This window comes from Actinomycetospora sp. NBRC 106378, from assembly GCF_030269685.1.
Lineage (GTDB): Bacteria > Actinomycetota > Actinomycetes > Mycobacteriales > Pseudonocardiaceae > Actinomycetospora.
This window is the reverse complement of sequence record NZ_BSTT01000008.1, coordinates 170,291-225,127: the sequence shown is the minus strand read 5'-3', so window position 1 is coordinate 225,127 and position 54,837 is coordinate 170,291. Positions and strand designations below refer to the sequence as shown.

Here is a 54,837-nt window from a genome sequence, read left to right as displayed (position 1 = left end):
CCGCTCGCCGACGAGCTGCTCGAGCGCATGGGCCTGACCGACAAGGCCCACACCAACCCCGACGAGCTCTCCGGCGGCCAGGCCCAGCGGCTGATCATCGCCCGCGGCCTGATGCACGGCCCGCGCGTGCTCTTCCTCGACGAACCCTCCACCGGGCTGGACCCGCAGGCGCGCCTGTTCGTCCACGACCGGGTCGCCGAGCTCGCCGCGAACGGCGTGACGATCGTGCTCACCACCCACGACATGGACGAGGCGGCCAAGCTCTCCGACCGCGTCGGCATCGTCGACCACGGCGAGCTGCTCAAGCTCGACACGCCCGCGAACCTCGTCGCCGGACTCTCCGGCTCCGCCACCGTCGACCTCGACGTCACCGGCCTCGACCCCGAGCACCTGCGCGGCCGGCTCTCCGCGGTCCGCGGGACGGCCGGGGCCGAGGTGCTCGCCATTCCCGACGACGGGCCCGCCCGGCTCCGGATCCGCGTCGACGGCGAGGCCGGCGCGGCCCTGCCAGGGCTGCTGGAGGAGGTCACGACGGCGGGTGGCCACGTCTCCGACGTCGGGCTCGGCGAGCCCACGCTGGAGGACGTCTTCATCGACCTGACCGGGAGGGGGCTGCGGTGACCGCCGTGACCACGACCGAACCGTTCCGCCGCGTGTCCCCGGGCCGGGCGTTCCTCGGAGTGCTGGGCCGCGACGTCGCGGTCACCGGCAAGGAGCTCGGCAGCTTCATCTCGCAGGTGCTCGTCCAGCCGTTCTTCCTGCTCTTCGTGTTCGGGAAGGTCCTCTCCGAGCTCGGCTACATCGCGCCCGGCTACGCCCAGCTGCTGCTGCCGGGCCTGCTCGCGCTCAACGCTTTCCTCGTCGCCGTGCAGGCCGTCGCGCTGCCGCTGGTGATCGACTTCAGCTACACCAAGGAGATCGAGGACCGGCTGCTCGCGCCGCTGTCCACGCGGATGGTCGCGGTCGAGAAGATCGTGTTCGGCGCGATCCGCGGCCTGATCGGCTCGCTGGTGATGATCCCGGTGGGCTACCTCGTGCTCGACGAGGTCTCGTGGAATCTCGCCGGCCTGCCGCTGTCGGCGCTGCTGCTGGTGCTCGGGGCGCTCGCGGGCGGCGCGTCCGGACTGGTCATCGGCACGCTGGTCAGCCCACGGCGGATCAACATCGTGTTCGCCGTGGTGATCACGCCGCTGCTGTTCACCGGGTCCACGCAGTTCCCGTTCCTGCAGATCGGGTCGCTGCGCTGGTTCCAGGTGATCTGCGCGCTGAACCCGATCACGTACGTGGCGGAGGGTCTGCGCGGCGCGCTGACCCCGCAGATCCCGCACCTGCCGGCGTGGCTGTGTCTCGCGGCGCTGGTGTTCGCGTGCGTGCTGTTCGGGGCCATCGGGATCCGGGGGTTCGTGCGGCGCGCGCTGGACTGAGCCCCACCCGCCGTCAGGAAAGCGTCGTTGCTGCCACTGGCTGACAGCAACGACGCTTTCCTGCCATCAGGGATCAGGACCCCGAGAGCTTCGCCGCCACCTGGGCCAGCCGCGTCCCCTGCACGCGGGCGGCGCCGAGTGCCTCGTCGTCGGGAGCCGCGGAGGACCGCGACACCCAGGACGCGCCGTAGGGGTTCCCGGACGACATCAGCGACGGGTCGGCCGCGTAGCCGAGGGGCATGATCAGCGTGCCCCAGTGGTAGAAGGTCATGTTCATCGCGACGGTGGTGGTCTCCAGCCCGCCGTGCCCGGTCGAGGCCGAGGTGAACGAGGTCCCGACCTTGTCCGCGAGCTTGCCCTGCGCCCACAGCCCGCCGGTGGTGTCGAGGAACGACTTGAGCTGCTCGGCGGCGCCGCCGAACCGCGTCGGGCTGCCGAGGGCGATCCCGTCGGCCCAGTCGAGGTCGTCGAGGGAGGCCACGGTGTCGTAGGGGTTGTCGTCCACCCACGCCTTCCACCGGCGGTTGGCCTCGATCGCCTCGCGTGGCGCGCGCTCGGCGACCGGGCGCACGCGGACCTCCGCGCCCGCCCCCCGCGCGCCCTCGGCGAGCGCCTCGGCGAGAGCGGCGACGTTGCCGGTGGCGGAGTAGAAGACGACGGCGATGTTGGCCACGGGGCCCCCTTCTCGACGGAGTGTGGTGATCACTCTCTCGCGCACGCCCGCTCGCGGCACACTGGACCGGTGGCGGTGGCGGACCAGGTCCCGACGGGTACACGGCGCGCGGTGACCGATCCGCCCGCCGAGACGCTGCGCGGGCTGGTGCTGCTCCACCGCCGGATCTCGGGGCTCGCGGCGGCCGACGACGGGCCGGTGGCCGTGACGCGGTTGCTGGCGGCCCAGCTCGGGGCGGTCGCCGCGGTGGTCAGCGCGGACGAGTCGCGGACCGTGCTCGCGGCGTCCGCACCCGGGGTGGACGAGACGCGCGCCGCGGCGGTGCTGCGCGCCGAGCTCGCGGAGCCGCGGTGGTGCCGGGTGCTCGACGCGGTGCACCGCGGCGGGCGGGCGGTGCGCGTCCCGGGCCGCGGCACGTGGGTGCGGGTCGTCGTGCCGGTCGAGGTCGCGGGGGAGAACGCCGCGGTCCTCGTGGCCGAGGAGGACCCCGCGCACCGGTCGCGGCCCGCGGCGCTCGACGGCAGCGCGGCCGACGACGTCCTGCTGCTCGCCGCAGAGCACGCGGCCACGATCGTCGGCGTGCTCCTCGGCCGCGAGCGGGTGCTCGCGGCGGCCGCCGGTCAGGTCCGCGACGACCTGCTCTCCGGGTTGCTGCTCGGCCGCGCCCGCTCCACGAGCGAGGCGGCGCAGTGGGCGGAGCACCTCGGGCTCGACGTCCCGGGCGCGCGCGTGCTGGTGCTCGTTCCCGACGGTGCGTCGGGTGCCGGTCTGCTCGCCACCGCCCGCGACCGGCTCGCCCGCCTCGTCCCGGACGTGCCGGCGGTCCTGCGCGACAGCGAGCTGGTGGCGGTCGTGCCCGAGGGCGTCGACCCGGGCGAGCTGGCGGAGCGGGTCGCGTCGGGGCTCGTGCGCGGGGGCGGTCCGTGGCCGCTGACGGTCGGGCTGGGGCGGGCGGTCGACGACCTCGCGGGCCTCGCGCGCTCCTACGACCAGGCCCGCCGCACGGTGGAGGCGGCCCGCCGCCTCGGCCGCGAGGGCCGCCTCGTGCGCTTCGAGGACCTCGGGGTGCACCGGCTCCTGCTGCAGGTCCCCGACCCCGAGGACGCCCGCGTCTTCGCCCGCGAGGTCCTCGGGCGGCTGGTGGACGGGTCCTCGGAGCGGGCCGGTGAGCTCGTCCGGACCCTGGCCCGCTACTTCCGCGAGGACGGCAGCCCGCAGCGCACCGCCCGGGCGCTCCGGGTGCACCCCAACACCGTGGGCTACCGGTTGCGGCGCGCGGAGGAGCTGTCCGGGCTCGTCCTCGACCACTACTCCGACCGGCTCGCCGCCCAGGTCGCGCTGGAGATCCTCGGCTACATGGACGACGCCACCGACGGCGCCGACACCCCGTGAACGTCGCGGAGGCCCTCGCCGCGGGCACCCTGCTCGGCGACGGCGCGATGGGCACGTTGGCGCAGGCGACCGGGGCCCGCGCCGAGGGCGCGGTGAGCGAGCTCGTGCTGCTCGCGCCCGAGCTGGTCGGAGCCCTGCACCGGCGCTACCTCGACGCCGGGGCCGAGCTGATCCAGACCCACACCTACGGCGCGAGCCGCCTGCGTCTGGCCCGCCACGGCCTGGCGCGCCGCGTCCACGAGATCAACGTCGACGCCGCGCGGCTGGCCCGGGAGGCGCGCGACGACACCGCCCGTCCGGCCTTCGTCGCGGGCTCGATCTCGCCCGCCACGTCGCCGCGACTCGCGGGGCCGGTCGAACCGTCCGCCGTCCGTGCCGCGATCCGCGAGCAGGCCGCCGCGCTCGCCGAGGGCGGGGTGGACCTGCTGGTGTGCGAGACGTTCGCCCACGCCGAGGAGCTCGCCGAGGCGGTCCTGGCCGTCCGCGAGGCGACCGACCTGCCGGTGATCGCGCAGGCGACGTTCGTCGAGGAGGACGGCGGGCCGGTGACGACGCTCGGGGAGACCCCCGAGGAGGTCGCGCGCGTCGTCGGGGCGCTCGGTCCGGTCGCCCTCGGCACGAACTGCACGCTCGGGCCGCAGGGCCTGCTGACGGTCGTCCGCCGGCTCGTGGCAGCCGTGCCGGACGGGATCGCGGTGACCGCCCTGCCCAACGCCGGGCTCCCCCACGTCGTGTCCGACCGGAGCGTCCGCTTCGCCTCCGACGCCGCGCACTTCGGGCGCTACGCGGCGCGGTACGTGGCGGCGGGCGCCCGGCTCGTCGGGGGTTGTTGCGGCACCACGCCCGCGCACGTGGCGGCCGCCGCGGCGGAGCTGTCGCGGGGCCCCGTCGTGGACGAGCCCGTGGCAGCGCCCCTCCCCCTCCCCGCCGGCAGGAAAGCGTCGTTGCTGTCACGGGATGACAGCAACGACGCTTTCCTGCCACCGACGGCACGAGCAGAGGGCCCCGGCCGCGGCGCCGTCGCCCGCTGGCTGGACGCACCACGGCGCACCCCGCTGCTCGTCGCGGAGGTGACCGCCCCGGGCGCGGACGACCTCGACGTGCACGTCGCCCGCGGGCGCGCCGCGCTCGCCGCGGGAGCGGCGGCACTGTGGGCCGGCCGGGAGCGCACACGCCGCCGCCGGACCACGACGGCCGGGGTGGCGGCGGGGCTGCACGAGGTCCTCGACGCAGACGTCGCGTGCACCGTGACCAGCTGGAACAGCAGCCGGATGGCCCTGCAGGCCGACCTGCTCGGGCTCGACGCCCTCGGGCTGCACACGATCGTCACCGAGACCGGGAACCCGCCGGTGCACGCCGATCGCGCGGTGCGCGACGGGGTGTGGGAGGTCGACGCGGTGGGCCTGGTCGGGCTGGCCGCGTCGCTGGCGGCCGGGGTGGACACGGACGGCCTGCGGCTCGCGCCCGCGCCCTTCCGCGTGGGGGTGCGGGTGACCCCGGGCACCGACGACCTCGAGCGCGAGATGCACCGGGTCCGGCTCAAGGTGGAGGCGGGCGCCGAGTTCCTCGTGACCCGCCCGGTCTACGAGCTCGACCGGCTCCGCCGGGTGCTCGGCGGGATCGGGACGAAGGTCCCCGTCCTGCTCTCGCTCGCCCCGCTCTCGGGGTACGCGGAGGCCGAGCACCTGGCCCACGAGGTGCCCGACGTCGTGCTGCCCGACCACGTCCTGGCCCGCGTCCGCGCGGCCGGTGAGGACCCGGCCCCGGGCCTGGACCTCGCCGCGGACCTCGCGGCCGAGGCCCTGGCCGAGGGCCTGGTCGAGGGCATCGTCGTGCGGCGCCCCGGTCCGCCCGCCCTGCTCGGCGAGGCGGTCACCCGTCTCGGCCGGGTGCTCACGGCGGCGGGTGTCGGCGGTCGGTCGTGACGTACGGGGGCGGCGGGTCGGTCCGGCGCGCACGGCGGTCGGAGAGCTGCTGAGGTGGGTCCATGGGTGATCGGTTGCAGGGGACGACCGCGGTGGTGACGGGGGCGTCGAGCGGGATCGGCGAGGCCGTCACGCGCGCGCTGGTGGCGCATGGCGCAACCGTGGCCGCGCTCGCCCGCCGTCGGGACCGGCTGGAGACACTCGCCGCCGAACTGGGCGACGCCGTGGTCGCGATCGAGGCCGACGTCACCGACGACGATGCGGTCCGCGGCGCGATCGACCGGGTCGCCGCGGACCACGGCGGCATCGGGGTCCTCGTGAACAACGCCGGCTACGGCGCCTGGTCGCCCGCCCTGGACGCGGACCTCGCCGAGTGGCGGCGCATGGTCGAGGTCAACCTCACCGCCGTGCTCGCCACCAGCCACGCGGCGCTGCCGCATCTGGTCGAGGCGGCCACCGGGCCGCGCGGGGTGGCCGATCTCGTGTCGATCAGCTCCATCGCGGGCCGCAAGGTCCCGGGGCCGGCGAGCAACGTCTACGCGGCCACCAAACACGGCGTCGGTGCCTTCTCCGAGGCGCTGCGGGTGGAGCTGGCGGAGCGGCACGTCCGCGTCGGACTCGTCGAACCCGGCATCGTCACCTCGGAGATGACCACGAGCGGGGCGGAGTTCGCCCCGGACGCCCGGGGCGCCTCCGAGTACCGGGCGCTCGATCCCGCGGCCATCGCCGACGCCGTCGTCTACATGGTGTCCCGCCCCCGCGGGGTGGCCGTCCACGAGATGCTCGTGCGCCCCACCGAGCAGGAACGGTAGGGCTCAGACGGCAACCGGGCGCGGCGTGGTGCTGTGCACCGCCGCGCGCAGCCGGGCAACGGTCTCGCGCAGGTAGGTGACCTCGCGGGTCAACGACTCGACGGTCTCGCCGGCGAAGTCGTAGGCCATCTCGTCCGGCATGACCACGACCCCGCAGCAGGGACAGGTCGCGGGGGTCGTCATGAGGTCCACTCCTGGGGGTGCGTCGAGCCGGTTCACGGTCCAGTTTCCTGACCGTCGGCGGCGCGGGCACTGTCGTGCGCCCCAGCGTTGTCGGGGCGGACTTTGTGGCCGACCACAGCGTGCCGGGCGGCTACTCCACCAGCAGTGCACGCCACTGCTCCACCCGGTCGTCGGACAGACCCGCGGCGCGGGCGACCTCCCGCGCGCCGTCGCCGTCGAGCCGGTCGAGCACCCCGAGGAGGTGCTCGCGGGTCACTCCGATGTCCCCGGCCGGCACGACGCCGGGCCGCAGCAGCGGCCGCCGTTCCAGGCGCCGCTGCAGCCCGATCCGGCGGGCGTTGGTGCGGGTGAAGTCGGCGTCGACGGCGGCCCGGGTGACCCCGGCGAGTCGGAGCAGGACCGCGACCGACACCCCGGTCCGGTCCTTGCCCGCCGCGCAGTGCACGAGGACCGGGTGGGGGCCGTCGAGGACGGCGTCGAACAGCGTCGGCAGCCAGGACGGCGCGGCGTCGAGGAGCGCGAGGTAGAGCTGGTCGGTGGGCAGCCGGTCGTTCTCGTCCCGGGCGAGGACCGTCGGGTCGAGCGCGTCGATCATCGACAGGTGCACCCAGCGGGTGTCCGCGAGCGGGTAGGGGTGGTCGAGCTCGCGCTCGCTGCGCAGGTCCACCGCGACCCCGGGCGGCCAGGCGAGCCCCTCCGGCCAGCCCGGGGAGCCGGGCCCGTCGTCGGCGAACGGCGCGTCCCCGCGCAGCAGGATCCCGGGCCGGGTGCGGCGGCCGTCGACGGTCGGCAGCCCGCCCACGTCGCGGATGTTGTGGGTCGGTGGCCCGGGCGGCACGTGCGCGAGGACGTCGCGCCGGTTGGCGGCTTCCCGACGGAGGCGGCGGATGCGGTTGAGGGGGTTCCTCACGCCCGCATCCTCACAGGCCCGGCGATCTTGCGGTGACCCCCGGCCGGACGAACGGCGGACCGGGTGCCGTGGGTCCCGTCGTCGGGAATCAGACCGAGAAGCCGAACGGGAGCTCCAGACGGTGCGCGGCGAGGAAGGCCGGGTCGGCGAGCAGGTCGCGGGTCGGGCCGTCGGCGACCACGACGCCCTCGTCGATCACCACCGAGCGCGGGCAGAGCTGCAGGGCGTAGGGCAGGTCGTGGGTGACCATGAGCATCGTGCGGTCGAGGCCGAGCAGCACCTCGGCGAGCTCGCGGCGGGCGACCGGGTCGAGGTTCGACGACGGTTCGTCGAGCACGAGGATCTCGGGGTCGCAGGCGAGGACGGTCGCGAGGGCGACCCGGCGTCGTTGACCGCCGGAGAGGTGCATGGGGGAGCGGTCGGCGTGCTCGCCCATCCCGACGGCGCCGAGGGCCTGCTTCACCCGCAGGGACAGCTCCGGCTCGGTCACCCCGAAGTTCGCGGGGCCGAAGGCGACGTCGTCGCCGACGGTGGGCATGAACAGCTGGTCGTCCGGGTCCTGGAAGACCACGCCGACCCGACGGCGGATCTCCTGCAGGTGCGGCTTCGCCACCTCGAGACCGCCCACGCGGACCGTCCCCGCCCCGGCGCGGTGCACGCCGTTGAGGTGCAGGACGAGGGTGGTCTTCCCCGCGCCGTTCGGGCCGAGCAGCGCGACGCGCTCGCCCTGCTCGATCCGCAGGTCGACGCCGAACAGCGCCTGGTGGCCGTCGGGGTAGGCGAACGCCAGCCCCTCGACCTCCAACGACGGGGTCACGCGTACCCCGCCGTCGCGAACAGGACCGCCGCGGCGGCGGGAGCGAGCGCGACCGCCCAGGTCCGCCGACCCGTCGTCGGGACCCCGAGCAGGGGCATCGAGCCGGTGTACCCGCGGGCGAGCATCGCGAGGTGCACGCGCTCGCCGCGCTCGTAGGAGCGCAGGAAGAGGGTGCCGACGCCGCGCACGGTCGGGCCGATCTGCCACAGGAAGCGGGGATCGTGGCCCCGGGCGACTCGGGCGAGGCGCATCCGCCGGGCCTCGGCGGCGATGACCTCGAGGTAGCGGACCATGAGCGTCGCGATCGTGGTCACCATGCCGGGCACGCGCAGCCGGGCGAGGCCCGCGAGCAGGTCGCGCACCGGCGTCGTCATGCCCAGCGTGACCGAGATCAGCACGCCGAGCGTGCCCTTGACGAGGATGTTCCAACCGGCGAGCAGGCCGTCGACCGAGAGCGAGAGGCCGAGGAACTCGGTGCGGGGGCCGGTCGCGAAGAACGGCAGCAGCACCGCGAGCGCCACGAACGGGGCCTCGATCAGCGATCGCGCCGCGATCGCGGCGACCGGGATCCGGGCGGTCACCCAGATCCCCACGAGCAGCGCGAGGTGCGCCCCGAACACCCAGAACGCCTCGCGTGGCGTCGCGACGACCGCGATCACCATGAGGAAGGCCGCGACGATCTTGACGTGGGCCGGGAGCCGGTGGACGGGGCTGTCGCCGACGTGGTGGAGGGTGTGCGCGTGGCCGGCGCCCATCAGGTGTCCGAGCGGCGGCGCAGCACCCAGAACAGACCGCCGGCGACGGCGAGCGTGGCGATCACCCCGACCACCCCGGCCACCCCGGTCAGCGCCTCGTTCCCGCCCACCGCGTAGTCGGCGAAGGGGCTGCCCGCCGTCGCGTGCTCGCCAGCGTTCTGCGCGATGCACTGCCCCTGGAGGGTGTCCTCGGACTCGCTGCAGCCGGTCTGGGTCACCGCGTCCAGCCCGTCGGGGGAGCCCGACGCGAGATAGGAGGCGCCGCCCGCGAGCAGCAGCGCGACCAGGAGGAAGGCGCCGAGGAACCCGGCGAGGCGACGGTTCTTCACCGGGGCGTTCATCGGACCGTGGCCTCCGTGATCGTCAGCTCGGAGCGCTGCCCGCGGAGCAGGTACACGAGGTCGGGCCGCACCGCCGCCACCGCACCCACCGTGAGCGCGGTGATGATCCCCTCGCCGATGCCGATGAGCGCGTGGAAGCCCGCCATCAGCCCGAACACGGTGCCGAGCGCGAGCCCCTGCCCGCCGAGGGCGTACTCGAGGACGAAGCCCATCGACGCGACGACCGTGTTGACCCACGCCGCGACGAAGGCGGTCACCAGCAGCCCGGCCCGCGACCGGCGGGCCAGCGGTCGCAGCGCGACGGCGACGGCGAAGCCGACGAAGGTCCCGATGAGGGCCATGTTGGTGATGTTCGTGCCGAGCGCGGAGAGCCCGCCGTCGGCGAAGAGCAGCGCCTGGAGCACGAGCACGATCGCGACGCACAGCGCCCCGACGTACGGCCCGACCAGGATCGCGGTGAGGGCGCCGCCCAGCAGGTGGCCGCTGACGCCCGGGAGTACCGGGAAGTTCAGCATCTGCACCGCGAACACGAAGGCGGCGACCAGGCCCGCGAGGGGCGCGGTGCGGTCGTCGAGGTCGCGTCGCGCCCGGGCGACGCAGATCGCGAGGCCCACGATCGCGACGACGCCGAAGGCCAGCGACGTCGGCGCGTTCACGATGCCGTCGCTCATGTGCATCGCGACCACTTCGGTCGTCATGCGCGCTCCTCACCCGTTCGTGGTGTTCGGGTGAAGAGTCTCGCAACGATGTGCTTGTCGCACTAGTCCTGCGACAACCTCCTCCTGGCCGATCGGAGGGTGGTGTCGGGCACCCGGTCCCGGGTCCACCATGGAGCGAGCTCGTTCGCGAAGGAGGCGGTCATGGAGCGCACGACCTGCGCCGTGGTGGGTGGCGGCCCGGCCGGGATGGTGCTCGGTCTGATCCTGGCCCGCGCCGGCGTGGAGGTGACCGTCCTCGAGAAGCACGGCGACTTCCTGCGCGACTTCCGCGGCGACACGGTCCACACCTCCACCCTCACGCTGATCGACGAGCTCGGTCTGTGGCCCCGCTTCGAGCGGCTGCCCTACCGGGCGCTGACCCGTGCCCGGGTCCGGATGGACGCGGGCGAGGCGACGATCGGCGACCTGTCGCGGCTCGACGCGCCACATCCGATGGTCGCCATGACCCCGCAGTGGCACCTGCTCGACCTGCTCGCCGGCGCCGCGCGCGAGGAGCCGACCTTCACCCTGCGCATGCACACCGAGGTCACCGGCCTCGTGCGCCGTGACGAGCGGGTGACCGGGGTGCGTCTCGACGACGGCTCCGAGCTCGCGGCCGACCTCGTCGTCGCCTGTGACGGCCGCGACTCGCGGGTCCGGGCGGACTCGGGGCTCCCGCTGCACCGCTACGACGTACCGATCGACGTCGAGTGGTTCCGCGTCCCGCGGCAGGCCGACGATCCCGACGGCGGGTTGGGGCGGGTCGGGCGCGGCCGGTTCCTCGTGATGCTGGACCGGGGCGACTACTTCCAGTGCGCGCTGATCGTCGGGAAGGGCACCGACGCGGAGCTGCGCGCGGGGCCGGTCCAGGGCCTGCGCGACGTCCTGCTCGGGCTGAACCCGTGGTGGGAGGGCCGGCTCGGGGCGCTCACGTGGGACGACGTGAAGCTGCTGGAGGTCACCCTCGACCGGCTGCGGCGGTGGTCCGCGCCCGGTCTGCTCTGCATCGGCGACGCGGCCCACGCGATGTCGCCGGTCGGCGGGGTCGGGATCAACCTCGCCGTGCAGGACGCCGTGGCGGCCGCGACCCGGCTGGCCGCGCCTCTGCTCGCGGGCGACGCGGAGGCGGTCGACCGCGCCGGCCGTGCCGTGCAGCGGCGGCGGACGGTGCCGACCGTCGTCACGCAGACCGCCCAGGACCTCGCCCACCGCCGGGTGGTGGCGCCGATGCTCGCGCAGGGCACGGAGGAGACGGACGAGACGCTGCCCTGGCCGGTCCGCGTCGCGCAGCGGTTCCCGGCGCTGCAGTGGGTCCCGGCACGGGCGATCGGGATCGGGGTGCTGCCCGAGCACGCGCCCGACTTCGCGCGGCGTCCGCCGTTGCCGGTGGTCGCCTCCTGACCCCCGTGTGGCAGGAAAGCGTCGTTGCTGTCGTCCGGTGGCAGCAACGACGCTTTCCTGTCACGGAGGGCGCGGTCAGCCCGCGAGCATGAAGAACTCGAGGGCGTTGCCGTCGGGGTCCTTCACCGACAGGGCGAGCCCGTAGTCGGCCTCGACGATGCCGGAGTGCTCGATGCCGACCGAGTCGAGGTGGTCCCGCCAGGCGGAGACCGCGTCGGCGTCCGCGCAGCCGAAGCCGACGTGGTCGAGCCCGACCCGGGCCGGGTCGAAGCGGTCGTCGGCCGAGACCGTGTCGTGCTGGGTGAGCCCGAAGAGCTGGCCGTCGGCGAGGGCGAACACCCGGCGGTTGAAGGGGCCGTCCGACAGCGTCATCGCGGGCTCGGTGCCGAACAGCTTCGTGTAGAAGGGCTCGCTGACCGACAGGTCGCGGACGGACATGGCGACGTGGTGCACGGCGGGGATGGCAGGCATGCCCCCGAGCTGCCCGGTTGCGTGCAATCCCATGCGTCGGAGACGATGCCGGGCCGATCCGGACGCCGGGTCAGGCCGCGACCGGGAACCGGCGGGGCCCGCGCAGCACCGTCGCCGTCTTGGGCACCGCCCGCCCGGCGGCCCGCAGACCCGGGAGCCGCTCCGCGAGCATCCGCAGCGCCACCTCGCCCTCGAGGCGGGCCAGCGCCGCGCCGAGGCAGTAGTGCGCCCCGCCGGAGAAGGCCAGGTGCGGGGTGGTCTGTTCGCGGGCGATGTCGAAGCGGTCCGGGTCGGGGTGGGCCTCCGGATCGCGGCCGGCCGCCGCGAGCAGCACGAGGAGGCCGGAGTCGCGGCGCAGCGGCACCCCGTCGAGCTCGAGGTCCTCGTGCGCGATCCGGGCGGTCAGCTGCACGGGCGGGTCGAAGCGCAGCGTCTCCTCGACGGCGCCCGGCGCGAGACCGGGGTCCGCGACCAGCGCCTCCCACTGCCCCGGCGTCGACTGCATTGCCCGGACGGCGTTCCCGACGAGGTTGGTCGTCGTCTCGAACCCGGCCACGAGGAGCAGCTGGGCCAGCGAGACCAGCTCGTCGATCGTCATCCGGCCGTCGTCGAGGGCACCGACGAGCTGGGAGACGACGTCCTCGCCGGGGTCGACCCGCCGTCGGGACACCAGCGACTCGAAGAGCGCGCGGGCCTCCGCCGTCGTCCGGGCGAGCTCGTGGGCGTGCGCGACGGAGCGGACGCCGTCGAGGGCCCCGCCGAGCGCGCGGCCCCAGGCCGCGAAGCGACCCGCGTCGACGTCGGGAATCGCGAGCAGCCGGGCGATCACCGTGATGGGCAGCGGGGCGGCGAGGTCACGGACCAGGTCGAAGCGGCCGCGCGCAGCGGCGCGGTCGAGCAGGTCGGCGGTGACCGTCTCCGCGATCTCGCGGTACTGCTCGAGGCGGCGCGGGGCGAAGGTGGGCTGGGCGAGGCGACGGAGCCGGGTGTGGTCGGGGGCGTCGAGGCCGAGCAGCGAGAGGTCGATCGGCTCGAGCAGCGACGGGCCCTCCTCGGGGGCGAACGGGGCGCGGCCGTCGGCGAGGCGGACGCCGAAGCGCCGGTCGCGCAGGACCTGTTCACACAGCGCGTGGGTGGCGACGGCGCTGATCCCGGTGCGGCTGCGGATCACCCGACGCGGGGTCCGTACGGTCGCGTACGTGGGGTACGGGTCGTGCCGCCACGGCCGGTGCATCAGCCGAGCGACCGGATCGCCCCGCAGAGCCAGGGCCAGACCACCCGCGCGCATCGCCGCGATGCGGCTGCCGAGGGCAAGATCGTCACGGAGGGTCACTGCTCTCCTCGCGATGCGTCGCGTGTCACGTGGCCGGGCCGGACGGTCCGGGTGAGAGTGGGAGGAACGGATATCCACTCTGCCAGCGGAACGGCACGAGTGCGGCGATGATCGACCGACCCGAGCGGGAGGAGCCACCACGTGACGAGCGAGGCCACGGCGGGCCTGCTGCCGGTGCCCGGGACTGCATCCACGGGGTCCGGGGACTCGGCGGACCTCCTCGCCCGCTGGCGACCCGGCGAGGGCACGTGGTTCTCCGGTCCGCGGGGCGGGCTGCTCGCGCAGGGCGTGGCGCGGCGCCTCGATGATCCCGACGAGGCCCGGCGCGTGCTGCGCCGGTCCGGTGCGGCCGACGTCGTGATCGGCGCCCTGCCCTTCGACCCCGCGGCCCCGGCGGCGCTCGTCGTGCCCGAGATCGTGACGTGGGCGCCGCCGCTGCCGCGCTCGGTCGGGCGACGTGGCGAGGGCGCCGACCCGACGCACTGGCACTTCCGGCCCGTCCCCGAGCCCGCGGGCTACGAGGCGATGGTGGCCGAGGCGCTGCGGCGGATGCGGGCGGGGCAGCTGGACAAGGTCGTGCTCTCGCGGGTGCTCGACCTCGTGCGCGACGCCCCGATCGACCAGCCCGCCATGCTCGGTGAGCTCGCGGCCCGCAACCTCGCGGGATACGTCTTCGCCGTGGACCTGCCGTCGACGTCGGGCGCCCGGTCGTTGATCGGCGCGAGCCCGGAGCTGCTGGTGTCGCGGCGTGACGGCGAGATCGTCGCGAACCCGCTGGCGGGCTCCGCGCCCCGCCGTTCGGATCCCGCCGACGACGAGGCCACCGGCGCCGCCCTGCTCGCCTCCGCGAAGGATCGGCACGAGCACGCGCTCGTGGTCGACGCGGTGTCCGCGTCGCTCGCGGGCTGCTGCGACTCGCTGGACGTCCCCGCCGAGCCCACGCTCATCCGCACCGACGCGCTCTGGCACCTCTCGACGACGATCCGCGGGCGCTCGCGGGTGGCGTCGCTGGACATCGCGCGGGCCCTGCACCCGACGCCCGCCGTCGGCGGTGTGCCCCGCGAGGCGGCGTGCCGCGCGATCGACGAGCTGGAGCCGTTCTCCCGCGGCTTCTACACCGGCATGGTCGGGTGGATGGACGCCGACGGCGACGGCGAGTGGGTCGTCGCGCTGCGCTGCGGCGAGGTCAGTGGCCCCGCCGCGCGGCTCTATGCCGGGGCCGGGATCGTCCCCGCGTCCGTGCCGGCCTCGGAGCTCGCCGAGACCACCACGAAGCTGGAGACGATGCTCGCGTCGCTGTGAGCGTCCGCCGGGGTGTTGTCGTGGCCTCCGTCCGGGGCTCGGGCGCCTTGTCGTTGTGATTCACAGCGACAGGACGCCGCGGCCGAGGACGGAACCCGCGACAGGCCCGGTCGGTCAGGGTGAGCGGACGATGACCAGCTTCACCACGAAGCGGTGCCGGGTCGGGAGCACCTCCGCGTAGGCGCCGCCGGTCGCGACCGCGATCCGGTCCGCCTGACCCTCCAGCAGTTCCCCGGTGAGCCCGGCCGGGAGGAGCAGGTGGACCCGGTCGGCCCGCGTTCGCGGCGAGGTCCACAGGATGGCCGGGAGCCGCCCGGTGTTGGAGTGGACCCGTGCCGCCCGGAAGGCGGTACGCAACCGGTGCTGGAGGATCACCCCGCGGACCCGCAGCCAGACCAGGTGGCGGACCTGCGGGACTCCGAGCGGGAGCACCGCGAGGGCCGTCACCCCGACGACCAGCGTCGGGGTGAGGGCGGCGATGGCCGGTGCTGCGGCGACCGCTCCGACGAGGAGCGCGAGCTCGTAGCGCCAGCGGAAGATCGCGACGAGGAGGTTCGGCGGCCGCGTCGGGCGGATCGCGTGGTCGAGGGCACCGAGGAGGTCCTCGGCGTCCTCCCTCACGGCTGGTCCAGACGCTCGGCCACGACCTTCAGGGGCTTCCGCTCGATCTGGGGGTTCCCGACGGCGGGTGCGGCGGCGGTGTCGAGGACCCCGCGGCCTGCGCACGCCGGGCACGCGTCGATGCCGCGGTAGCCGATCCCGTCGCAGTGGTGGCAGGCGCTGAGCCGGTCCCAGCGGGGATCGCGGTAGCGCCGGCCCGTGCCGTGGGGGATGGGTTCGACGGTCCACCCGCGCGCGTGGGCGCGGAGGTCGTCGTGGGCGAAGAGATCGTCCGCCAGTCGTCTGAAGATGCGTTGACAGGCGCGGTACAAATGCTGCATCGGTTCTGCTCCTGACCGGGAGGGGAAGTCGATCCGGGTCGAGTTCGACCCGGGCGCGCATGGCCGGACTCGTGATCCGGCGATGTGATCGCAGAGAGGGCGCTGTGCCAGGACGTGTTGCCGCACGTCGGTGCAGCGCCTTTTCTCTGTCCCGTGGGTGCGCGGGAGATCGCCCCGCGTCGTCGTTTCCTCGTCCCAGTCGATCACCTCTCCCCAGCAGGGAACTGATCGGCTGTGGGGAGGTCCGCGTCCGGGGTCTCCTCTGGAGACTCCCGGCGCGTCATCGACGTCCCCCCGCCGTGTTTCTCTACTGTGACAAGTGCATACTCGAACTGGCAAGTGACAACTCTGCACCGGTTTCGGATGCACACGATCGGCGGTGTTGTCGGGAGGGGCTCGTCCGGTGACCGATGACCCGACCCCGACGACCCTGCGGCGGCAGCTGGGCGCCCGGCTGCGCCAGTTGCGTCAGGAGGCCGGCAAGACCGCGCAGCAGGTAGCCGACGACCTTGATTTCTCGATCAGCAAAGTCTCCCGTATGGAGTCCGGCGCACGTGCAGTGAGCGAACCGGACCTTGTCTCGTTGATCCGCTACTTCGGCGTCCAGACCGGGGAGGCAGCGGAGCTCGAGGAGACTGCGCGCGGGGCGCGCAGACGTCGAGAGGCATGGGTGGACGTCGTTCCACCGAGTACCGAGTTTCAGAGGTTCGTGTCGTCCGGATTCATCGACCTGGAGCGAGATGCCGCGTACGTCCGCGAGTTCAACTCGGGTGTGGTTCCCGGTCTGCTTCAGACGTCCGAGTACATGAGGGCCATGATGCTGCAGGATGCGCCCGAGGATCGGGATGTGCTCGAGACGGCAATCTCCCTGCGGCTCGGGAGGCAGGCGCGACTGTCGGCGCGCGGTCGCTATTCCGTGATCATCGACGAGGCGGTTCTTGCTCGTGTGGTCGGAAGTTCGGCAGTCATGCACGAGCAGCTGCAGTCGATCATCGGTCGATGCAGGGTCGGAGCTGCTGAGGTCCGTGTCATTCCGTTCTCGGCGGGTTTCCACCCAGGTCTGAACAGCGTGTTCGTGGCTCTCGACATGGGGAGGTCCGGCCCCAATGTCGTGTTCATCGAGGGGTTGGTCGGCTTTCAGCGCGTCGACAACATCGAGACGATCACTCGCTTCGAGAACGTTTGGCAGGACCTCGAACGCTGCTCGGCGTCCCGTGCCGAGTCGCACGCGCTCCTCGCGACGTACTCTGATTCTTACCGGAGATCCCGTACCTGATCTCGGGGCCCTTCGCCGACGACTCCGAGGTTGAGCGGTCGTTGAGAAGCGGCGAAAGGTTGCGAGTCCCGACGCTACATGGGACAGCAAGGGCTCTGCGCTCCGGAGAACGATGCTTTGGAGCCGCCGGGCGCGCGTGCCCCGTTCGTGGGATGACCCATCCCGGGCGCAGGAGGACGCTCGCCGATCACTGCGTGGGTAGTCATCGTGACCTCCCCGTGACCGAGGGGGGAATCGAACTGTGATGCTCGACGGGCACCTACTCCAATCACTTGCGTGGCAGAAAGCAAGCGCGAGTGTTCCAGGTGGGATGTGTGTCGAGGTCGCCCCGTACGAAGAAAACATCGCCCTGCGTGACTCGAAGTGTCCTGAGCAGGGAGCTTTCCTCTACACGCGGGCTGAGTTTGCAGCCTTCCTCGACGGATGTCGGCGCGGCGAGTTCGATCACTTGGAGCAGTGACCGCTGGTCGTCGGTCGTAGGCGCTGCGCGCCCGGAGACCTAGCCAAAGTTACCGGCGAGTGTCATTGTCGTATGCCTCTCGATCTCCCTCGGTGGGGAGACGGTGAGGGGAGGTCGACCGATGTTGGATCTTGACGGCCAGCAACCGCTGGAGTGGCTGAAGGCGCGCGCCAGTGCAGCTGCCGGTATGTGTGTCGAGGTCGCTCCGTACGGGGACGGGGTCGCCCTTCGTCATTCGTTGACTCCCGAGGACGGCGCGATCCTCTACAGCCACGACGAGTTCGCGGCTTTCCTCGACGGCGCGAAGCGCGGGGAGTTTGACCACCTCGTCGACATGCCCAGGCAGCGGGGTGCGTCGAGGGAGTCCTGAGGCCTCCCCCGCGGGTCTTCGGCAGGGGCGACCCGCCGTCACAATGACGGCGTGACGACCTGGGCCGACATGCGCGCGGCGCGCACCCTCTACGAGGACGACGGCGCGCTCGTGCTCGACAAGCCCGTCGGCTGGTCGGTGATGGGCGAGCGGCACGACACCGACATCGTCCGGATCGCGGCCGACGACGGCGAGAAGCTCTGGCCGGCGCACCGGATCGACAAGGTCACCAGCGGCGTCGTGCTGTTCGCCAAGCAGCTCGAGGCCCACGGCGACCTGACGCGGCAGTTCACCAAGCGCACCGTCGAGAAGTCCTACCTCGCGGTGACCGGGACGGTCGGGCTCCCGGCCGAGGGGCGGATCGAGCTCCCGCTGTCGGTCGGCCGCAAGAACCGCGTGCGGATCGCAGCGCCGCGTGAGGCGATCACCTCGGTCGACGGGCTCTGGAGCGTGCCCGAGGACGCGGTCGACACGTCCAAGGACGTCTACCCGAGCACGACCACCTTCACGAAGGTCGAGGAATGCGACGGCCGGACGTTGCTCGAGGTCCACCCGGTGACGGGGCGGCGACACCAGATCCGGGTCCACCTGGCGTGGATCGGGCACGCACTCGTCGGCGACCCGCTCTTCGAGAAGAACCCCACGAGCCGCACCGGGCTGCACGCCCACCGCCTGGTCTTCGATGCCCCGGACGGACAGCGCCGGACCGTCACCGCCGAGCCGGACGACGAGTTCCGCGCTCTGCTCCGCGATGCCGCGAGTGGCACATAGGGCAGGTTCGGAGGCCCGCGATCCTGCCTGGTGCACACCTCGCGGCCGGAAGCGGCGGCGCTCGCGTTCGCGAGTGGCACTCAGCGCAGGTCGGACGGCCCCGGAGGATGCCTGGTGTGCACCTCGCTGTGGCGGGCCCGAGCGTGGCGCGCTGCTGACGTCCGGTGTCAACCGTGTGCCACCGCTGACATCGGGCCCCAGCGCTCGGGAGGCCGGAGGCCACCTCACCTCCTACGCCAGCGCCTCCGCCAGGAGACCGAGCGACGCGTCCAACGTGTCGGCGTCGACGACCGGGAAGTACACCGCCAGCTGCGGATCGGTGACGGCCGACCAGTCGTAGGTGAGGGTCACGCGCGTGCCGTCCCCCTCGGGCTCGAAGGTGTAGATCCACGTGTAGCCGGCCGGGCGCTGCCCCGGGCCGGCCGGAGCCCAGCCGAGCGCGGAATCGGACTCGTAGACGACCACGTGGTTCTCCACGGTGTAGTCGCCCATCTGCTCGTTGTGCATGTCCATCGTGAACACGTCGCCGAGCTCGGTGAGGGCGAGGTGCGTCTGCGACGCGCGCACCATGCCCGAGGCGTCGATGTCGGGGTGGCGGTCCGGATCGGCGACGAGGGCGAAGGCGCGCTCCGGCGGCGCGTCGACCAGGCGGGACACCTCGATGCTGTGGTCGGACGTCATACGCATGATCGTGGCACGGCCCCGGGTACTGCCGTGCCGTGGGAGCGCGCATCACCCTCGTGCAGGGGGACATCACGACTCAGGAGGTCGACGCCGTCGTCAACGCCGCCAACTCGGGGCTGCTCGGCGGTGGTGGGGTCGACGGCGCGATCCACCGTCGCGGCGGACCGGAGATCCTCGCGGAGTGCAAGGAGCTGCGGTCGACCAGCCTCCCCGACGGACTGCCCACCGGTCAGGCCGTCGCCACGACCGCGGGGAAGCTGCCCGCGCAGCACGTGATCCACACGGTCGGGCCGGTCTACGCGAAGTCGAAGGACCGCTCCGGGTTGCTCGCCAGCGCCTACCGCGAGTCCCTGCGCGTGGCCGACGAACTCGGCGCCCGCACCGTCGCGTTCCCCGCGATCTCCGCGGGTGTCTACGGCTGGCCGATGGACGATGCGGCCCGCATCGCCGTGCAGACCGTCGCAACCACCCGGACGGCCGTCGAGGAGGTCCGCTTCGTGCTCTTCGGCGACGACGCGTACGAGGCGTTCACCCGGGCGGCGCAGGCGCAGGGCTGACCGCTCGCCCCTTCGCCAGGACCTTTCCCGACGACGGGTGGCGGCCGCCCGGGTTGCCCCGGTGCGACCCATCTCGTGTCGTCAATCCGGTTCGTGACTGCCCCGTTCCCGCGTCGTTGTCCCTTTCGTGCGCGCTCGGGGGGAGCCGTGCGTGCATGCCGGCACGGCGCGTGGCCGGCGCGTGGACGAGCGAGCGAGGTTCATTGAGCAAGGGCAGGCATCGCAAGCAGGAGCGCCCGGGCACGGGGCGCGTCCTCCTCTCGGCCGCAGCGGTCGGGATGGGACTGGTCCAGGCCTCGGGTATCGCGGCGGCGGCCGCCCCGGCGGGGACGGCGCCGGGTGTCGGCGGGACGCCGTGCACCACGCCGACCATCAAGGCATGTGTGGACCTCTCCGAGAACAAGACCTGGCTGCTGGACGGCAAGGGCAACGTCGTCTACGGGCCGGTCGCCAACTCGCACGGTGGCAAGGGGCACGAGACCCCGACCGGCGACTTCATCATCCAGCGCAAGGACCAGTACCACGTCAGCCAGGAGTACGAGGGCGCGAAGATGCCGTACGCGGTGTTCTTCGACAACAACGGCCGGGCGTTCCACCAGGGGACTCTCGACCGGCAGTCGGCGGGCTGCGTGCGCCTGAACGAGGCCGACGCGAAGCGCTTCTTCGAGCACCTGAACCCGAACGACCGGGTGCAGATCGTCCAGTAGGCGTTCCGCCCCACCCGAGCGAAGGGCCCCTCCCGTCGGACAAGCCGACCGGAGGGGCCCTTCGCTCGTTCCGGGCCGCCCGCCCCGCCGGCGCGAGAGTCACGTGAGGCAGCCGCGAGTGCCCTCCGGCGTGCCTGGCGTGCACCTCGCGGAGACGGCGGGCCGATGACTCCCAGCCGCCGCCGGCGCGAGAGTCACGTGAGGCAGCCGCGAGCGCGCTCCGACGTGCCTGGCGTGCACCTCACACAGGGGGCGCGGGACCCGACGCGAAGGGCCCCGTCGCTCGAACGGATTCGACCGACGGGGCCCGTCGCTCAGCACGGGGCCGCGATTTACGCCCGGCGCCGCAGCACCAGGACGACCGCCCCGAGGACGACGACGATCGCCAGCACCACGAACGGCCACGCGGGGACACCGCCCTCGTCCGCGGCGGGTGACGCGGCGGCCGCGTTGCTCGGGGTCACCGGCGGTGCGGTGGTCGCCGGGGCGCCGGCGGACGACGTCGTGGCCGCCGCCGCGGCCGGCCCCGGCGTCGTCAGCGTGAAGGACAGGGCGCCGGAGACGGGGTGCCCGTCGTCGGAGACGACCCGGTAGCCGATCTCGTAGCGCCCGGCGGCCCCGAGCGGTGCGACAGCGACCGAGATCTTCGCGCCGTCCGAGGTAGGGGCGCCGGACTCGTAGTGGGTGGTGCCGTCGGGGCCGACGACGGTGATCGTGGCGGTGTTCGGGGTGGGGGCCTCGTCGAAGGTCAGCGTGATCCTGGACGGGGCGGTGGCGACCGACGAGCCGTCGGCGGGGTCGCTGCCCTCGAGCACGTCGTGGGCGGCGGCGGGCCCGGCGCCGAGGAACGCCAGGAGGCCGACGAGCACGGCCACGAGGGCAGGGCGGAGGAACGCGCCGCGGGGCGCGGAGGTGGAGGTCATGGTCCCTTCAGGTGGGGTCGGAGGTGGTCACGCGACGGCGGGACGCACCGGAGGACCGCGCAGGGGACGGACACGCAGCAAGGCGGAGGTGATCGGGGCTGCGACGACCGGCGGACGCCCGTGCCGGACGGGAGGCGCCGCCGGGACCAGCGGACCCGGGCCGAGCAGGGACAGCAGCGCCCCGACCCGCGCGGCGAGCATCGTCGCCACGGCCCGGTCGGCGCCCGCGGCCCCGAGGACGACGAGCAGCGTCGCCACGGCGTGCGCGGCGACCATCCCGGGTGACGGCGCGGCGGGGGTCATCCCGTGAGCCATCGCGTGGCCCACGTGGGCGTCGCCCATCGTCAGGTGCCAGCCCACCTGCCCGGCGGCGAGCACGAGGGTGAGCCGCACGACCCCGATGCGGCGGCGCACCACCAGGGCGGCCAGACCCGCCGTCAGGAATCCGACGACCAGGACCGGCGGCGTCAGCTCGGGGAGCCCGCCGCCTGCCTCGACGTGGGCGGCCGCGCCGAGCGCGGGCGCGAGCGCGCCCACGCCGAGCCTGCGCGCGCCGGTCGAGGTCACGGCACCACGGTAGGCGAGCCCCCCGACGGCCTCAGGCAGGTGCTGACCCAGGACGCGACCTCCCACGCCGCCTGGTGCGCCGTCGTCGGGAGCAGGCGGGGCATCGAGACGTAGCCGTGACACGCGCCCTGGTAGTCGGTGTAGCGGACGGTCACGCCCGCGGCGCGCAGCGCGTCGGCGTAGCGGATCCCGTGGTCGCGCAGGGGGTCGTGCTCGGCGGTCTGCACCAACGCGGGCGGCAGGTCGGCGAGGTCGGCGCGCAGCGGGGAGGCGTACGGATCGGTGCCGTCGGCGCCCGCGAGGTAGAGGCGGTGGAAGCCGCGGATGTCGCTCGCGTGCAGGATCGGGGCGGTCGGCAGGGCGCGTTCGGACGGCAGCACGTCGACCATCTCGGTGCCCGGGTAGATCAGGCACTGGGCGCCGATGGTCGGGGCCGGGTCGCCGCGGCGGCGGGCGTCGCGGGCCATGAGGCAGACGACGGTGGAGAGGTTGCCGCCGGCGCTGTCGCCCATGACGGCGACCCGGTGCGGGTCGACGCCGAAGCGCCCCGGCTCGGCGACCAGGGCCTCGACGGCGGCGTAGCAGTCCTGCGCGGGGACCGGGAACGGGTGCTCGGGTGCGAGGCGGTAGTCCAACGAGACGACCACCGCGCCCGCCGTGAGCGCGACCTGCCCGCAGAACCAGTCGGACTGGTCGAGGTCGCCCTGCACGAACCCGCCGCCGTGGATGTTCACGACGACGGGTGCGGGCACCTGCGCGACGTGCGGCGGCCGGTAGACGCGCACGGGGAGGACCGCGCCGGGCACGTCGAGCGTGGCGTCCTCGGTGACGACCCGACGGTCGTGCCGGCCGACGATCGCCCGGCCGGCCGGGCCGGCCTGGATGCGCCCCGACCGCTCCCGGGCGGCGGGCACCTCCGCGGGTGACAGGTCGGCGACCGAGCCGCCGAGGGTGGTGCGGAGGGCACCGAGGACGCGGGTCCGGAGGGGGAGACGCACGGCGGTGAGCTTCGCAGGTGAGCAGTCATCCGTGCCCGAGCACGGATCACTCCTCACCTGACGCAGTCACACGGTGGCGCTCACGTCCACGCGGATGTTCCCGCGGGTGGCCTTCGAGTAGGGGCACAGCTCGTGGGCGCGGGCGACCAGCCGGTCGGCGGTCTCCTGCTCGGCACCCGGCAGGTGCGCGACGATCGCGACCTCGAGGCCGAAGCTCTCGGCGTCCGGGCCGAGGCCGACCTCGGCTTCCACGCTCGACGAGTTCACGTCGACGTCCTCGTTGCCGGCCGCGAGCTTGAGAGCCTGGTGGAAGCAGGCCGCGAAGCCCGCCGCGAAGAGCTGCTCGGGGTTGGTGGCCCCGCCGGGGCCGCCCAACTCCTTCGGCATGGCCATGTCCTGGTCGATGATCCCGTCGTCGGACTTCACGTGTCCGTTGCGGGCGTCCCCCGACGAGGTGGCCGAGGCGACGTACTTGATGTCCATGGCGCCCGGATACCCGGACGCCCGCGATTCACCAGGACGGTCGACGCTTCTCGACGAACGACGCGACGCCCTCCCGGCCCTCCGCCGACAGGCCGCGGTCGCCGATCGACTTCGCCTCGGCCTCGAAGTGGGTGTCGGTCAGCACGCCCCCGGCCGCGCGCACGAGCTTCTTGGTCGCCGCGAGGGCCTGCGGGGGACCGGCGGCGATCCCCGCGCTGATCGAGCCCACCTCGGCGTGCAGCGCCTCGTCGGGCACCACCCGCGAGGCCAGGCCCGCCGTCAGGGCCTCCGCGGCACCCATCGGACGGTTGGTGAGGAACATGTCGAGCGCCCGGGCTCGTCCGACCGCGGCAGGCAGCGTCGCGGTCATCCCGCCGTCGGGGGTCAGACCGATCGCGGTGTAGGCCGGTCGCAGGCGCGCGCCCTCGGCGAGGACGATCACGTCCCCGGTGAGCACCAGCGAGAGCCCGATACCGGCGGCCCAGCCCTGCACCCCGATCACCACGGGGACGGCGAGGTCCAGGAGGAGCCGCTGGCAGGCGTGGAAGTCGTCGGCGAGGGCCGACAGCGAGGAGTCCGGGTTCGCCGCGAAGCCGCGGACGTCGCCGCCGACGCAGAAGTTCGGTCCCTCCGCGACGATCTCCACCACCCGGGCGCCCTGCGCGGGGCCCTCGAGGGCCGCCCGGAACTGGGCGCCGAACTCGAAGTCGACGGCGTTGTGCCCGGCACCGTTCGCCAGCACCAGGCGGACGATCCCGTCCGCCGCCTCGACCCGTACCCGCACGTCCGCCACGTTCTCCTCCTCGATCACGCGATGTCGGCCGGAGCCTGCCACGCTGGGCGCGTCCGTGACGCGAGAGGAGACCGAGACCGTGCCCGACCTGCACATTCCCGCCGCCGAGGGTTCCCACCAGGAGGCCTACCTGGCCACCCCTGCGGGCCCCGGCCCGCACCCCGGCGTGGTGGTCCTGCAGGACGCCTTCGGCGTGGGCCAAAACGTGCGGGAGCACGCCGACCGGCTCGCCGCGGCCGGGTACGTGGCCGTGGCGCCGCGGCTCTACACCCCGCGCGGTGGCGGGATTCGCTGCGTCGCCGCGGTGTTCCGGTCGATGACCAGCGGCCAGGGTCCGGTGTTCGACGACATCGAGGCCGCCCGCGTCTGGCTCGCCGGCCGCGACGACTGCACCGGACGCATCGGCGTGATCGGCTTCTGCCAGGGCGGCGGGTTCGCGCTGCTCGCGGCCGCGCGCTACGACTTCGCCGCCTCCGCCCCGAACTACGGCCACGTCCCCACCGACGCCGAGCGCGAGCTCGAGGGCATCTGCCCCGTCGTCGCGAGCTTCGGGGCGAAGGACGCCTCCCTGAAGGGGCACCCGGAACGGCTCGAGGCCGCGCTGACCACGCTCGGCGTCGAGAAGGACGTGACGACCTACCCGACGGCGGGGCACTCCTTCCACGAGCGGTTCTACGCCGAGAGCCTGATCCGCCCGCTCGGGATGGGTTACGACGCCGCGGCCTCCGAGGACTCGTGGCGGCGCATCCTGACCTTCTTCGGGGAGCACCTGGCATGACCGAACCGGAGCTCGACAGCTACCTCATCGACATGGACGGTGTGCTCGTCCACGAGGAGAACGCCCTCCCCGGCGCGGACGAGTTCATCCGCCGGCTGGGACAGGCGGGCAAACAGTTCCTCGTCCTCACCAACAACTCGATCTACACGCCCCGCGACCTGCGGGCCCGCCTGCACGCCAGCGGCATCGACATCCCCGTCGAGAACCTCTGGACGTCGGCGCTCGCCACCGCCCAGTTCCTCGACGACCAGCGTCCGAACGGCTCCGCGTTCGTCGTCGGGGAGGCGGGCCTGACGACGGCGCTGCACGAGATCGGCTACGTCCTCACCGAGCGCGACCCGGACTACGTCGTCATCGGTGAGACCCGCACCTACTCGTTCGAGGCGATCACGCGGGCGATCCGGCTCATCGAGAGGGGCGCGCGCTACATCTGCACCAACCCCGACGCCACCGGGCCGAGCGCCGAGGGCACGCTGCCCGCCACCGGGTCGGTCGCCGCCCTCATCACGCACGCGACGCGGAAGAAGCCCTACTTCGTCGGCAAGCCCAACCCCCTGATGATCCGGGCCGGGCTGAACACGATCGGGGCGCACTCCGAGACCACGGCGATGATCGGCGACCGGATGGACACCGACATGGTCGCGGGCATGGAGGCGGGGCTCCACACGATCCTCGTGCTCACCGGGGTCACCACGGAGGCCGAGCTGGACCGCTATCCGTACCGGCCCAACCAGATCGTGCAGAGCGTCGCCTCGTTGGAGGTCGGCTCCCGGGGCTGATCCGGGTACTCCGCCCGCATGCCGGATGACTTCGAGGACCTCCCGTCCACGCTGCAGCGCTCGGACAAGAAGGCCCGTGACACGTACGCGCAGGCCAAGGAGTCCGCGGAGGAGAGCTACGGGAAGGGTGAGCGCGCGGGCCGCACGGCCTACGCCGCGCTCAAGCACACCCACGAGAAGGTCGGCGACCACTGGGAGCCCAAGGAGGAGTACGGCCCCTCCGACTCCCGCGCGGAGAGCGGCGGCGCCGACCCGGACGGGAAGCCGGCAGGTGGCGTCGACGCCAACGCCAGCAAGGAGCACCTGTACGAGCGGGCGAAGGAGCTCGACGTCGAGGGCCGCTCGACGATGGACAAGGACGAGCTCGTCGACGCGCTGCAGAAGGCGAACGACCGGGAGACCCGGAAGGCCCGCGAGTGAGCGACCCGGCCCGCGAGGACGCCGTCCCGACGTCGGGTCCTGCCGGACCCGCGTCGCCGCCTCCCGACCCGGCCGCACCCGCCGTCGGGACCGGACCCGCGGGGCTGGGCGACGCGCCCCTCCCGCCGCCGCCGACCGACGGGATCGGCATCGGGCGCGGCGGGCGCCCGCTCGGGCTGCCCGAGCTGCTGGTCGCCGCCGTGGTCTACGTCGCGATCCAGGCCCTGGCCGGGCTGGCGCTCATCACCGCGACCGGGGCGTTGCCGTCGGCGCCGGTGCTGCTCGCGATCTCCGCAGGCTCGGCGTACGGGGCGGTCGCGGTCGCCCTGGCGATGCGGGTGCGCTCCCTCGCGGCGATCGGTCTGCGCCGGGTGCAGTGGCGGACCGTGGGGCTCGCGGTGCTGCTCGGGCTCGCCGTCTGGGTCGCGTCGCGGGTGCTCATCTACGCGTACGTCACGGTCACCGGGGACACGACCGACCCGCAGGCGGCGCTCACCCAGTTCTCCGGCGGCGGCGCCGCGGTCTGGGTCGTGCTCCTCGGCGGCCTCGCGGTGCCGCTGGGGGAGGAGCTGCTCTTCCGGGGGATCGGGTACGGCGCACTGCGCCGGTTCGGCGTGGCCGTCGCGACGATCGTGTCGTCGCTGCTGTTCGCGCTCGCGCACGGGCTCAACGTCGTGTTCCTCGCGGTGCTCGTGCTGGCCGTGCTGAACGCCGTGCTCTACGAGCGAACCCGGTCGATCTGGCCGTGCTTCGTCACGCACGCCACCTTCAACCTGACGTCGTTCGCCATCCTGCTCATCGCGCTCTGACCCCCGCGACGAGGTGCACCCGCAGGCCGTCGGGGTGCGCCGGGTCGAACATCCAGGGGGTCTCCCGCCCGACCGTGGCGGCGTGCGTGCCGACGTCGTCGATCGCGGCGACGTCCCAGCCGTGAGCGGCGAGCCAGGCCGCCGGGGGCAGGGGAGGTCCGCTGCGGAACAGCGCGCCGACGGCCGCGCCCGTCCGGTTGTCCCGCTCGTCGGGCCAGCTGACGAGCGACGGCTCGCCGGCCGGGTTGCGCTCGAACCACTCGGTGACGAACCGGCTCCCCGGGGCGGCGAGGCCGGTCACGGCGTCGAGCAGCCGGTCGCTCTGCTGCTCGTCGAGGTACATGAGCAGGCCCTCGGCGAGGAACACCGTCGGGCGGCGCGGGTCCAGGCCAGCGGCGGTGAGCGCCGGGGTCCAGTCCTCCCGCAGGTCGACCCGGACGGTCACGCGGCGGGCCGTGGGGGCGGGCGCGTCGGCGACCGCCGCGTCCTTGAACGCCAGGACCTCCGCGGTGTCGACCTCGTACACGGTGACCGCCTCCGGCAGCCCGAGGCGCTGGGCGCGTCCGTCGAAGCCCGCCGCGAGCAGGACGACCTGGTCGACGCCGTCGTCGACCGCGGCGCGCACCTGCCGGTCGTAGAAGAGCGACCGCGTCACGAAGTAGGTCCCCAGCGCGGCCCACATCCCCGACTCCCGCCCGTCGGGCAGCCGCGCCGCGTCGCCCGCCCGGTCGACCGCGGCCCGGGCCCAGGGGTCGTCGAACAACGCGTGTTCCTGCGCCCGGGCGTAGGCGGTCATCAGGGCGGTCCAACCGACTCCGGCGGGCAGCTGCATGCTGGGTTGTCTAGCACGACTCAGCGGGTCTGCTCGATCGGGCGGACGAGGATCTCGTTCACGGCCACCCGCCGCGGCCGCGTGACCATGTAGACCACGGCGTCGGCGATGTCGGCCGCCTCCATCACGCCGAGCTCCCCGACCTCGCCGAGGGCGTCGTTGCCCTCGGTCAGCTCGCTGCGCACCAGACCCGGCTCCACGAGCCCCACCCGCACGTGCGCGGCCGCGAACTCCTGGCGCAGCGCCTCGGAGAAGGCACCGACCGCGTGCTTCGTCGCCGCGTAGACGTTCACCGCCGGGCCCGAGACCTTGCGCCCGGCCACCGAGGAGATCGTCACGACGTCGGCGACCCCGCGCTCCCCGGACGCGGCGCTCGTCAGGTGCCCGAGCGCCGCGTGGGTGGTGGCGAGGACGCCGTTCACGTTGACGTCGACCATCGTCCGCCACTCGGCGAGGTCGGCCTCGGCCGCCGGCGTCATCGTCCCGTAGCCCGCGTTGTTCACGAGCACGTCGAGATGCCCGTGCCGGGCGACGACGTCCTCCACCGCGGAGGCGACCGCCTCCGCGTCCGACACGTCCACCTCGTGGACCGTGGTCGCGGTCCCGAGCTCGCGCGCGAGTTCCTCGAGGCGTTCCCGACGACGGGCCAGCAGGGCCACCGTCGCCCCCTCGGCCGCGAGCGCCCGCGCGGTGGCCTCGCCGATCCCGCTCGACGCGCCGGTGACCGCCGCGACCACGCCGTCCAGTGCTCCACTCATGATCACCGGCTACCCGGAGGCCGGAACGGGCACCCCCGCCCGACCGCCCCGACACCGACGAGGAGCCCCATGACGACGGCAGCGGCCGACATCGAGATCCGCGACCCGGCGACCGACGAGGTGGTGGGCCGGGTCCGCCCGGCCGGCCCCGAGCAGGTCGACGACGCCGTCGGGCGCGCGATCGCGGCGGGCCGCGACTGGGCGCGGACCGCCCCGGGGGACCGGGCGGGGCGCGTGAAGGCGGCGGCGGCCGCGGTCCGCGAGGTCGCCGAGGAGCTCGCGCGCCTCAACGAGACCGAGACCGGCCGACCCTTCGACGACGGGCTGGGCGGCGTGCTCGCGGCCGCGGGCACGCTCGAGCAGTACGCCGAGCTCGGCCCGCTGCACCGCGGTCGGTCGCTGCAGGGCAACTGGTCGGCCACCGACCTCATGATCCCCGGCCCCCGCGGCGTGGTCGCGGTGATCACGCCGTGGAACGACCCCGTGGCGGTGGCCGCCGGCCTCATCGGGGCCGCGCTGGTCACCGGCAACACCGTCGTCCACAAGCCCTCCGAGCGCTGCCCCCACCTCGGGCGGCGGTTCGCCGACCTCGTCGCCGGGTTCCTGCCCGACGGGGTCCTCACCGTGGTCGACGGCGCCGGCCCCACGGGGGCGCTGCTCTCGGCGCACGCCGGGATCGACGTCGTCGCGCACGTCGGGTCCATCGCGGCCGGCCGCGCGATCGCCGAGGCGGCGGCGGGCACCGGCGCGAAGGTGCTGCTGGAGAACGGCGGCAACGACCCGCTGATCGTCGACGACGGGGTCGACCCGGTGTGGGCGGCCGGCCAGGTGGCGCTCGGCTCCTACGCCAACGGCGGACAGGTCTGCGTGTCGGTCGAGCGCGTGTACTGCCACGCGGCGGTGGCCGAGGAGTTCCTCGCCGCGCTGACCGAGGAGGCCACGCGCTGGGTCTACCGGCCGTCCGCCGAGGGCGAGAAGGCGCTCGGGCCGCTGGTGGACCGCCGCCAGCGCGAGCACGTCCACTCCCACGTCGCCGAGGCGCTGCGCGGTGGTGCCGTCGCGCACGTCGGCGGCGCGGTCCCCGACGGGCCGGGCGCGTTCTACCCGGCGACGGTCCTCTCCGGCTGCACCCCCGACATGCGCGTCCTGCGCGAGGAGACGTTCGGCCCGGTCGCCGCGGTGTGCGTGGTGGAGTCGTTCGAGCAGGCCCTGGCCGAGGCGATCGACGACCCGCACGGCCTCGCCGCGACCGTGCTCACCCCGGACATGGCCCACGCCCAGGAGGCGTGGCGGGCCCTGCCCGTCGGCACCGTCAAGGTCAACGCCGCGTTCGGCGGTGCGCCCGGGGGCGCGGCCCAGCCCCGCGGCCTGTCCGGCAGCGGCTTCGGGTACGGGCCGGAGCTGCTGGACGAGATGACGGCGACGAAGGTGGTGCACGTCGAGCCCTGCCCGACGCGAAACGGTCGGTAGTCGACGGTGACCATCCGTGGTCGTCGGCACCGGATGCGTCACCCCCGAACGGGTGATGTCGTTACGCCGACGTGATACCCGAGCCGCCCGCCGGTCCCGCCCCGGCCCCCGAGTCGGAGACCGCGCTCATCGAGCCGACCCCGAAGCGGCGGGTGCCGCGCGGGCCGGGCGTGCAGCCGGCGCACTCCCTGCTGGCGTTCGTCGTCTCCGCGGTGGCCGCGCTCGGCGTGGTCGTGGCCACCGGGGTGACGCCGGTGACCAGCCTCGCGGCGATGGCCGGGGTGGCGACGCTCCCGGCGGGCTCGTCGGCCGTCGCGGTCCCCGACGCGCCGGTGCTGCCGGTGCTGGGACCGGCCCCGGCGACCGGCGACACGGCGGCCGAGGCGCCCGACCCGGCGACCACGAGCCTGCGGACGTCGGCGGCGCCGGTCACCACGGTGCCGGCGCGGCCGGTCCTGCCCGTGCGCCCACCCGTCGCCGTCCCGGTGCCGCAGGTCCCGGTGGCGCAGCCGCCGGCGCCGGACCCGACCCGGGACCCGGAGCCGACGAAGGATCCGGCGCCGACGACGAAGCCGACGAAGCCCACGAAGCCCACGAAGCCGTCCGACCCGCCGTCGGAACCCGCGCCCTCGCAGCCCACCGGGCCGGCGGCGCCCGACGGCCGGTGAGCGGCGGACTCAGCGCATGAGCTCCACGAGGTCGCCCGGGAGCTGCTCGAGGGTGCGGTCCACGTCGGACTCGGGTAGCCACTCGCGCAGCAGCCGCAGGACCTGCTCCACCTGACGCTCCACCTCCTCGGCGTCCACCGAGTGCACCGCGCCGCTGACGGCGTCGACGAACTCGGCCCGCCCGATCGAGCGCGCCTGGTCGTCCGACGGGCGCTGCGCCCGCAGCTCGGCCGAGAGCTCCGGGGGCAGGCTGACGGTGAGGTCCTGGGCGAGCCCGGCGCTGACGGCCTTGCCGAACTCGTTCAGCGTCGCCCGGGTGAGCACCTCCGCCTCGCTCTCGGTCTCCAGTCCCAGCCGCCGCTGCACCTGACCCGCGAAGGCGTGCAGGGTAGCGCTCGAGCGGCTCGGGTTCGGGTCGTTCGGGTTCGGGTCGTCCTGGACGGGCGGGGTGGTCACGACGTGCTCCTCTGCTCGGTGCGGTCGGATCAGAATCCCTCGTCGGCGGCCTGCGAAACCCCCGATGACCAGCGCGCCCGGCGCTCCTCGGCCGACTGTTCCCACCACGCGGTCCCGCGTTCGCCGAGGGCGGTCTTCGCCGCGTGGACGCGGTCGCGGGCGCCGCGCTCCGCGCTCGGGTCGTCGGCCCTGCGTGCGGCGCCGACGTCGCGCCGGGCGGCCATGAGCCAGCGCCGTAACCGCGCGGCGTCGGCCTCGGGGATGTCCGGGTCGGTGGCCCGCCAGCGACGGCCGTCGATCACGACGTGGTGGCCGTCGGCCGTCCTCTCCGGGGGCGGCTTCTCCCCGCTCATGCGGACGGGACGGCGGCCACCCGGACCACCGCGTCGACGACCCGCTGCGGGGCGATGTCGAGGCACTCCTGGTCGAACGGGCACACGAGCTGGCGGCAGGGCGAGCAGCTCACCGACCGGGTGAGCACCTCGGCGGGCACGGTGCGCGGCGCGTACTGCCCCACCTCCTCGGTGCCCGCGAACAGCTCCACCACGGGCGTACCGACCGCGTCGGCGAGGTGCGCACCCCCGGAGTTGTTGACGACGACGGCGTCGGCACCCGCCACGAGGGCCGCGAGCCCGCCGAGGTCCAGCTCGCCGATCATCGTGACGGCGTCGGGCACCCCGGCGGCCGCACGCTCGACGAGGTCGGCCTCCTTCGCGGTCCCGGTGACCACCACGGTCCAGCCGCGCTCGGCGAGCCCGCGACCCGTCGTCGCGAACCGCTCGGGTGACCAGCGCCGGGAGGAGCAGCTCGCGCCGGGGGCGACGACGACGTAGCGCCCGGCCGGCGGGCCGGAGGTCGGCGCGGGGACGGTGACGGCGAGATCGGTGCCCCGGGATGGGACGCCGACCGCCGCGAGGACCTCGAGGGCCCGGTCGACCTGGTGGCCGGCGTCGGGCGGGGCCGGGACCCAGTGGGTGAGCGCGTCGCCCCCGAACTCCTTGCTGGTGCCGACCCGGACGCCGATGCCCGCCCGGCGGCAGAGCGCCGCGGCGGGCCAGGGCGACTGCGAGAACGAGGTGAGGACGACGGCGGCGTCGTAGTCGCGGGCGGCGAGGGTGGCGACGAGCTCGGCGTCGGGGTCGGGGTCCTCGGCCACGCCGACCCCGGGCAGGCGCTGCCAGGACACCGAGGCGACCACCACGTCGTCGAGCTCGGGGATCAGCGGGGCGGCGGCCGCGCCGGCCGGGGAGGCGAGCAGGTCGAGGCGGGCCCGGGGTGCCGCCGCCCGCAGGGCCCGCAGCGCGGGCACCGTCATGATCACGTCGCCCACGTTGTCCGGCCGCACCACGAGGACGCGCGCCATCGCCGTCCAGTCGGGGTCGTCGGTCCCGGGACGGTGGGCCGCGGGGTGGACGGGCAGCGGGGACGACGGAGACGTCACGGGGTGCAGGTACCCGCCGCGGCCCCGCTCACGCGAGAACCCCGTCGGCGGCACGTTTCCGGACATCGCCCGATCGGGACGCTCCGTGGCGTAGCGCACTGCTCCGTCCGGACGACACATCTCATGTCACTGCGTCACCGGCTCGTCACGAAACGTATCGACGAGCCGGACTCGGGGGGCGTGTCGTGCGCGCTGACATGCCCGGTCCCTCGTCTGCCACGAACACCCTGGAGTCCGCCATGTCCTCGACCACGACCCGTCTCGCCGCCGCCACGGCCACCGCTGCGACGGCCCTGTTCTTCCTGCCCGGCGGAGCCTCCGCGGCGCCCTCGCAGACCCTGCCGAGCCAGTGCGCGCAGTCGGGCAGCACCGTGACCTGCACCTACCTCGCCGCGGGCGGCCAGCAGACGCTGACGATCCCGACCACCGCCACCAACGTGCGGATCACCGCCCGGGGCGCGGCCGGCGGGGCGGGCGGCAACGGGGGCGGCGGGGCCGCCGGGGCGTCGGGCGGCAGCGGCGCGGTCGTCACCGCGGCGCCGACCACCGTGGCCGGGAAGACCCTCACGATCGCGCCCGGCGGGCAGGGCGGCGCCGGGACGAACGGCACGGCCGCGGGCGGTTCCGGGGCCGCGGGCGTCGGCTCCGGCGGCGGTGGCGGCACGGGCGGCTCCGGCAGCGGGGCGCTGGGCGGGGGCGGCGGTGGTGGTGCGGGCGGCAGCGCGTCCGCCGTCGCCGTGGACGGCACCCTGCTGACGGTCGCCGCGGGTGGCGGCGGCGGTGGCGGCGGTGCCGGTGGCGACTTCCCCGCCCGCGTGGGCGGCGCCGGGGGTGCGGCCGCCGCGGCCGGAGCGCCCGGCAGCGGCGTGAACGCGGCCCCGGGCGGCGCGGCGGGCGCGAGCGCCTCCGCGACCGGGGTGACGGCGACCAGCGCGGCCGCGTCGGCCCGCGCCGGTGGGGCCGGCGGCGGTGGCGGCGGTGTGCTCGGCGGTGGCGCCGGGTCGTCCGCGGCCAACACCGGCGGCGGGGGTGGCGGAGGCGGGACGAACCTCGGCACGGTGGCCGCCGCGACGAGCACCGGCGCCGGCCGTGTGACGGTCACCTACGACGGCCCGGTGGTGCGCGCGGCCGCCGTCCGCGGGGACGTCCGCTACGGCGCCGACGGCCGGGCCACGATCGACGTGTCCGGCGCGGCCGGCTCCGGGTCGGGCTCGCTGTCGGTCCGCGACGGCGACCTGCGTGCGGTCTCCCGCTCGATCACCTCGGTGACCAGCGACGGCCGCGGCACCGCGACCATCACCGGAACCGCCCTGCTCCAGAGCGGCGCCGTCGTGCCCTTCACCGCGACCGTGGTCGACGGCAACCAGCCCGGTGGGACGGGCACCGACTCGCTGAGCATCGCGTTCGGGAGCGCGACCACCGGCGGCACGGTCACCCGCGGGGACCTCGTGGTCCGCTGACGGTGATCTGACGCCGTCCGACCCCCCTCCGACCCCCTCCGACCGCACGGACGGGCCGTTCGTCACCCCCGACGGTGACGGACGGCCCGTTCGTGGTGCTCCGGGGTGGCGATCGGGGTACCGGAGCCCGTGCCCCCGCCCACCGTCGCGATGCTCCACGGCCGCGCCGACCCCGCCCACGACGGCGTCGCCGACTACACCGCCCGCCTCGTCGCCGCGCTGCGCGCCGCCGGCACCGAGGTCCACGACGTCCCCGTCGACCCCGGCCCCCGCGGCCTGCTCGCGGCGGTCCGCGCGGCCCGCGGTGCCGACGTCGTGCACCTGCAGTTCGCGCCGTCGGCGTACCGATTCTCCAGCTGGCCGGGCCTGCTCGGCGACCTCGTCGGCGCCCCGCTGGTCACCACCGTGCACGAGTACGGCTGGTGGGCGCCCCGCCCCTGGAGGCTGCCCGCCCGCCTCGGGTTCGCCGACCCCGAGAGCGGCCGGCTCGTCCCGCGCAGCGCCCGCGTCGTCACCACGAACGGTGCGCACGAGGCCGTCCTGCGGACGCGCTTCCCGACGAAGCCCGCGCTGCGGCTGCCCATCCCGCCGAACGTCGTCGTGGCCCCGCCCACCGATCGGGCGGCCACCCGCCGACGGCTCGGGATCGCCGAGGACGCGACGGTCGTCGTCTTCTTCGGGTTCGTGCACCCGGTGAAGGGGCTGCGCTACCTGGTCGACGCCGTCGCGCGCCTCGCGCCGGAGCACCCGTCCCTGCACCTGCTGATCGTCGGTGGGTTCACCTCGTTGGCCCTGCCCGACGACGAGGCGGCCACCTTCCGCGCGGAGCTCACGAAGCACGTCGCGGACGCGGGGGCGACCGACCGGGTCACGATCACCGGCCACGTCCCCGCCGAGGAGGTCTCGGCCGCGCTGAAGGCCGCCGACGTCGCCGCCTTCCCGTTCACCGCCGGCGCGACGACGAAGAGCGGTGCCCTGCTCGCGGCCTTCGACCACGGGCTCCCGACGATCGTCACCCAGCTCGAGCCGGACACCGAGCTCGTCGACGGCGGGACCGTGGTCGTCGCCCCCGCCGTCCGCGACGTCGACGTGCTCGTCACGGCCCTGCGCCGCCTGCTCGACGACCCCGCGCTCGCCGCCCGGGTCGCGGCCGGCGGGCGGGACCTGCTCACGGGACGGGACTGGGCGACGCTGGCCGCCCGCCACCGCGCGCTCTACGCGGAGCTCGGATGAGGACGCTCGTCGTCGACCTCCTCGGCGGACTCGGCGACCTGATCATGGTGCTGCCCTCGATCCACGCCCTCGCCGACGCCGATCCCGGTGGCGAGCTCGTCGTGCTCACCCACGCCCCGGGTGCGGTCCTGCTCGAGCGCGACCCCGCCGTGACCGGCGTGCGGATCGCGGAGAAGCACGCGGAGCGACCCGCCGTCGGGAAGGCCCTGGCGGAGCTCGCACCCGACCTCGTCGTGACCACCACCCGCTTCGACGGCATCGGCGACCTGATCGACGACGACGCCGCGTCCCGGGGCACGCGGGCGGTGACGAACCTGTGGCGGTCGCCGCCCGCCGACGAGCTGGTCGGGGAGCGCTACCAGCGGATCCTCGCCGCGGAGGGCGTGATCACCGGGCCACCGCGCCCGCCGCGGATCGTGCTCGCCGACGACGAGCAGGTGGCCGGACCCGCGCCCGGCACGGTCGTGCTCGTCCCGGACGCGGGGATGGCCGTGAAGCGCTGGCCGTGGTGGCGGGAGCTGGTGGCCACGCTCGGGGACCGGCCGGTCGTGGCCGTCACGCCCGTCGCGGGCGTCCCGACCTGGGAGCCGACCGACCTGCGCGGACTCGCCGCGCGGTTCGCCGCGGTGGGTCGGGTGGGCGGGGTCGTGGTGGGCGGGGACACCGGCCCGGTGCGGATGGCCGCGGCGGTCGGGGCGCCGACGGTGGCCCTGTTCGGCCCCACGCTCGCCAGCCGCTACGGGCTCGAGGAGGGCCGCAACCTGCAGGGACACCCGGAGTGCCCGGTCCGGCGCCCGACCGCGATCACGGAGCAGGAGTGCTGGTGGGAGGCGGCCTGCCCGTTCTCGACGACCGGTCCGGCCTGCCTGGAGGCGCTGCCGGCGGCGGCTGTCACCGCCGTGATCGGGTAACCAGGAGGCATGCGTTATCTGGAGCTGCCGACCACCAAGCGCTGGTCGGCCATCGGGCTCGGCACGTGGCAGTTCGGGTCGAACGAGTGGGGCTACGGCGGCGACTACACCTCGGGCCCCGACTCGGAGGCCGCGCGGATCGTCCGGCGGGCCCTCGAGCTGGGGATCACCGTCTTCGACACCGCCGAGGTCTACGGCTTCGGCCGCAGCGAGCGCATCCTCGGCGACGCGCTCGACCGGGCGGACGCCGACCCGGCGACCACCGTCGTCGCGTCCAAGGTGTTCCCGGTGTTCCCGGTGGCACCGGTCGTCGAGCAGCGCGGGGTCGCGAGCTCCGGCCGGGTCCGCCGCCCGCTCGACCTCTACCAGGTCCACCAGCCCAACCCGCTGATCGGCGACCGCCGCACCATGCCCGGGATGCGGACGCTCCAGGCCGCCGGGGTGGTCGACGAGGTCGGGGTGTCGAACTACTCCCTCGACCGCTGGCAGGACGCCGAGAGCGCGCTCGGCTCGCGGGTGATCTCGAACCAGGTCTCCTACAGCCTGGTCTCGCGCGACCCGGAGCGGGAGCTCCTGCCCTACGCGGCCGAGGCCGGCCGTGCGGTCATCGCCTACAGCCCGCTCGCGCAGGGCCTGCTCTCCGGGAAGTTCGATGCCGAGCACCGGCCGTCGAACCGGGTCCGGCAGATGAACACCCTGTTCCTGCCCGAGTCGCTGCGCCGCGCCCAGCCGCTGATCGACACGTTGCGCGAGGTGGCGGCCGCGCACGACGCGACGCCCTCCCAGGTCGCGCTGGCCTGGACGATCCACCGCCCCGAGGTGGTCGCCATCCCGGGTGCGTCGAGCGTCGAGCAGCTGGAGAGCAACTGCGCGGCCGCCGAGATCGTCCTGGCGCCCGACGAGTGGACGGCGCTGAACGAGGCCTCCGACCGGTTCTCGCCGGTGCGCGGGGTGTCGGCGGCCGTGGGGGTGGCGCGGGGGCTGACGGGCCTCTGAGTTCGCCCCGGGGTGTCAGCGGTGGCACACGGCTGACGTCCGGTGTCAGCGGTGGCACACGGCTGACGTCCGGTGTCAGCGGTGGCACACGGCTGACGCCCGGTGTCAGCGGTGGCACACGGCTGACGTCCGGGTCACGGCCCCACGGCCACCAGCATCGTCCGGTTGCGGGCGCCGGTCTTGCGCAGCAGCGAGCCGACGTGCTTCTCGACGGTCTTCGCCGAGATGCGCAGCGCCGTGGCGATCTGGCGGTCGGTCATCCCGCGGGCGACGAGGTCGCAGACCTCCCGCTCCCGCGTCGTGATGCCCCGGGTGCGGGGCGCGGCGGCGAGCCGGCCGAGCTGGTCGGGGCGGAAGGTCGACTCGCCCCGGCCGGCCGCGGCGACCACCTCGACCAGCCGCTCGCCGTCGTCCGGGCCCACGCAGCCCTTCGCGCCCGCCGCCACCGCGGTGCGCAGCGCGTGGTCGGCGCAGGCGTCCGCGAGCAGCACCACCGCCGGCGCGGTGGGCAGGGCGGCGAGCCGGTCCAGGGCGCCGGCGAGGTCGGCGGGCAGCAGGTCGGGCTCGACGACGAGGACGTCGGGTCCGAGCAGGCGGCAGGCGGCCGCGAGGTCCCGCGGGCCGGCGCCGAGGTCGACCTCCGAGACCATGCCGAGGTCGGGGGCGCCGAGCTGCAGCTGGCGCACCACGCCGGCGCGGACCACCGGCCGGCCGGCCGCCACGAGCACCGACGGCCGTGCGCGGCCCGGGGACCCGGACGGCGGGCCGCAGGGCACGGTGAGCCGCAGCAGCGTGCCCCCGTCGGTCCCGGCGCCGATCTCCAGCTCGCCGTCGAGCCGCCGGGCCCGGGCGCTCATCGCCACCAGCCCGCGCTGCGCGCCCACCGCGGCCTCCTGCGGTCCGCCCGGGCGGGTCGCGTCGAACCCCACGCCGTCGTCCTCGACGAGCACGGTGACCGTGCCGGGACCGTGCAGCACGCCGACCTGCACCTGCCCGGCCCGGGCGTGCGCGACCACGTTGACCAGCGCCTCCTGCACGACCCGGAGGATCTCCTCGGCGCGGGCGTCGTCGAGCGTCCCGGTCCCCACTGTGACCAGGTCGGTCCGGGCGACCCCCGCCCGCTCGACCCAGGCCAGCTCCTGGCGGACCGCCTCGAGCAGGGAGCGCCCGGCGAGCGGCCCGTGGTCGACGAGGGCGAGGGCGGCGTACTCGGCGAACAGCTCCGCGAGCGTCCGGTCGGCGGGGGAGAGGGCCACGTCGGCGTCGCCGGCCACGGCGCACACCCCGATCACGCGTGGTCCGCGCCGGACCGGGACCCCGAGCACCGTCGCGCCCGGCACGGTCGCGACGGCGGGTGCCCGGTCCCGGACGACGGCGGCGACGAGCTGCTCGGGTGGGGCGTCCGTCCCCTCCGCGACGTCGACGGCCCACGTCCCGGCCGCCTCGTCGACCCGCACCACCCACGCCGAGCGGGCGGCGGTCAGGCTGCGCAGCTGCGTGACCACCCGGCGCAGCAGTGACCCGGGCCCGCCGTCGGCCCGCGATCCGATCGCGCGCGACCCGACGAGCGGGCCGCGGGGATCGAGCTGCCGTGCCGGCGACGTCACCGTCATGCGTCCTCCTCGGACCCGACCCCGAGATCGTGATGCATACAAGATGCATCAATGCGGGCGAGAGTAGGGTCACACGGGCTCCCGGGCAAGGTGTCCGGCCGAGCGGGGCGAACGGGAGCCGGTGGCGGTGGACGTGACGCGTGCGGTGGTCTCGGCCAAGGAACGGGCCTATCGGCACACGAAGGCGGCGATCCTCGACGGCAGCCTCCCCGGCGGTGACCTCATCAGCGAGGGCCAGGTCGCCGAGGTGCTGGCGATGAGCCGGACCCCCGTCCGCGAGGCCTTCCTGCGCCTCGAGGCCGAGGGTCTCCTGCGCCTGTTCCCCAAGCGTGGCGCGCTCGTCGTCCCGGTCTCGCCCGCCGAGGTCGAGGCGGTGCTGGAGGCGCGCGAGCTCGTCGAGGGGCACGCCGTCGCGAAGCTCTGCGCGACGACGGAGCCCGAGCGGAGCGCGGTCGTCGCCCGGCTCCGCGAGGTGCTCGACGACCAGCGGGCCGCCTTCGCCGCGGGCGACGAGCGCGCGTTCGCGGAGGGCGACCGCCGCTTCCACACGGTGCTCGTGGAGAGCGCGGGCAACCCGATCCTCTCCGAGCTCTACGCCTCCCTGCGCGACCGTCAGCTGCGCATGAACCTCGGCTCCCTGCTCGGGCACGGCCCCGCGCGCGCCGAGGAGATCCTCGGCCAGCACGACGCGATCCTCGCCGCCCTCGGGCCGGACCGGACCGCCGAGGCCCACGGCCGGCTCTCCGAACACCTCGAGGCCACCCGGACCGCCGTCCTCGGGCGATAGGGGTTCCCGACGGCGGACCGGTGCCGGGCGGGTGCCTGCGCCGCGGCTCCCTCGGGGCCGCCCGGCGCCCTGTCGCGGGCTCACGTGGGCCGCCCGGCGGCCTGTCGTTCTGATTCACCACGACAAGGTGGGCGGGGTCGGGATGTCCCCCGCGACCAGGCGGGCGGGGTCGGGATGTCCCCCGCGACCAGGCGGGCGCGGCCACCCGGAGGGGCGGGCCGTCCGGCGCAACGGCGACCCCGCACCCGGGCTACGGGAGATCCCCCAGGGCCCGGAGGTGGGGACTCTCCCCGTGGCCCGGTGACCGGGCGCACTCCTAGCGTCGTGACGCCGGGCGCTCCGCCCGGTCCCGCCACGTGATCGGCCCAGCCTCCGTGGCGCTCCGTGCACCCCCGTGGAGGTACCCCATGCCGGGCCTGACCCTGGCCGACGCCCGCGCCGCGCTCGACGCCGGGCTCGCCGAGGCCGACGCGATCGGCCAGCCGATGAACGTGGCGGTGGTCGACGACGGCGGGCACCTGCTCGCGTTCGCCCGCCAGGACGGGGCGATCCGCGCGAGCATCGACATCGCGCAGCGCAAGGCCCGCACGTCGATCCTCATGGAGGCGCCGACCGCCGCGCTCATGCCGCTCGTCCAGCCCGGCGCCGAGCTCTACGGGCTCGAGCAGACCGCCGGCGGGATGGTCATCTTCGGCGGCGGCGTGCCGGTGTACCGCGACGGCGTGCTCGTCGGGGCCGTCGGGGTGAGCGCGGGTTCGGTGGAGCAGGACGTCCGCGTCGCCGAGGCGGCGGTGGCGGCCCTGACCAGCGCGGTGCCGGCATGACCCCGGCGCTGCGCCGCGAGCTCGTCGGCGAGTTCGCGGGCACGTTCATCCTCATCGTGTTCGGCACCGCCGCGGTGGCGCAGATGGTCGTCTCCGGCGGCGACGCGGGGGACTGGGCCACGCTGACCTGGGGTTGGGTCGCCGGCCTGATCATGGGTATCTACGTGGCCGGACGGCTCGGGGCGGGGCACCTCAACCCGGCCGTGTCGGTGGCCATGGCGGCCTACCGGCGCTTCCCCTGGCGCCACGTCCTGCCCTACACCGCGGCCCAGACCCTCGGGGCGTTCCTCGCCGCGCTGGTGACCCGCGGGGTCTACGGGTCGGGCATCACGAAGGTCGACCCCGGCCTGACGTCGGCCTCCCAGACGATCTTCTCCACCCTCCCGAACCACGGCGTCACCACGGCGTTCTTCGACCAGGTCGTCGGGACCGCGCTGCTGGTCTTCGTCCTGTTCGCGCTGCTCGCGACGCTGCAGGGCGCGGCGGGCCAGCTGCTCCCGCTCATGGTCGGCCTGCTGCTGCTCGGCATCGGGTTCGCCTGGGGCACCAACGCCGGCTACGCCATCAACCCCGCCCGTGACTTCGGCCCCCGCCTCGCGTCGTGGATCACCGGGTACGACACGGCCTGGGTGACGCCCGACGGCACGCCCTACTGGTGGCTCCCGATCGTCGCGCCGGTGCTCGGGGCCCTCATCGGCGGCGGTCTCTACGTCCTGCTCGTCGAGCGCCTCGAGGTGCCGGCCGCGGCCGACACCCCCGCCCCGGCCCCGACCCCGGAGTCGGCCGAGGCCCACGCCAACCCCGACCCGCGCCACCCCGCCGACGTGGTGGTCCCCGACGCCCGCGAGGAGGTCACCCGATGACGGTCGACCTGACCCCAGCCGACTACCCGCTCTCGATCAACCGCCCGGAGCTGCTGCGCACCCCCACCGGGAAGGCGCTCGCCGACATCACGATGGCCGCCGTCGTCTCCGGCGAGGTGACCGCGGAGGACCTCCGGGTCACCCCCGAGACCCTCGTGCTGCAGGGGCGGATCGCCGAGTCGGCGGGACGCCGCCAGCTCGGCGAGAACTGCCGCCGGGCGGCGGAGATGACCGCGATCCCGGACGCCGAGGTGCTCGCGATGTACAACGCGCTGCGCCCCAACGCCTCCAGCGCCGCGCAGCTCGAGGAGATCGCGACGCGGTTGGAGGGCACCTACTCCGCCACCACCTGCGCCGCGCTCGTCCGTGAGGCCGCCGAGGTCTACGCGGCCCGGAACCTGCTCGCCGACGACTCCGGGGAGTTCTGATGACCGCCGTGGAACCGCGCCCGCAGACCGCCGAGGTCCGCGCCTCGAAGCGCACCGAGATCCTCGAGAACCGCCCCGTGAACCTGGACGGCTTCGTCGAGGAGTGGCCCGAGAAGGGCCTCGTCGCGATGGAGTCCGACTTCGACCCGCAGCCGTCGATCCGGGTCGAGGGCGGCCGGATCGTCGAGCTCGACGGGCGGACCCGCGAGCAGTTCGACTTCATGGACACCTTCATCGCCGACCATGCGATCGACGTGGACACCTGCGAGCAGGCGATGGCCATCGAGTCGGTCGAGATCGCCCGCATGCTCGTCGACCCCCGCACGAGCCGGGCCGACGTCGTCGCCCTGGGCCGGGGGCTCACCCCGGCGAAGATCCTCGACGTCGTCAAGCTGATGAACGTCGTCGAGATCATGATGGGGATGCAGAAGGTGCGCTCCCGCCGGACGCCGGCGAACCAGGCGCACTCGACGAGCGCGAAGGACAACCCGATCCAGGTCGCCGCCGACGCGGCCGAGGCCGCCGTCCGCGGGTTCGCCGAGCTCGAGACCACCCTCGGCGTGCTGCGCTACGCCCCGCTCGTGGCGATCGGCCTGCAGGTCGGGGGCCAGGTCGGGCGCGGCGGCGTGCTCACCCAGTGCGCGCTGGAGGAGGCCACCGAGCTCGACCTCGGCATGCGCGGCATCACCGCCTACGCCGAGACGATCTCGATCTACGGCACCGAGTCGGTGTTCGTCGACGGCGACGACACGCCCTGGTCGAAGGCCTTCCTGGCGTCCGCCTACGCCTCGCGCGGCATCAAGATGCGCTTCACCTCGGGCACCGGCTCCGAGGTGCAGATGGGCAACGCCGAGGGCCGCTCGATGCTGTTCCTCGAGATCCGCTGCATCCTCATGGCCAAGGGCGCCGGTGTGCAGGGCCTGCAGAACGGCTCGATCTCCTGCATCGGCGTCCCGGGGGCCGTCCCCGGCGGTATCCGGGCGGTCGCGGCGGAGAACCTCGTCGCGAGCTGGATGGACCTGGAGTGCGCCTCGGGCAACGACCAGTCGTTCTCGCACTCCGCGATGCGCCGCACGAGCCGGCTCGTCCCGCAGCTGTTCTCCGGCACCGACTTCGTGTGCTCCGGCTACTCCGGGGTGCCGAACAAGGACAACATGTTCGCGGGCTCCAACCTCGACACCGAGGACTACGACGACTGGAACACCATCCAGCGCGACATGCAGGTCGACGGCGGGCTGCGCCACGTCCGGGAGGACGTGATCCTGCAGGTGCGCAACAAGGCCGCCCGTGCACTGCAGGCGGTGTTCGCCGAGCTCGACCTCCCGGCCATCACCGACGAGGAGGTGGAGGCGGCCACCTACGCCGACTCCAGCGACGACTACCCCGACCGCGACGTGCTCGCCGACCTCGAGGGCGCCCGCAGCGTCATGGAGCGGGGCGTCACCGGGCTCGACCTGGTCAAGGTGCTCGAGCGCAGCGGCTTCGGCGACGTCGCGGAGAACTACCTGCAGGTGCTGCGCCAGCGGGTGTCCGGCGACCTGCTGCAGACCGCCGCCATCTTCACCGGCGACTTCGTCCCGCTGGCCGCGGTGAACGACGCGAACGACTACGCCGGTCCCGGCACCGGCTACCGCCTGAGCGGCGAACGGTGGGAGGAGCTCAAGAAGCTCCGCCACGTCACCTCCGCCGAGAACCCCGAGGAGGAGGTCGTATGACGACCGCGACCGGCACCCGCACGCTGACCCTGCGCGAGATCGGGCCGGCCGAACGCGGTACCCGGCCCGAGGAGGTCGTCATCGCGCTGTCCCCGGCGTTCGGGGACCCGTTCACGAAGACGATCGTCGACGTCCCGCACGCCGAGGTGATCCGCCAGCTCCTCGCAGGGATCGAGGAGCAGGGCGGGGTGGCCCGGACGATCAAGGTGTACCGGACGGCCGACCTGGCCGCGATCGCGCACTTCGGGGCGAAGCTCTCCGGGTCCGGGATCGCCGTCGGCATCCTCGCCCGGGGCACCACGGTGGTGCACCAGCGCGACCTCGCCCGGCTCTCGAACCTGGAGCTCTTCCCGCAGGCCCCGCTGCTCGACGCCGAGGTCTTCCGCATGATCGGCGCCAACGCCGCGCAGTACGCCCAGAGCCGCTCGCCGCGCCCGGTGCCGACGCGCAACGACCAGATGGCCCGCCCCCGCTGGCAGGCCAAGGCCGCGCTGCTGCACCTCAAGGAGTTCGAGTGCATCGACCACGCGCGGGCGGCGGTGGAGGTCGAGCCCGTCATCACGCGGGTCGACTAGTGCGCCCACCTCTGGTCGTCGGGGTCGACGTCGGCAACTCCACCACCGAGGCCTGCGCGGCGGAGGTCGACGACGCCGGGCCCACGCGGCTCGCGTCGTCGCTCACCCCGACGACCGGGGTGAAGGGCACCCCGGCCAACGCGGCCGGGGTCGTCACGGCCGTGCGGAAGGCGCTGGAGGCCGCCGCCCGGCCGGGGGCGGTGGTCGACACGGTGCTGCTCAACGAGGCCACGCCGGTCATCAGCGGGCTGGCGATGGAGACGATCTCCGAGACCATCATCACCGAGTCCACGATGATCGGGCACAACCCGGAGACGCCGGGCGGCGAGGGCCTCGGGGTCGGGACGACGGTGGCCCTGGCCGAGCTCGGGGGCCAGGACGGACCCGTCGTCGTGGTGGTCGGCGCCGGCGCGGACTTCGACGACGTGGCCCACGCGCTGAACCGGGCCGTGGAGGCCGGGGTCGACGTCGTCGCCGCGGTGCTGCACGGCGACGACGCGGTGCTCGTGGCGAACCGGCTGACGCGTCCGGTGCCGGTCGTCGACGAGGTGGCGGCGGTCGACCGGGTGCCGCTGGGGATGCTCGCCGCCGTCGAGGTCGCCCCGCCGGGCCGGACGATCCGCACGCTCGCGGACTCCTACGGCCTGGCGTCGACCTTCGCGCTGGACGCCGAGCAGACCCGGCAGGTGTCGCCGGTGGCGCGGGCGCTCGCCGGGACGCGCTCGGCCGTCGTCGTCCGGACCCCTGAGGGAGACGTGACCGACCGGCGCATCCCCGTCGGCAGCCTGACCGTCTCCGGCGCGACCCGCTCGATCGACGTCGGCGTCGACGAGGGCGCCGAGGCGGTGATGGCGGCCATCGGACGGGTGGCGCCGCTGCAGGACGTGTCCGGCGAGCCCGGCACGCACGTCGGCGGGATGCTCGCGGCGGTCCGGGACACGATGGTCGACGTGACCGGGCAGCCCGCCGCGGAGATCCGGATCCGCGACGTGCTGGCCGTGGACACGATGGTCCCGGTGACGGTGCAGGGCGGGCTCGCCGGCGAGGTGTCCCGCGAGAACGCGGTGGCCCTCGCGGCGATGGTGCGGACCTCGCGCAGCCGGATGCAGGCGGTGGCCGACGAGGTGGCGGCGGCGCTGGGCTGCGACGTGCGGATCGGCGGCGTGGAGGGCGAGGTCGCGGTGCGTGGCGCCCTGACCACGCCCGGCTCGGCCGTGCCCGTCGCCGTCGTCGACATGGGCGGGGGATCGACCGACGCGGCGCTGCTCGACCGGGACGGCCGCACCGTCGCGGTCCACGTTGCCGGCGCCGGCGAGCTGGTCACGAAGCTGATCGACTCCGAGCTGGGTCTCGACGACCGGGAGGCCGCCGAGTCGGTGAAACGGCACCCGCTGGCGAAGGTGGAGAGCTTCTTCCACGTGCGCCACGAGGACTCCTCGGTGCAGTTCTTCGACGAGGCGCTGCCGCCGCACGTGTTCGGGCGGGTGGTGACGGTGACCCCGGAGGGTCTGGTCCCGGTCCCCGTGCGCCGCCCGGTGGAGGCGGTGCGCACGGTGCGCCGCGAGGCCAAGCGGCGGGTGTTCGTCGTCAACGCGCTGCGCGCGCTCGCCCAGGTCGCCCCGCAGGGATCGCTGCGCCTGCTCGGCTCCGTGGTGCTCCTGGGCGGCTCGGCGCTCGACTTCGAGATCCCGGCGATGGTCGCCGACGCCCTGGCCCCGCACGGCGTGGTGTGCGGGATCGGGAACGTCCACGGCACCGAGGGACCCCGCAACGCCGTGGCCGCGGGCCTCGTCGACGCCCACGCGGCCGCCCTGGTCGCCCCGTGAGCGGATCGTCGGAGGGGCCGCCGACCGTGCTCGTCGTCGCGCATCCCGACGCCCCGCCGGGCGTGCTGCGGGAGGTCCGGGCGGGCGCCGAGGAGCAGGGCGTGCCGACCGCGCTGCTGCCCGACGAGCGGTCCGCCGCGGATCCGGCCGCGCGGCGCGGGGCGGCGGACTCGCGGCTGCAGGTGGGGGTGGGGGTCGGCGCCGACGGGACGGTCGTGGTGCGGCACGCCCTCGTCCCGCACCCGGTCCTCACGCTGCCCGCCGACGCGGGTGCTGCCGGGCAGCGGCAGGCGGGCGCCGACGCGGCGCGGATCGTCGCGGGGGGTGCGCTGCGCGCAGGTGAGCAGAGGTCGCTATAGCGACGTCTTCTGCTCACGAGCCGGAGGCACCTCCAGCGCCGGCTCGATGAGCGCCCGCAGCGCGTCGCAGCCGGTCTCGACGCCGCGGCGCAGCCGGTCCGGGTCGGTCTCCAGCGGGTTGATCGTGTCCGCCCCCTCGGGCGGCCGGACCTCGAGCAGGTGCGGCGGCTCGTCGCCGGAGTCGAGGCTGGCCGTCGCGAGCCACTCGTCGTCGGCGCGCCGGGTCTCCAGCCGGTTGCCCAGCACGTGCACGAGCCCCGGCACCTTGGCCTGCCCGAGCCGGGCGACGAGCGCCTTCTCCAGCCGTGTCGCGTCGATCGCCTCCTGGTCGGCGCGACGGGTCCGCAGCATGAGCACGTGCGTCGCGCCCTGGTCCAGGGCGGTGTGGAAGGGGAGCGGCTCCGCGACGGCCGCGTCGACCAGGCGCCGGCCGTGGATCTCGATCGGCATCCCCGCGAGCAGCGGGACGTTGGCCGAGGCGCGCAGCGCGAGCTTGAGCGAGGCCGGGTCGGAGATCGTGCCGTGCAGGTCCAGTGCCTCACCGGTGTCGACGTCGGTGGCCACCGGGTGCAGCGGCACCTCGGCGTCGACGATCGCCTGCCAGTCGACCGGGACGATCTCCTCGCCGACCGTCTCGACGAGGTACTCGACGTCGACGACGGGACGGCCCCGCAGACCGCGGGAGGGCCGGGTGACCCGCTCCATCAGGCCCGGCTCCCACCAGCCCGCGCAGCACTTCTCGGTCTGCCCGCCGACCAGCCAGCTCCCGGCGAGCGCGCCCGCCGACGCGCCGTACACCGCGTCGAAGCACCGGGCGAGCCCGAGCCGTTCGAGGCCCAGCACCATCCCCGAGGAGTAGGTCGCCCGGCTCCCGCCGCCCTCGATCGCGAGGGCCACGCGGTGCCCGTCGGTCCGGTCCGCCGGGCCCGACCCCTCGGCGCGGCGGGCGGCGAGGACCTCGAGGACACGATGGCGTCGCGACACACCGGACATCCTTACGGGTGCACGCCCGTACGGCGAGACGGACGTCCGACTCCTCCGTGCGGTGCAGCGGTGATCACCGGTCGTGACCGGGCCCGCACCGACAGGCGACAGGGCCCTGTTCTGTCGAGGGCCCTCGTCCGACCCTGCGTCGAAGAATGGGGGGACACGATTCCCGACGGGGTGGAACTGTGTCGTGCGAGGTGTCCGGAACTCGATCGGTGAGAACTCAGGGGGCGGTACGACCACGACGATTCATCAGGGAGTCGAACGGATGACCATCACGCCGGACATGGTGAAGGACCTGCGGGGGACCCAGGTCTTCGACCGCGACGACGAGAAGATCGGCAAGGTCGGCGAGGTTTACGTCGACAATTCCAGCGGTGAGCCGAAGTGGGTCACCGTGAACACGGGCCTGTTCGGGACCACCGAGAGCTTCGTGCCGCTCGACGGGGCGAAGCAGGGCCGCGACGGCCTGCACGTGGCGCCGGCCAAGAAGATGATCAAGGACGCGCCGCGCTCGGCCGACGACTCCGGCGAGCTCTCGGAGACCGGCGAGCGGGAGCTCTACGACCACTACGGGCTGGCGGCCCCGACCGGCCGCCACGGCGACGCCGACGCCCGCCGGCAGGACGGCCGGGACCGCGACCAGCGCACCGACCGCCACGGCGACCAGGGCATGACGCTGTCCGAGGAGCGCCTGGCGGTCGGCAAGGAGTCCGTCGAGACCGGCCGGGTCCGGCTGCGCAAGTACGTCGTCACCGAGAACCAGACCGTCGAGGTCCCGGTCAGCCACGAGGAGGTCCGGCTCGAGCGCGAGCCGGTGCGCGACGGCGCGCGCCCGGGCTCGATCGGTGAGGACGAGCAGACCGTGACGCTGCACGCCGAGCGCGCGACGGTGGACAAGCAGGCCCACGCGGTGGAGAACGTGCGCCTCGCCACGGAGACCGTGACCGAGAACCAGACGTTCTCCGAGGACGTCCGCAAGGAGCGCGTGGACGTCGACGACGAGAACGGCGTCATGACCGACGGGAAGAAGCGTCGCCACTGAGTCCGCGCACGCCGATGATTCCGACGATGTGACCACGACACAGTCGTCGGGAGTTGCCCGGAAATGTGTCGGAGGATTTCCGGGGACGTCGCACTGCGGATGTCGGGAGGCCCGGGCCGATTCGGCCCGGGCCTTTCCGGCGTGCGTCAGCCGGCGCGCCGGGCGAGCGTGACCCGGTCGATCTCGGTACCGGTGTCGGTGATCGTCCGCAGCGTCATCGTGGTGGTCTGGCCCGGGCCGGGCGGCGGGACCACGTCCACCGTCACGTAGGCGTAGTCGAGGTAGCGCGCCTGCGACCAGTCCACGGCGTCGGGGATCTTCCCGTCCGCGCTGACCGCCTGGTAGCTGACGACGTTCACGTCGCCCTGCGGGGCGGGGTTGCCGCGGTAGCGGTCGACCTCGCCCGGCTGCCACGCGTAGCGGGGGCGACCGCCCGAACCGACGCAGACGTAGGTGGTGCCGTCGGTCTCCGGCCGCACCGTCGCGCCGTCGGGGGCCTGGGTGGTGGAGCGGCCCGCGCGGATCGGGTTCGAGCGCTCGTACTGGTGGTTGTGGCCCTGCAGCGCGAGGTCGACCGAGAACTCGTCGAACAGCGGCGCCACCGCCGCGCGCACCCCGGCGTCCGAGGCGTGCGTCGAGGACGTCGCGTACGCGCAGTGGTGGAAGAACGCGACGACGAAGTCGACGCCGGAGCCGGCCGTGCGCCACTGCGCGAGCGTCTGCCGCAGCCAGGCGACCTGCGACCCGCCCGAGTAGCCCGCGTTCGTCGGGATCTCCATGGACAGGTCGTTGGCGTCGACGCTGACCACCCCGACGTTGCCGTAGCGCATCGAGTACACGCTGGGGCAGGCGCTCGGACCGGTCCTCGGCAGGTCCAGTCGCGCGGCGTGCCCGCCGTAGCCGTGCAGCGCGCCCCTGGCCCGGTTGTCGTCGTAGAGGGCCTCCATGTCGTGGTTGCCGGTGGCGAACATCCACGGGGTGGAGGCGGCGCTGCGCTCGATGAGGCCGAAGTAGGTGGTCCACACCGTCGGGTCGAACGAGTCGAACCCGCTCGGGGACTTCGAGGTGCCCGTGCTCTTCACCGGCTCGCCCATGCCCGAGGGGTCGGCGTAGCAGATGTCGCCCGCGAGCAGGTGGAACGCCGGGCGGGTGCCGGCGATGCGGTCGACCATCGACGTCGAGGGCGTCATCGTGCGCCGGACGTCGTCGGGCTTGTAGTAGGCGTTGGTGAAGCCGGAGAGCCCGCTCGGCGGGACCATGTCGACGCCCTGGTCGGCGAACGCGGTGAAGCTCCACGGCGCCGTCGGCTGTCGCGGTGCGGTGGCGAAGCTCGACGTCGCGGTCGTGGTGCCGTCGGCGAGTCGGAACCGGTAGTCGTAGCGCTGTCCGGGCTGCAGACCGGTGGCGAGCGCGTGGACGAAGTACTGGTCGCTCGCCCGGACCGAGCCGTCGGCCTGGGGGACCTGGGAGACGAGGTGGCGCACCTCGACCGGCAGCCGCTGACCGAACGAGCCGTCCTGCCCGAGGTCGACCGACACCGCGCCCTGCGGCGGGGCGGTCAGCTCGCCGGCCATCGCCATCGAGCGCATCGGGTCGTCGCCGAAGGACAGGTGGCGCCCCACCACCGCGACCGGCGCCTGCGCGGCGGAGGCGCACGCGGCGAGCGTCCAGGGTGCGGACGCGAGCCCCATCGCGGCCACGACACCGGAGCCGCGCTTGAGGGCGCTGCGGCGCGAGACGGGGTGGCGGCGCAGGAAGCCGGCGATCCAGTCGTGCTGCTCGGCCACGGTCATGTGTTCGGCGAGGTGGGCCGGGACGCCGACGTCGGGGGCCTCGCCACGGGGGGTGCGCGTCACGACGGGGAGCGTCACCCGGAGGTGGATCGTGCGCAGCCGGGACGGGCTGAACAGGACATGAACACGGCCGGTGAACGGGACGAAACGGGCCGTCACCCGCCGGTGGCGGTCGGGTGGCCCCGGCCGGCAGCGGTGGGCCACCGCTGACGTCGGGTGAGCGCCGTGTGCCACCGCTGACATCACCGCGCGCCCGTCATGATGGAGCGATGAGCCCCGTCACCCGACTGCTGCGCCGTGGGATCGGCCTGCCCGCCCCCCGGACCCCCCGCGTGCGCGTCGCCCGGGACGTCGCGGTCCCGATGCCCGACGGGGTCGTGCTGCGCCACGACCACCACCGCCCGGCGGGCGTCACCCGCGGACCGGTCGTGCTGGTGCGCAGCCCGTACGGCCGGGCGGGCTGGGTCGGGCTGGTGTTCGGGCGGCTCGTCGCCGAGCGCGGCTACCAGGTCGTGGTGCAGTCGGTCCGCGGCACGGCGGGCTCGGAGGGCGAGCTCTCCCCGTTCGACGAGGCCGACGACGGCGTCGCCACCGTCCGCTGGCTGACCGCCCAGCCCTTCTGCGACGGCCGGATAGCGACCCTCGGGCCGAGCTACCTCGGCATCACCCAGTGGGCGCTCGCGCCCGAGTCCGGCGACGCGCTGGCCGCGATGGGCACCCTCGTGACCGCCTCGCAGTTCCGCGACCAGACCTATCCCGGTGGGGCGTTCTCGCTGGACAACGCGCTCTCGTGGGCCGCGATGATGCAGCACCCCGGGCTCGGCGGGCGCCTGGTCGAGGCCGTGCGCCACCGGGTGCAGGCCGGGTTCGGCACGGTGCCGCTCGCGCAGGCCGACCTCGTGGCGGCGGGCGTGCCGATCGACTTCTTCCAGGACTGGCTCCGCGAGGACGCCCCGGACTCCGCCTACTGGGCGAAGCGGTCGTACGCGGCCGGGGTCGGCGAGGTCGGCCGGCGCGGCGTCGCGATCAGCATGACCGGCGGGTGGCAGGACATCTTCCTGCCCTGGCAGCTCGCCGACCACGCCGCGCTGCGTGCCGCCGGCGCGCACCCGCTGCTGCGCATCGGCCCGTGGGTGCACACCAGCCGGGAGGGGATGGCAGCGGGCATCCGGGACGCCCTGCGGACCTTCGACGAGACGTTCGGGCACGCCGTGCCGGAGGACTCACCGCGGGTGCACCTCGAGCTGTCCGGGGGCGGGGGCGAACGGCGGCTCGCGGACTGGCCGCCGGAGCACGTCCGTGAGCAGTCGTTCTACCTGCGCACCGACCACGGGCTCGGGGCGGAGCCACCGACCTTCCCGACCCGGGACGACGCCTACTGGGCGGGCACGCGGATCGTCTACGACCCGAACGACCCGACGCCCGCCGTCGGGGGGCCGATCCTATCCGGGGCCTCCGGGCCGCGGGACCAGGGCGCGTTGGAGGCCCGCGACGACGTCGTCGTCTTCACCGGGCCCGTCCTCGACGACGACCTCGTGGCCCTCGGCCCCGCTCGGGCCGTGGTCCACGTCCGTGCCGAGGTGGAGCACCTCGACGTGTTCGTCCGGGTGTGCGATGTCGACCCGGCGGGCCGCTCGGTCAACGTCACCGACGGCATCCGGCGGCTGCGCCCCGGGTCCCCGGCGCCCGCCGACGACGGGACGGTGGCGGTCCAGGTCGAGCTGTGGCCCGTCGGCCACCGCTTCGCCGCGGGGCACCGGCTCCGGGTGCAGGTCTCCGGGGGAGCGCACCCGCGCTTCGCCCGCCACCCCGGGACCGGCGCGCCCCTCGGCGACGGCCGCATGCTCGTCCCGCGCGAGCGCGAGGTGCTGCACGACGCCGCACACCCCTCGCACGTGGTGCTCGCCGTCGAGGGGTGACGGGCCTCGCGCCGTGTCCGCACTCGGTCAACACGTCCGTTGAGATAGTCTCCGCGCCGTCCGCCGGGTCCGCCCGGCGGGACACGGTGGACGCCCTCCCCCCGGGTGTCCGCGGTGTCGAGCGGGCCGGCCGTCCCCCCGGTCGGTCCGCTCCCGCACCGGCCGCGTGTGTGACGCGTGTGTGATCGGATCCTTGCGTCGCGCGGTGCCCGGCTGGAACGCTGGCCCGGCTCGAAGTCCTCCGGTTCAGACCGCAGCCGCGATGACGAGGCTCGGACTCCCCGCGCCGGAGCGCGGCGTGCCCGTGCCCCGGGCGCGGTGGCGGGGGCACGACATGGCGTCGACGACCACGGCCCATCAGGGCAAGCCGGACGAGGACTACCGCGCACTCGCGCCGCTGCTCGCCGAACACGCGGGATACGCGGCGGACGATCCACGGCGGGCCGATCTGCGCGCCCGGCTGGTGGTGGCCTACCTGCCCGTCGCGCACAACATCGCGCGGCGGTTCGCCCGCCGCGGCGAGCCCACCGAGGACCTCGAGCAGGTCGCGACGGTGGGGTTGATGCACGCGGTCGACCGGTTCGACCCGGGGCGGGAACGCGACTTCCTGTCCTACGCGGTCCCGACGATCATGGGGGAGGTCCGTCGGTACTTCCGCGACTCGGCCTGGTCGGTCCGCACCCCGCGCAGCGTGAAGGACCGCTACCTCGCGGTGGGCGGTGCGACGGCGACGCTCTCCCAGCGCCTCGGCCGGGCCCCCACGGCACCCGAGATCGCCGAGCACCTGGGCATCTCCCGGGACGAGGTGAGCGAGGCGATCTCCGCGCACGGCTCGTACCACCCGGCGTCGCTCGACGAGACCCTCGGGGAGGGCGACGACTCCTCGCTGGTCAACGTCCTCGGCACCGTCGACCCCGAGTTCGACCGGGTCGAGGTGCGCGCCCTGGTGCACGGCCTCGTCGCGTCCCTGCCGCACCGCGAGCGGACGATGCTCGCGCTGCGCTTCGTCCACGAGCAGACCCAGGCGGAGATCGCCGCCGTGCTCTGCATCTCGCAGATGCACGTCTCCCGGCTGCTCGCCCGCACCCTGGCCCAGCTGCGCGCCCAGGTGGAGGCCCAGCTGCTGGCCGACGACGACGCGGGTCCGCCGCTCGCGAGCTGAGCCTCCCCTCGCGGCAGGAACGCGTCGTTGCCGTCACCGAGTGGCAGCAACGACGCGTTCCTGTCACACGAGTGGGGTGCCCCGACGGGCAGAAGAGCGGGAAGTTGCATGACGTTCTGGTGACGTGCTGTCCGATTGTTCCGGCGTTGTTCACCGGACGGTCCGGTTAGGACCGGTCCGGCCCCCGATGACCGGCTCGCGCGGACGGCGGCGGATGAGCACGATCCGTGCGCCCGCCCACCTGCGTGAGATCTCGGGGAGCCCCATGTCCACCACCGCCGACGCGCCTGTATCCAGCGGGCCCGGCCTCCGCCGCACCGTCGGGTTCAGCGCCCTCATGTTCATCTCGCTCGGATCGATCATCGGGTCCGGGTGGCTGCTGGGTGCCCTCACCGCGGCGAAGTCCGCCGGCGGTGCGTCGATCCTGTCCTGGGTGCTGGCGGGCGTGATCGTGATCCTGCTGGCGCTGGTGCACGCCGAGCTGGGCTCCACCTACCCGGTGGCGGGCGGCACCGCGCGCTACCCGCGGCTGGCGTTCGGCGCGGTCGCCGGCTTCACGGCGGGCTGGGTCGGGTGGATCCAGGCGGTCGCGATCGCGCCGATCGAGGTCGAGGCGGCGCTGTCCTACCTCGACCACCTCGTCCACGGGTTCGTCGACGACAACGGCAACCTGACCGGGCTCGGCCTGGTGGTCGCCGCGGCGCTGATGGTCGTGTTCACGCTGATCAACCTGGCCGGGGTCGCGCTGCTCGCCGAGACCAACCGGATCACGGTGCTGTGGAAGATCGCGATCCCGGTGCTCACCGTGATCGTCCTGATCTTCGTCGCGTTCCACGGCAGCAACTTCACCGCCGGTGGCGGCTTCGCTCCCTACGGCGCGCACGGCGTGTTCGCCGCCCTCCCGCTCGGCGTGGTGTTCGCGCTGCAGGGGTTCGAACAGGCGGCGCAGATGGGCGGCGAGGCCCGCGACCCGCAGAAGGACCTGCCGCGGGCCCTCATCGGCGCGGTCGCGCTCGGCGTCGTCATCTACCTCGCCCTCGAGGTCGCGTTCGTCGGCGCCCTCGACCCGGCCGCCCTCGCCACCGGCTGGGAGAACCCGATCGGTGAGGGCGACTTCGGCCCCTACGTGACGATCGCCGGGGCGCTCGGCCTGACGTGGCTGTCGATCCTGCTCTACGTCGACGCCTTCATCTCGCCCGCGGGGACCGGGCTCGTGTACGTCGCGACCTCGGCGCGTCTGTCCTATGCCCTGGGACAGACCGGGTTCGCCCCGAAGGGCCTCGCGAAGATCTCCCGACGGGGCATCCCGTGGGTCTCCACGCTCGTCGCCTTCGTCGTCGGGCTCATCTCGTTCGCGCCCTTCCCGAGCTGGCAGTCCCTGGTCTCGCTGGTCACGTCGGCCACCGTGATCATGTACGGCTTCGCCCCGCTGACCCTCGCCGCGCTGCGCAAGGTCGATCCCGACCGACCCCGGCCCTACCGGATGCCGGCCGCCACCGTGATCGCCCCGCTCTCGTTCATCGCCGCGAACGAGATCATCTACTGGTCGGGCTGGACCACCGACTGGAAGCTCGCCGTCGCGATCGTCATCGGCTTCGTGCTCTTCGCGGCCTACCGCGCCTTCCGGGCCTCCCGGGAGGGCCTCGCCTTCTTCGGCGCGGACCTCCAGCTGCGGTCCCTCGGCTGGATCCTGCCCTGGCTGGGCGGCATCCTCGTCATCTCCGCCCTCGGGCAGTACGACGGCGCCGAGATCATCCCGGAGTGGATCGACCTGCTGGCCGTCGCCGTGTGGTCGCTGGTGATCTTCTACCTCGCCGTCGCGATGGCCATGCCGGCCGAGGAGGTGGCACGCCAGGTCGAGGCGGAGGCGTCCGAGGCCGGCGCCGAGGAGGCGGAGCTGCACGCGTAGCTGCACGCGTAGCGTCCGGCCCACCGGGTACCACCGAACGGTGCTGACCGGACT

General features: G+C 74.4%; 61 protein-coding genes (2 of these 61 only partly in view). 36 read left to right on the top strand and 25 right to left on the bottom strand.

The features are described from left to right. Positions 1-621, top strand: partial view of an ABC transporter ATP-binding protein gene (locus QSK00_RS19165; protein ID WP_285592977.1) — the 3' portion only. 390 nt of this gene lie to the left of the window's left edge; 621 of the gene's 1,011 nt are visible here — the last part of the coding sequence; its start codon lies beyond the left edge, outside the window; it ends in the stop codon at positions 619-621. 5 nt (positions 622-626) lie between these two features. Next, the gene (locus tag QSK00_RS19160; protein ID WP_285592975.1) at positions 627-1,424 is read left to right on the top strand and encodes an ABC transporter permease; all 798 of its coding nucleotides are present in this window, start codon (positions 627-629) and stop codon (positions 1,422-1,424) included. Between the two features lie 73 nt (positions 1,425-1,497). Here QSK00_RS19160 and wrbA read toward each other — a convergent pair whose 3' ends face one another. Next, entirely contained in the window at positions 1,498-2,097 is a 600-nt protein-coding gene (gene wrbA, locus QSK00_RS19155; protein ID WP_285592973.1) for an NAD(P)H:quinone oxidoreductase, read from the bottom strand. 111 nt (positions 2,098-2,208) lie between these two features. Here wrbA and QSK00_RS19150 point away from each other — a divergent pair, with 111 nt between their 5' ends. From QSK00_RS19150 to QSK00_RS19140, 3 genes are all read left to right on the top strand, one after another. Beyond that, a complete protein-coding gene (locus QSK00_RS19150; protein WP_285592971.1) occupies positions 2,209-3,489 on the top strand; it encodes a PucR family transcriptional regulator in 1,281 nt (426 codons plus the stop codon). Further along, positions 3,486-5,414 (top strand): homocysteine S-methyltransferase family protein, encoded by a 1,929-nt coding sequence (locus tag QSK00_RS19145; RefSeq protein WP_285592969.1) that lies wholly within the window; start codon positions 3,486-3,488, stop codon positions 5,412-5,414. Before QSK00_RS19150 ends, QSK00_RS19145 begins: the two co-directional genes overlap by 4 nt. A gap of 62 nt (positions 5,415-5,476) precedes the next feature. After that, positions 5,477-6,226 (top strand): SDR family oxidoreductase, encoded by a 750-nt coding sequence (locus QSK00_RS19140; RefSeq protein WP_285592968.1) that lies wholly within the window; start codon positions 5,477-5,479, stop codon positions 6,224-6,226. Between the two features lie 3 nt (positions 6,227-6,229). Here the strand turns inward: QSK00_RS19140 and QSK00_RS19135 are convergent, their stop codons facing one another. From QSK00_RS19135 to QSK00_RS19110, 6 genes are all read right to left on the bottom strand, one after another. Next, entirely contained in the window at positions 6,230-6,409 is a 180-nt protein-coding gene (locus QSK00_RS19135; protein WP_285592967.1) for a hypothetical protein, read from the bottom strand. A 130-nt stretch (positions 6,410-6,539) separates the two neighbouring features. Then, positions 6,540-7,319: a tyrosine-protein phosphatase gene (locus QSK00_RS19130; protein ID WP_285592966.1), complete on the bottom strand. Its 780-nt coding sequence runs from the start codon at positions 7,317-7,319 to the stop codon at positions 6,540-6,542. An 88-nt stretch (positions 7,320-7,407) separates the two neighbouring features. Then, positions 7,408-8,136 carry an energy-coupling factor ABC transporter ATP-binding protein gene (locus QSK00_RS19125; protein WP_285592965.1) on the bottom strand — a complete coding sequence of 243 codons (729 nt, stop codon included), beginning with the start codon at positions 8,134-8,136 and terminating at the stop codon, positions 7,408-7,410. Then, on the bottom strand, positions 8,133-8,891 hold the full coding sequence (cbiQ, locus tag QSK00_RS19120) for a cobalt ECF transporter T component CbiQ (RefSeq protein ID WP_285592964.1): 759 nt from the start codon (positions 8,889-8,891) through the stop codon (positions 8,133-8,135). The genes QSK00_RS19125 and cbiQ overlap by 4 nt, the downstream gene beginning before the upstream one ends. Then, positions 8,891-9,232, bottom strand: coding sequence for a PDGLE domain-containing protein (locus QSK00_RS19115; protein WP_285592963.1), 342 nt, complete (start codon positions 9,230-9,232; stop codon positions 8,891-8,893). Before QSK00_RS19115 ends, cbiQ begins: the two co-directional genes overlap by 1 nt. After that, positions 9,229-9,930 carry an energy-coupling factor ABC transporter permease gene (locus QSK00_RS19110; protein WP_285592961.1) on the bottom strand — a complete coding sequence of 234 codons (702 nt, stop codon included), beginning with the start codon at positions 9,928-9,930 and terminating at the stop codon, positions 9,229-9,231. Before QSK00_RS19110 ends, QSK00_RS19115 begins: the two co-directional genes overlap by 4 nt. A 162-nt stretch (positions 9,931-10,092) precedes the next feature. Here QSK00_RS19110 and QSK00_RS19105 point away from each other — a divergent pair, with 162 nt between their 5' ends. Beyond that, positions 10,093-11,331, top strand: a complete 1,239-nt coding sequence (locus QSK00_RS19105) for an FAD-dependent oxidoreductase (RefSeq protein WP_285592959.1) — start codon at positions 10,093-10,095, stop codon at positions 11,329-11,331. Between the two features lie 75 nt (positions 11,332-11,406). Here QSK00_RS19105 and QSK00_RS19100 read toward each other — a convergent pair whose 3' ends face one another. Then, positions 11,407-11,835 (bottom strand): VOC family protein, encoded by a 429-nt coding sequence (locus tag QSK00_RS19100; protein ID WP_285592958.1) that lies wholly within the window; start codon positions 11,833-11,835, stop codon positions 11,407-11,409. Positions 11,836-11,872: 37 nt separating this feature from the next. Continuing rightward, a complete protein-coding gene (locus tag QSK00_RS19095; RefSeq protein WP_285592956.1) occupies positions 11,873-13,135 on the bottom strand; it encodes a cytochrome P450 in 1,263 nt (420 codons plus the stop codon). Positions 13,136-13,276: 141 nt separating this feature from the next. Here QSK00_RS19095 and QSK00_RS19090 point away from each other — a divergent pair, with 141 nt between their 5' ends. Continuing rightward, positions 13,277-14,437, top strand: a complete 1,161-nt coding sequence (locus QSK00_RS19090) for an isochorismate synthase (RefSeq protein WP_285592955.1) — start codon at positions 13,277-13,279, stop codon at positions 14,435-14,437. 114 nt (positions 14,438-14,551) lie between these two features. Here the strand turns inward: QSK00_RS19090 and QSK00_RS19085 are convergent, their stop codons facing one another. Both QSK00_RS19085 and QSK00_RS19080 read right to left on the bottom strand, forming a co-directional pair. Then, on the bottom strand, positions 14,552-15,058 hold the full coding sequence (locus tag QSK00_RS19085; protein ID WP_285592954.1) for a hypothetical protein: 507 nt from the start codon (positions 15,056-15,058) through the stop codon (positions 14,552-14,554). Then, positions 15,055-15,378, bottom strand: a complete 324-nt coding sequence (locus QSK00_RS19080; protein WP_285592953.1) for a hypothetical protein — start codon at positions 15,376-15,378, stop codon at positions 15,055-15,057. The genes QSK00_RS19085 and QSK00_RS19080 overlap by 4 nt, the downstream gene beginning before the upstream one ends. A 403-nt stretch (positions 15,379-15,781) precedes the next feature. On the opposite strand from QSK00_RS19080, the gene QSK00_RS19075 reads away from it, so the two are divergent. The 4 genes from QSK00_RS19075 to QSK00_RS19060 all read left to right on the top strand — a co-directional run bounded on the left by QSK00_RS19075 (position 15,782) and on the right by QSK00_RS19060 (position 18,255). Continuing rightward, positions 15,782-16,654 (top strand): helix-turn-helix domain-containing protein, encoded by an 873-nt coding sequence (locus QSK00_RS19075; protein WP_285592952.1) that lies wholly within the window; start codon positions 15,782-15,784, stop codon positions 16,652-16,654. A 244-nt stretch (positions 16,655-16,898) separates the two neighbouring features. Continuing rightward, on the top strand, positions 16,899-17,114 hold the full coding sequence (locus QSK00_RS19070) for a DUF397 domain-containing protein (RefSeq protein ID WP_285593052.1): 216 nt from the start codon (positions 16,899-16,901) through the stop codon (positions 17,112-17,114). 121 nt (positions 17,115-17,235) lie between these two features. Beyond that, on the top strand, positions 17,236-17,484 hold the full coding sequence (locus tag QSK00_RS19065) for a DUF397 domain-containing protein (protein ID WP_285592951.1): 249 nt from the start codon (positions 17,236-17,238) through the stop codon (positions 17,482-17,484). A 51-nt stretch (positions 17,485-17,535) separates the two neighbouring features. Continuing rightward, the gene (locus tag QSK00_RS19060; RefSeq protein WP_285592950.1) at positions 17,536-18,255 is read left to right on the top strand and encodes an RluA family pseudouridine synthase; all 720 of its coding nucleotides are present in this window, start codon (positions 17,536-17,538) and stop codon (positions 18,253-18,255) included. 231 nt (positions 18,256-18,486) lie between these two features. On the opposite strand, the gene QSK00_RS19055 is transcribed toward QSK00_RS19060, so the two are convergent. Further along, complete coding sequence (locus QSK00_RS19055; protein ID WP_285592948.1) at positions 18,487-18,936, bottom strand: SRPBCC family protein; 450 nt, start codon at positions 18,934-18,936, stop codon at positions 18,487-18,489. A 38-nt stretch (positions 18,937-18,974) separates the two neighbouring features. On the opposite strand from QSK00_RS19055, the gene QSK00_RS19050 reads away from it, so the two are divergent. Together QSK00_RS19050 and QSK00_RS19045 are read left to right on the top strand one after the other, a co-directional pair. Next, complete coding sequence (locus QSK00_RS19050; protein ID WP_285592946.1) at positions 18,975-19,496, top strand: O-acetyl-ADP-ribose deacetylase; 522 nt, start codon at positions 18,975-18,977, stop codon at positions 19,494-19,496. A gap of 155 nt (positions 19,497-19,651) precedes the next feature. Next, on the top strand, positions 19,652-20,203 hold the full coding sequence (locus QSK00_RS19045; RefSeq protein ID WP_285592944.1) for a L,D-transpeptidase: 552 nt from the start codon (positions 19,652-19,654) through the stop codon (positions 20,201-20,203). A gap of 332 nt (positions 20,204-20,535) precedes the next feature. Here QSK00_RS19045 and QSK00_RS19040 read toward each other — a convergent pair whose 3' ends face one another. From QSK00_RS19040 to QSK00_RS19020, 5 genes are all read right to left on the bottom strand, one after another. Further along, positions 20,536-21,126 carry a copper resistance CopC family protein gene (locus QSK00_RS19040; RefSeq protein WP_285592942.1) on the bottom strand — a complete coding sequence of 197 codons (591 nt, stop codon included), beginning with the start codon at positions 21,124-21,126 and terminating at the stop codon, positions 20,536-20,538. 27 nt (positions 21,127-21,153) lie between these two features. After that, positions 21,154-21,693, bottom strand: a complete 540-nt coding sequence (locus QSK00_RS19035; protein ID WP_285592940.1) for a hypothetical protein — start codon at positions 21,691-21,693, stop codon at positions 21,154-21,156. Further along, positions 21,690-22,691 carry an alpha/beta hydrolase gene (locus QSK00_RS19030; RefSeq protein ID WP_285592938.1) on the bottom strand — a complete coding sequence of 334 codons (1,002 nt, stop codon included), beginning with the start codon at positions 22,689-22,691 and terminating at the stop codon, positions 21,690-21,692. The genes QSK00_RS19035 and QSK00_RS19030 overlap by 4 nt, the downstream gene beginning before the upstream one ends. Before the next feature lie 66 nt (positions 22,692-22,757). Further along, a complete protein-coding gene (locus QSK00_RS19025; protein ID WP_285592936.1) occupies positions 22,758-23,174 on the bottom strand; it encodes an organic hydroperoxide resistance protein in 417 nt (138 codons plus the stop codon). Positions 23,175-23,202: 28 nt separating this feature from the next. Next, positions 23,203-23,967: an enoyl-CoA hydratase/isomerase family protein gene (locus QSK00_RS19020; RefSeq protein ID WP_285592934.1), complete on the bottom strand. Its 765-nt coding sequence runs from the start codon at positions 23,965-23,967 to the stop codon at positions 23,203-23,205. A 55-nt stretch (positions 23,968-24,022) separates the two neighbouring features. On the opposite strand from QSK00_RS19020, the gene QSK00_RS19015 reads away from it, so the two are divergent. From QSK00_RS19015 to QSK00_RS19000, 4 genes are read left to right on the top strand one after another with little or no spacing between them, the layout of a single operon-like run. Beyond that, a complete protein-coding gene (locus QSK00_RS19015) occupies positions 24,023-24,745 on the top strand; it encodes a dienelactone hydrolase family protein (protein WP_285592932.1) in 723 nt (240 codons plus the stop codon). Continuing rightward, positions 24,742-25,524, top strand: coding sequence for an HAD-IIA family hydrolase (locus tag QSK00_RS19010; protein ID WP_285592930.1), 783 nt, complete (start codon positions 24,742-24,744; stop codon positions 25,522-25,524). The genes QSK00_RS19015 and QSK00_RS19010 overlap by 4 nt, the downstream gene beginning before the upstream one ends. A gap of 18 nt (positions 25,525-25,542) precedes the next feature. Continuing rightward, positions 25,543-25,944, top strand: a complete 402-nt coding sequence (locus QSK00_RS19005) for a ChaB family protein (RefSeq protein ID WP_285592929.1) — start codon at positions 25,543-25,545, stop codon at positions 25,942-25,944. Next, complete coding sequence (locus QSK00_RS19000) at positions 25,941-26,753, top strand: CPBP family intramembrane glutamic endopeptidase (protein WP_285592927.1); 813 nt, start codon at positions 25,941-25,943, stop codon at positions 26,751-26,753. Before QSK00_RS19005 ends, QSK00_RS19000 begins: the two co-directional genes overlap by 4 nt. Here QSK00_RS19000 and QSK00_RS18995 read toward each other — a convergent pair. Together QSK00_RS18995 and QSK00_RS18990 are read right to left on the bottom strand one after the other, a co-directional pair. Continuing rightward, positions 26,740-27,585: an SAM-dependent methyltransferase gene (locus tag QSK00_RS18995; protein WP_285592925.1), complete on the bottom strand. Its 846-nt coding sequence runs from the start codon at positions 27,583-27,585 to the stop codon at positions 26,740-26,742. The genes QSK00_RS19000 and QSK00_RS18995 overlap by 14 nt on opposite strands. Before the next feature lie 20 nt (positions 27,586-27,605). Continuing rightward, positions 27,606-28,343 (bottom strand): SDR family oxidoreductase, encoded by a 738-nt coding sequence (locus QSK00_RS18990; RefSeq protein ID WP_285592922.1) that lies wholly within the window; start codon positions 28,341-28,343, stop codon positions 27,606-27,608. A gap of 69 nt (positions 28,344-28,412) precedes the next feature. Between QSK00_RS18990 and QSK00_RS18985 the strand changes: the two genes are divergently transcribed. Together QSK00_RS18985 and QSK00_RS18980 are read left to right on the top strand one after the other, a co-directional pair. Then, positions 28,413-29,813, top strand: a complete 1,401-nt coding sequence (locus tag QSK00_RS18985) for an aldehyde dehydrogenase family protein (RefSeq protein ID WP_285592920.1) — start codon at positions 28,413-28,415, stop codon at positions 29,811-29,813. Between the two features lie 71 nt (positions 29,814-29,884). Next, positions 29,885-30,481 (top strand): hypothetical protein, encoded by a 597-nt coding sequence (locus QSK00_RS18980; RefSeq protein ID WP_285592918.1) that lies wholly within the window; start codon positions 29,885-29,887, stop codon positions 30,479-30,481. A 9-nt stretch (positions 30,482-30,490) separates the two neighbouring features. On the opposite strand, the gene QSK00_RS18975 is transcribed toward QSK00_RS18980, so the two are convergent. The 3 genes from QSK00_RS18975 to QSK00_RS18965 are packed head-to-tail and all read right to left on the bottom strand — an operon-like array spanning position 30,491 to position 32,444. Next, positions 30,491-30,937, bottom strand: a complete 447-nt coding sequence (locus QSK00_RS18975; RefSeq protein WP_285592916.1) for a DUF2267 domain-containing protein — start codon at positions 30,935-30,937, stop codon at positions 30,491-30,493. A 29-nt stretch (positions 30,938-30,966) separates the two neighbouring features. Continuing rightward, positions 30,967-31,290, bottom strand: a complete 324-nt coding sequence (locus tag QSK00_RS18970; RefSeq protein WP_285592914.1) for a hypothetical protein — start codon at positions 31,288-31,290, stop codon at positions 30,967-30,969. Then, positions 31,287-32,444 (bottom strand): glycosyltransferase family 9 protein, encoded by a 1,158-nt coding sequence (locus tag QSK00_RS18965; RefSeq protein WP_285592912.1) that lies wholly within the window; start codon positions 32,442-32,444, stop codon positions 31,287-31,289. Before QSK00_RS18965 ends, QSK00_RS18970 begins: the two co-directional genes overlap by 4 nt. A 173-nt stretch (positions 32,445-32,617) precedes the next feature. Here QSK00_RS18965 and QSK00_RS18960 point away from each other — a divergent pair, with 173 nt between their 5' ends. The 4 genes from QSK00_RS18960 (at position 32,618) to QSK00_RS18945 (ending at position 36,978) form a co-directional block, all read left to right on the top strand. Further along, complete coding sequence (locus tag QSK00_RS18960) at positions 32,618-33,838, top strand: hypothetical protein (RefSeq protein ID WP_285592910.1); 1,221 nt, start codon at positions 32,618-32,620, stop codon at positions 33,836-33,838. Positions 33,839-33,943: 105 nt separating this feature from the next. Then, the gene (locus QSK00_RS18955) at positions 33,944-35,071 is read left to right on the top strand and encodes a glycosyltransferase family 4 protein (RefSeq protein WP_285592908.1); all 1,128 of its coding nucleotides are present in this window, start codon (positions 33,944-33,946) and stop codon (positions 35,069-35,071) included. After that, entirely contained in the window at positions 35,068-35,982 is a 915-nt protein-coding gene (locus tag QSK00_RS18950) for a glycosyltransferase family 9 protein (RefSeq protein ID WP_285592906.1), read from the top strand. The genes QSK00_RS18955 and QSK00_RS18950 overlap by 4 nt, the downstream gene beginning before the upstream one ends. A gap of 9 nt (positions 35,983-35,991) precedes the next feature. Beyond that, the gene (locus QSK00_RS18945) at positions 35,992-36,978 is read left to right on the top strand and encodes an aldo/keto reductase (RefSeq protein WP_285592904.1); all 987 of its coding nucleotides are present in this window, start codon (positions 35,992-35,994) and stop codon (positions 36,976-36,978) included. A 134-nt stretch (positions 36,979-37,112) separates the two neighbouring features. On the opposite strand, the gene QSK00_RS18940 is transcribed toward QSK00_RS18945, so the two are convergent. After that, entirely contained in the window at positions 37,113-38,591 is a 1,479-nt protein-coding gene (locus QSK00_RS18940) for a LuxR C-terminal-related transcriptional regulator (protein ID WP_285592902.1), read from the bottom strand. Positions 38,592-38,718: 127 nt separating this feature from the next. Here QSK00_RS18940 and QSK00_RS18935 point away from each other — a divergent pair, with 127 nt between their 5' ends. From QSK00_RS18935 to QSK00_RS18900, 8 genes are all read left to right on the top strand, one after another. Next, positions 38,719-39,378 (top strand): GntR family transcriptional regulator, encoded by a 660-nt coding sequence (locus QSK00_RS18935; RefSeq protein WP_285592900.1) that lies wholly within the window; start codon positions 38,719-38,721, stop codon positions 39,376-39,378. A 407-nt stretch (positions 39,379-39,785) separates the two neighbouring features. Then, positions 39,786-40,202, top strand: a complete 417-nt coding sequence (locus QSK00_RS18930; protein WP_285592898.1) for a GlcG/HbpS family heme-binding protein — start codon at positions 39,786-39,788, stop codon at positions 40,200-40,202. Next, positions 40,199-41,065: an MIP/aquaporin family protein gene (locus tag QSK00_RS18925; RefSeq protein ID WP_285592896.1), complete on the top strand. Its 867-nt coding sequence runs from the start codon at positions 40,199-40,201 to the stop codon at positions 41,063-41,065. Before QSK00_RS18930 ends, QSK00_RS18925 begins: the two co-directional genes overlap by 4 nt. Further along, entirely contained in the window at positions 41,062-41,493 is a 432-nt protein-coding gene (locus QSK00_RS18920) for a diol dehydratase small subunit (protein WP_285592894.1), read from the top strand. The genes QSK00_RS18925 and QSK00_RS18920 overlap by 4 nt, the downstream gene beginning before the upstream one ends. Continuing rightward, complete coding sequence (locus tag QSK00_RS18915; protein ID WP_285592892.1) at positions 41,493-43,208, top strand: propanediol/glycerol family dehydratase large subunit; 1,716 nt, start codon at positions 41,493-41,495, stop codon at positions 43,206-43,208. Before QSK00_RS18920 ends, QSK00_RS18915 begins: the two co-directional genes overlap by 1 nt. Further along, positions 43,205-43,783: a propanediol/glycerol family dehydratase medium subunit gene (locus QSK00_RS18910; protein ID WP_285592890.1), complete on the top strand. Its 579-nt coding sequence runs from the start codon at positions 43,205-43,207 to the stop codon at positions 43,781-43,783. Before QSK00_RS18915 ends, QSK00_RS18910 begins: the two co-directional genes overlap by 4 nt. Then, positions 43,783-45,609: a diol dehydratase reactivase subunit alpha gene (locus QSK00_RS18905; protein ID WP_285592888.1), complete on the top strand. Its 1,827-nt coding sequence runs from the start codon at positions 43,783-43,785 to the stop codon at positions 45,607-45,609. The genes QSK00_RS18910 and QSK00_RS18905 overlap by 1 nt, the downstream gene beginning before the upstream one ends. After that, positions 45,606-45,968: a glycerol dehydratase reactivase beta/small subunit family protein gene (locus tag QSK00_RS18900; protein ID WP_285592886.1), complete on the top strand. Its 363-nt coding sequence runs from the start codon at positions 45,606-45,608 to the stop codon at positions 45,966-45,968. Before QSK00_RS18905 ends, QSK00_RS18900 begins: the two co-directional genes overlap by 4 nt. Here QSK00_RS18900 and QSK00_RS18895 read toward each other — a convergent pair. After that, on the bottom strand, positions 45,963-46,952 hold the full coding sequence (locus QSK00_RS18895; RefSeq protein ID WP_285592884.1) for a patatin-like phospholipase family protein: 990 nt from the start codon (positions 46,950-46,952) through the stop codon (positions 45,963-45,965). The two genes, QSK00_RS18900 and QSK00_RS18895, sit on opposite strands and share 6 nt — an antisense overlap. Before the next feature lie 271 nt (positions 46,953-47,223). On the opposite strand from QSK00_RS18895, the gene QSK00_RS18890 reads away from it, so the two are divergent. After that, positions 47,224-48,000 (top strand): DUF2382 domain-containing protein, encoded by a 777-nt coding sequence (locus tag QSK00_RS18890; protein ID WP_285592882.1) that lies wholly within the window; start codon positions 47,224-47,226, stop codon positions 47,998-48,000. 146 nt (positions 48,001-48,146) lie between these two features. On the opposite strand, the gene QSK00_RS18885 is transcribed toward QSK00_RS18890, so the two are convergent. Then, positions 48,147-49,856 carry a metallophosphoesterase gene (locus QSK00_RS18885; protein ID WP_285592880.1) on the bottom strand — a complete coding sequence of 570 codons (1,710 nt, stop codon included), beginning with the start codon at positions 49,854-49,856 and terminating at the stop codon, positions 48,147-48,149. A 206-nt stretch (positions 49,857-50,062) separates the two neighbouring features. Here QSK00_RS18885 and QSK00_RS18880 point away from each other — a divergent pair, with 206 nt between their 5' ends. The 4 genes from QSK00_RS18880 to QSK00_RS18865 all read left to right on the top strand — a co-directional run. Further along, on the top strand, positions 50,063-51,712 hold the full coding sequence (locus tag QSK00_RS18880; protein ID WP_285592878.1) for a CocE/NonD family hydrolase: 1,650 nt from the start codon (positions 50,063-50,065) through the stop codon (positions 51,710-51,712). Positions 51,713-52,046: 334 nt separating this feature from the next. After that, the gene (locus QSK00_RS18875) at positions 52,047-52,874 is read left to right on the top strand and encodes a SigB/SigF/SigG family RNA polymerase sigma factor (RefSeq protein WP_285593050.1); all 828 of its coding nucleotides are present in this window, start codon (positions 52,047-52,049) and stop codon (positions 52,872-52,874) included. A gap of 214 nt (positions 52,875-53,088) precedes the next feature. After that, the gene (locus tag QSK00_RS18870) at positions 53,089-54,783 is read left to right on the top strand and encodes an APC family permease (protein ID WP_285592876.1); all 1,695 of its coding nucleotides are present in this window, start codon (positions 53,089-53,091) and stop codon (positions 54,781-54,783) included. Positions 54,784-54,823: 40 nt separating this feature from the next. Further along, positions 54,824-54,837, top strand: partial view of an FUSC family protein gene (locus QSK00_RS18865; RefSeq protein ID WP_285592874.1) — the beginning only. The gene runs 1,048 nt beyond the window's last position; only the first 14 of its 1,062 coding nucleotides appear in the window; its start codon is at positions 54,824-54,826; its stop codon lies off the right edge, out of view.

Coding starts and splice junctions, on each gene's coding strand:
- QSK00_RS19140 (WP_285592968.1), top strand. CDS start 5,477: ATGGGTGATCGGTTGCAGGGGACGACCGCGGTGGTGACGGGGGCGTCG.
- QSK00_RS19135 (WP_285592967.1), bottom strand. CDS start 6,409: ATGACGACCCCCGCGACCTGTCCCTGCTGCGGGGTCGTGGTCATGCCG.
- cbiQ (WP_285592964.1), bottom strand. CDS start 8,891: ATGGGCGCCGGCCACGCGCACACCCTCCACCACGTCGGCGACAGCCCC.
- QSK00_RS19115 (WP_285592963.1), bottom strand. CDS start 9,232: ATGAACGCCCCGGTGAAGAACCGTCGCCTCGCCGGGTTCCTCGGCGCC.
- QSK00_RS19110 (WP_285592961.1), bottom strand. CDS start 9,930: ATGACGACCGAAGTGGTCGCGATGCACATGAGCGACGGCATCGTGAAC.
- QSK00_RS19105 (WP_285592959.1), top strand. CDS start 10,093: ATGGAGCGCACGACCTGCGCCGTGGTGGGTGGCGGCCCGGCCGGGATG.
- QSK00_RS19100 (WP_285592958.1), bottom strand. CDS start 11,835: ATGGGATTGCACGCAACCGGGCAGCTCGGGGGCATGCCTGCCATCCCC.
- QSK00_RS19080 (WP_285592953.1), bottom strand. CDS start 15,378: ATGCAGCATTTGTACCGCGCCTGTCAACGCATCTTCAGACGACTGGCG.
- QSK00_RS19070 (WP_285593052.1), top strand. CDS start 16,899: ATGCTCGACGGGCACCTACTCCAATCACTTGCGTGGCAGAAAGCAAGC.
- QSK00_RS19065 (WP_285592951.1), top strand. CDS start 17,236: ATGTTGGATCTTGACGGCCAGCAACCGCTGGAGTGGCTGAAGGCGCGC.
- QSK00_RS19055 (WP_285592948.1), bottom strand. CDS start 18,936: ATGACGTCCGACCACAGCATCGAGGTGTCCCGCCTGGTCGACGCGCCG.
- QSK00_RS19045 (WP_285592944.1), top strand. CDS start 19,652: ATGCCGGCACGGCGCGTGGCCGGCGCGTGGACGAGCGAGCGAGGTTCA.
- QSK00_RS19040 (WP_285592942.1), bottom strand. CDS start 21,126: ATGACCTCCACCTCCGCGCCCCGCGGCGCGTTCCTCCGCCCTGCCCTC.
- QSK00_RS19025 (WP_285592936.1), bottom strand. CDS start 23,174: ATGGACATCAAGTACGTCGCCTCGGCCACCTCGTCGGGGGACGCCCGC.
- QSK00_RS19010 (WP_285592930.1), top strand. CDS start 24,742: ATGACCGAACCGGAGCTCGACAGCTACCTCATCGACATGGACGGTGTG.
- QSK00_RS19005 (WP_285592929.1), top strand. CDS start 25,543: ATGCCGGATGACTTCGAGGACCTCCCGTCCACGCTGCAGCGCTCGGAC.
- QSK00_RS18995 (WP_285592925.1), bottom strand. CDS start 27,585: ATGCAGCTGCCCGCCGGAGTCGGTTGGACCGCCCTGATGACCGCCTAC.
- QSK00_RS18990 (WP_285592922.1), bottom strand. CDS start 28,343: ATGAGTGGAGCACTGGACGGCGTGGTCGCGGCGGTCACCGGCGCGTCG.
- QSK00_RS18985 (WP_285592920.1), top strand. CDS start 28,413: ATGACGACGGCAGCGGCCGACATCGAGATCCGCGACCCGGCGACCGAC.
- QSK00_RS18970 (WP_285592914.1), bottom strand. CDS start 31,290: ATGAGCGGGGAGAAGCCGCCCCCGGAGAGGACGGCCGACGGCCACCAC.
- QSK00_RS18965 (WP_285592912.1), bottom strand. CDS start 32,444: ATGTCCGGAAACGTGCCGCCGACGGGGTTCTCGCGTGAGCGGGGCCGC.
- QSK00_RS18960 (WP_285592910.1), top strand. CDS start 32,618: ATGTCCTCGACCACGACCCGTCTCGCCGCCGCCACGGCCACCGCTGCG.
- QSK00_RS18950 (WP_285592906.1), top strand. CDS start 35,068: ATGAGGACGCTCGTCGTCGACCTCCTCGGCGGACTCGGCGACCTGATC.
- QSK00_RS18945 (WP_285592904.1), top strand. CDS start 35,992: ATGCGTTATCTGGAGCTGCCGACCACCAAGCGCTGGTCGGCCATCGGG.
- QSK00_RS18940 (WP_285592902.1), bottom strand. CDS start 38,591: ATGACGGTGACGTCGCCGGCACGGCAGCTCGATCCCCGCGGCCCGCTC.
- QSK00_RS18930 (WP_285592898.1), top strand. CDS start 39,786: ATGCCGGGCCTGACCCTGGCCGACGCCCGCGCCGCGCTCGACGCCGGG.
- QSK00_RS18925 (WP_285592896.1), top strand. CDS start 40,199: ATGACCCCGGCGCTGCGCCGCGAGCTCGTCGGCGAGTTCGCGGGCACG.
- QSK00_RS18920 (WP_285592894.1), top strand. CDS start 41,062: ATGACGGTCGACCTGACCCCAGCCGACTACCCGCTCTCGATCAACCGC.
- QSK00_RS18915 (WP_285592892.1), top strand. CDS start 41,493: ATGACCGCCGTGGAACCGCGCCCGCAGACCGCCGAGGTCCGCGCCTCG.
- QSK00_RS18910 (WP_285592890.1), top strand. CDS start 43,205: ATGACGACCGCGACCGGCACCCGCACGCTGACCCTGCGCGAGATCGGG.
- QSK00_RS18890 (WP_285592882.1), top strand. CDS start 47,224: ATGACCATCACGCCGGACATGGTGAAGGACCTGCGGGGGACCCAGGTC.
- QSK00_RS18880 (WP_285592878.1), top strand. CDS start 50,063: ATGAGCCCCGTCACCCGACTGCTGCGCCGTGGGATCGGCCTGCCCGCC.
- QSK00_RS18875 (WP_285593050.1), top strand. CDS start 52,047: ATGGCGTCGACGACCACGGCCCATCAGGGCAAGCCGGACGAGGACTAC.
- QSK00_RS18870 (WP_285592876.1), top strand. CDS start 53,089: ATGAGCACGATCCGTGCGCCCGCCCACCTGCGTGAGATCTCGGGGAGC.